This window comes from Micromonospora sp. NPDC049240 (assembly GCF_040647835.1).
Classification (GTDB): domain Bacteria; phylum Actinomycetota; class Actinomycetes; order Mycobacteriales; family Micromonosporaceae; genus Micromonospora.
On sequence record NZ_JBEZCX010000005.1, the window covers coordinates 1 to 56607 of the forward strand.

Sequence of the window (56607 nt, forward strand, 5' to 3'; positions counted from 1 at the left end):
AAGAGGTACATGTTCTGGTCGTCACCGATGATCGTCTGGTCGATCGGGCCGGTGCCGGAGCCGGAGATGCTGCCGGTGAACAGTGGCTGCGCCGAGGACCACCCGTTGGGGTTGGTCGGGTTGGTGGAGGTCTTGTAGGAGAAGGCCGTGCCGCCCCACTGGTAGGTCAGTACCCAGATGTTGCGCGGGGCGAAGTAGAACAGCGTCGGCGCGACGGTGCCCTGCGACATGCCGTTCTGGCTGGCCGAGGCCATCTCCGACCAGTTCGTGAACGGGCTGAAGTTCATCGAGCCCCACGACGAGCCGAAGTCGTGCGTGGTCGCGTACACCAGGTGCTTGCCCTGGTAAGGGGCGACGGTGAAGTCCTTCAGCGACGCCCAGCCGGACTTCGGCTGCGCCAGCGCGCCGGTCGACGACCACCGGTACGTCGACGGGAGGTTGCAGGTGCCGCTCGGCGGCGGCGTGGTGGGGGTGCCCCCGCCGTCGACGCGGGCGAGCTGCCACTGCTGGTTGCTGCCGTTCCAGTCGTCGTACTGGACGATGCTGCCGCCGTCGGCGGTCGACGCTCCCTGCACCTCCACCGCCTTGTTGCTGTTCCGGTTGATCAGCCGGACGTAGCCGCTGTCGGAGTCGGCGAGCCGGAACTGCTGGTTGGTCCCGTTGGCGTCGGACCACTGCACGATGTTGGCGGAGTTGGCGGTGGAGAAGTTGTAGACGTCCAGCACCTTGCCGGACAGCCGGGACCGCAGCCGGTAGTAGCCACCGCCCGAGTCCACGAACTGCCACTGCTGCTGGTTACCGTTGTTGCGCGCCCACTGCACGATCCGCGCGCCGTCGGTCGTGGCCAGGTTGTAGACGTCCAGGGCCTTGCCGCTGTTGCGGTTCACCAGCACGTACCAGGCGCTGGTGTCGACCGTTGCCGCGGCGGCGGGGGACGACACCACGGCCGCCGCGCCGACGCCGGCCAGCACGGCCGTCACACCGGCCGCGACGACGCGCGGCAACCATCGCCGCCGTCGACTCGGCGGGGCGACGGATGGGGACCTACCAAAGCCGAACATGATCCTCCTCGATGGCCGAAACCCGGACGTACGCCGCCAGGGTGTTAGCGCTAACAAGACGTGGCCCACGCGTCGCGCACGCCAGTCCCGACAAGGCGGACCCGCCCCGGTCAACCCCAGCCTCGTCCTTGACCATCGAATGTGGGCGATAACAGAACGTTCGTCAAGTCGTAACTTCCTCGAAGCATCCATCGGCGGTGGCCGGAGCGCCTTCCCACGCAGGTGCGCGCCGCCTCTCGACACTCCGGCCGACCCCGGCCGCGGTAATGATGGCGCTAACATCGACGTTTACGCATCATTCGGTCGCGACAGCGACTCCGTGACGAGACGCGAACAGCTTCCTGACAGTCCGCGGTGATCCTGAGCCTCGCTGGTGGGCACCGCGCCGCGGGCCCCGACAGGAAGGCGTCACGATGAGGAAGCATTCGATGGCCGCGCTGGTGCTGGCCGTCACGATCAGCGGCAGCGGGTGCTCGGCCACCGGAGACGACCGGGCCGACGCCGGCAAGCCGGACGTGGCCACGCTCCGCACCGCCACGCCCGCCGCCACGACCCCGGCGCCGCCGACCGACAAGCGGCCCCGCGCCCGTCTCGACGACACCGACGAGGACACGCAGGCCCGCTACGCGCCGTACGAGAAGTGCATGACCGAGCACGGCGTCGACATCAGGAGGACCCGGGCCGAGGGTGTCACCTCGGGCCCGATCGGCGCCGCGAACAAGGCCTGCGGGAACCTGCTGCCACTGCCGCCCTGGGACCTCGACCCGGCCAACCCGGAGGCGAAGGACTTCGCCCGCGACGTCGTCGCCTGCCTCAAGGAGAAGGGCGTCCGGTACGTCGAGGTCAGCACCGACGGCCCGGGCTGGTCGCTCGGCGGCGAGCACAACGACGCGGAATCGATCTCGAAGGGCATGAGGTTCTCGCCCGAGTGTGAGCGTGAGGTCGCCGCCAAGCGGAAGTAGCCGCCCGGCCCGGAGGCGCCACCCGCACCGGGCGGCGCCTCCCGCGTGCGCCGGCACGTCTCAGGTCGAGGCGAGCGCCTCGGTCGGCGTGAGACGGGACGCCCGGATCGACGGATAGACACCGGCGAGCACACCGACCACGACGGCACCACCGAGCCCGGCGAGCGTCGCCGGCACCGAGACCACCACCGGCCAGCCCTGCCAGGTCGCGTAACCGGCGGTCGCGACCGTGCCGATCAGCGTCCCGGCGACCCCGCCGAGCGCGGCCAACGCGGCGGACTCGGTGAGGAACTGGGCGCGGATCTGGCCACGGTGCGCGCCGAGCGCGCGGCGCAGGCCGATCTCGGTACGCCGTTCCAGCACCGAGACCACCATCGTGTTGGCCACACCGATCCCACCGACAAGCAACGCGATCGCGGCCAGGCCGAGGAACAGCGTGGCGAAGTTGCTCTCGGTGGCCCGCTTCGCGGCGAGCGCGTCCGACGGGCGGGTCACCACCACCTGCCCGGGTCGGACCGGCGAGATGGTGGCCGGCAGGACCTCCCGGACGGCCTCCACAGCCGACTCCCGGCACCGCAGGTAGATGACCGTGGGATGCCCGTCGAAGCGCAGGTGGTCACGGGCCGCCTCCCAGCCGACCAGAACCGAGCGGTCGAGGTCCGGCGAGAGCGGCGTCCGGGCGAGGATGCCGACGACGGTGAACCACCGGTCGCCGATGAACACCGACGGACCGGGACCGCCGGTGGCGGGCAGGTCCGCGAAGCCCAGTCGGGTGGCGGCGACGGAGCCGAGCACCACGGTCGGGAACCGTTCCGTGACCGCGTCGAGCCACCGCCCGGAGCGCACCTTCCCGTCGACCGCCCGCAGCAGGTCCGGGCGGGCGGCGAGCACGGTCAGGCCGGAACCGTCGCCGGCGTCGGTGCGGTCGTTGCGACGTACGAGCGCGTGGGTGTTCGCGACCGCGCTCGCCACGGTGACCGGCCCGATGCGCCCGACCATCGCCACGGACTCCTCGGGGAACTCCGCCGGCGAGTCCGGGTCGGACTGCGCCCGCGCCTGGAGGTGGTCGGTGCCGAGCGCGGACAGCTCGCGCAGTAGCGCCGCCTGGCCGGAGGCCGGTACGCCGGTGACGAGCACCGTGGTGGCGATGCCGATCGCGATGCCCAACGCCGAGAACGCGGCCCGTGCCCGGCGGGTACGGATGCCGAGCAGCCCGACGTCGAGCAGGTCGAGCGGGGAGAGCCGGACCCGGCGAATCATCGGACCACCGCCGTGTCGCGCACCAGCCGGCCGTCACGCAGCTCGACGCGGCGGGGAAGGTCGGCGGCGATCTCGTTGTCGTGCGTGATGACGGCGATGGTGGTGCCCTCCTCGTTGAGCCGGCGCAGCAGGCGGAGCACGGCACGCCCGTTGTCGGTGTCCAGTGCGCCGGTGGGTTCGTCGGCCAGCACGAGGGCGGGGCCGTTGACGAGCGCCCGGGCGATGGCGACACGTTGGCGCTCGCCGCCGGAGAGCTGCGCCGGACGGTGGTCGACACGGTGGGTCAGGCCGACCCGGTCGAGTGCCTCGAGCGCGAGCGGCCGACGGCGGCGGCGCGGGACCCCGGCGTAGAGCAGGCCGGTGGCCACGTTCTCGGCGGCGGTGAGGCCGGCGGCGAGATGGAACTGCTGGAAGACGAAGCCGAGCCAGCGGCCACGCAGGGCGGAGAGCCGGCGGTCGGAGAGCCCGGCCACGTCCTGCCCGGCGATCGAGATCGTGCCGGAGGTGGGCCGGTCCAGGGTGCCCATGAGGTTGAGCAGGGTCGACTTGCCGGAGCCGGACGGCCCGACGATGGCGACCAGTTCACCCTCGGTGATGTCCAGCGAGACCCCCCGCAACGCCTCGACGCCGCCGGGGTAGCGCATGCCGACGTCGCGCGCCGAGAGCACCGGGGTCACGAGGTGGTCACCACCGGGGTCCCCGCGCGGAGACCGTCGCCCCTGACCTCGACGAGCCCCTGGGCGAAGAGCCCGGTCTCGACCGGGACCAGATCCCCGCCGGAGACCTGGACGCCGTAGCCGCCCTCGCTGAGCGCGAGCAACGCGCCGACCGGGACGACGAGGACGCCTTCGTGGATCTCGGCGGCGAAGTCGACCCGCACGTCGGCGACGCTGATCCGGGCCGTGGCGGCGGAACCCCGCACCGCGATCGTCACGGTGACGGTGGGCGGGCCGCCGGTGCCGGCATCGCCCTCCGCCGCCTTCACCGCCTGGCCGACCGCGGTGACCCGTCCGCCGATCGTGCTCTCGTCGGGCAGGTGCACGGTGACCGCGTCGCCCGGCGCGATCGAGGCCGCGTCGCCGACGTTCGCCTCCACGGTGACGACCTTCGAGGTCCGGGTGACCGACAGCAGCGGGGCGTCCGCGCTGTCGCCCGGCTGGGCGGCGACGGAGTCGACCCGGACCGCGCCGACGAGCACCACCACGTCCCCGGCCTCGACCGTGCCGGTCGCCGGCACCCCCAGATCGTGCTGCCAGCGCTTGACCGCGTCCCGCAACGCGGCGGTCAGCACGCTCTCGTCCCTGGCCACCGGCGCCGCCGGAGCGGGCGTGGACGACGACCGGGCCGGCCGGGCGCCGGACGTCGGCCGGTCACCGACGTCGTAGCCGAGGGCGTGCAGGTTGTCCGCGACGATCCGCACGTCCCGGCCGACCGTGCCGAGGTCGCGCAGCGGGCGGAACAGCGGCATCCCGCCGTAGAAGAGCGGCACGGGCCGGTCGTCGACCCGGTAGAGCTGCTGGCCGCGCCGCACCGACGCGCCCGCGGCGGGCAGCCACGTCACGGTGCCGCTCCGGCCGCCCTTGAGCAGTCGGGCGGCGCCGAAGCCGAGCGTGCCGGGCAGCGACTGCGACGTCGACATGTCCTGCTTCACCACCGCGACGCTCCGTACGCCTGCCGGTTCGTCCGCTGTCGACGCCGGGCCGGTGTCCCGGCCGGACCAGACGACGACGGCCGCGGCGAGCAGTCCGGCGACGACGACCGCGGGGACCACCGCCCTCGTCAGGTAGCGGCGGCGCGGTGCCGGTTCCCTGCCGACGAGCGGGATGACCTGGGTTTCGGCGTCCGCCGGCGGCACCGTTCGGGTCAGTGGCATGGCGCCGATCGTGACCCGGGATCATCAGGATCCTGTCAGGTCCGGGCATGACCTTTTCCACGGATTCGCGACCCCGCGGCTCACCTATAGTCCCCACCATGTGCGCACGGGTGATGCTCGCGGAGGACGATCGGCGGCAGGCCGAGGCGCTGCGCCGCTACCTCACCGCGGAGGGTCACGAGGCGACGGTCGTGCACGACGGCGAGGCGGCACTGCGGGCGGCCCGGCAGCAGACGTTCGACCTGCTCCTGCTCGACGTGATGCTGCCGGGGCTGGACGGGATGCAGATCTGCCGGATCCTCCGGCAGGAGTCGGACGTGCTGATGCTGATGCTGACCGCCCGGTCGAGTGAGGACGACCTGCTGCGCGGCCTCGACCTCGGCGCCGACGACTACATGACCAAGCCGTTCAGCCCCCGGGAACTGGTGGCCCGGGTCCGGACGCTGCTGCGCCGCGTCCCCGCGACGGCCCGGCACTCACCGGTGCTCCGGGTCGGCCGCCTCACGGTCGACGAGCCCCGGCACACGGTGACCGCCGGCGGTGTCCCGGTCGACTGCACCGCCGGTGAGTTCGCCATCCTGGCGGCGATGATCCGCCAGCCCGGCCGGGTGTTCACCCGCGGCCAACTGCTGGAGCACACCCGGGGCATCGACCGGGAGTCGACCGGGCGCACCATCGACGTGCACGTGATGAACCTGCGCCGGAAGATTGAGGCGAACCCGCGCCGGCCACGGCAGCTCCTGACCGTGTACGGCGTCGGCTACAAGCTGACCGCCGGGACGCCGTGAGACGCGTGCCGCCGCACCGCAGCCTGGTGGTGCGGTTGCTGGCCACCTCCCTGCTGGTGGCGGTCTGCGCGATCCTGGCCACGACCTGGCTGGCCGTCCAGTCGACCACCCAGGCGATCCAGCAGGCCCAGGGCCGTTCGCTCGCCGACGACAAGAACATCTACGACACGCTGGTGAGCTACGCCGCCACCCACCGGGACTGGTCCGGCGTGGCCGCCGTGCTCGCCGAGCGGGCCGGCACGCTCGAACGCCGGATCACGCTGATGACGCCGGACCGGCAGGTGATCGCCGACTCCGCACCGGACGGCCCGTCGCTGCGGGCGGCCCGCCCCTCGGCGACCGTCGACCCGTTGCAGGTGGACCTGGGCCTGACCGGCGGGACCGCCCGGATCGACCGGCGCGTCCTCGGGCCGTACGTGCTGACCAGCCGGGAGAGCGGCGTCACCCGGCAGTTGGCCGGGCGGTGGCTCACGTGCATCCACCGCAACTCCGCCCTGGACGGAAAGGTCGTGGTCGGCCCGACCGGACGGGCGTCGGTCCAGGTGACCGGGACGGACGGGCGCGACGTCGTCGGCTACTGCCTGCCGGCCGACCTGGCCGCCCCGCTGCCGACCGAGGCCGGGCCGATCGCGCGGCTGCGGGACGCGACGAAGTCCTGCCTGCGCCGGGCGGGAGTGCCGGACCGGGTCGCGATCAGGCCGGACCGCACGGCGGTCCCGAGCGGCTCGGCCGGGCTCGACGAGCGGATCGACTCCTGCCTGCACGAGGCGTCGGTCGCCCAGCTGAGGGCGTACGCGGCACCGCCGGCGCTGCTGTTCGTGACCGACGAGGCCCAGGGCACCACCGAGCCGGTGTTCAACCTGTCCCGGTCGAACGTGATCCGCATCGTCGAGGTGACCGGCACGGTGCTGGCGGCCACCGTGCTGGTCACCGTGCTGGTCGGGCGTCGGCTGGTACGACCGCTGCGGGCGCTGACCGACGCCGCCCGGCAGCCGATGGACTCGCCGGCCCGGGTGCCGGTGACCACCCGTGACGAGATCGGGTTGCTGGCCACCGCGCTCAACGACCTCGCCGCCCGGCGGGAGCAGATCGAGGCGCTGCGCAAGACCATGGTCAGCGACGTGGCGCACGAGCTGCGGACGCCGCTGAGCACCATGCGGAGCTGGCTGGAGGCCGCCCAGGACGGTCTCGCCCAGCCCGACGCGCACCTGCTCAGCCTGCTGCTCGACGAGGCGATGCTGCTCCAGCACATCATCGACGACCTCCGGGACCTGGCCGCCGCCGACGCCGGTGAGCTGCGCGTGCACCGCGAGCCGCACGACGTGGCCGACCTGCTGGACCAGGTCGTCGAGGCGCACCGGGGCGCGGCCGACGCCGCCGGGGTGCGGCTGGGCCTCGACGTGGCCGACGTCGGTGAGACGGCGGTCGACGGCGCCCGGCTGCGGCAGCTCGTCGGCAACGTGGTCGCCAACGCGATCCGGCACACCGCCACCGGTGGCTCGGTGACCGTGCGGTGCGCGGTGCGGGCGGAGCAGTTGAGCATCGTCGTGTCCGACACCGGGAGCGGCATCGCGCCCGCCGACCTGTCCCGGGTCTTCGAGCGTTTCTGGCGGGCCGACGACTCGCGGGCCCGCCGCACCGGGGGGAGCGGGCTCGGCCTGTCGATCGCCCGCAAGCTCGCCGAGGCGCACGGCGGCACCATCTCCGTCGAGAGTGTGCTCGGCGTGGGCAGCACGTTCACCGTCCGACTGCCGATCGTCGCCGCCGTCCCGCACTGACCGGCCGGGCCGGGACATCGCGATGCCCCGGCCCGGCCGCCGCTCGGAAAGTGACGCGGACCGTCAGCCGCAGCGTTGACCGTTGAGCGTGAAGGCGGTCGGCGCCGGGTTGGTGCCGCTCCAGGTGCCGTTGAAGCCGATGCTGGTGGACGCGCCGGGGGCGAGTCTGCCGTTCCAGCCCAGGTTCTCGGCGGTGACGCCCGTTCCGCTCTGCTTCCAGGTGGCCGACCAGCCCTGGCCGACCTTCTGGCCGGTGGTGGGGAAGTCGAAGGCGAGCTTCCAGCCGTCGATCGCGGTGGCGCCGGTGTTCTTGACGGTGATGGTGGCGGTGAAGCCGCCCGGCCAACTGCTCGCCGCGTAGCCGACCGTGCAGCCGCCGGTCGGGGTGGTGGGCGCGGTCCGCACGGTCAGGCCGGGCGAGGCCGCCGAGACGTTGCCCGCCGCGTCCCGGGCGGTCACCACGAAGGTGTACGGGGTGTCCGCCGTCAACCCGGTCACGGTGTACGCGGTGCTCGTGGTGCTGCCCACCTTCACGGTGCCGGCGGTGTCGACCCGGTGTACGTCGTAGCCGGTGACGCCGACGTTGTCGGTGGACGGCGCCCAGCTCAGCGCCACGCTGTCGCCGGTGACCGTGCCGGCGACCGGCTTGCCCGGGGCGGTCGGCGGCTGGGTGTCGCCGGGCGTGGTGCCGCGCGGCAGCACCAGGTGGGTGATCGAGTTGGCCGGAAAGGTGGCGGTGAAGCCGCCGGCGGTCACCGGCTGGTCGGCCTCCCGGACCACGCCGGCGAGGTTCGCCGCGCTGTAGCGGTAGACCTCGGCGCTGCCGGACGAGGCACCGGTCAGGGCCACCGGGCTGGTCAGGTCGTCACCGGTCTTGTTGACCACGACCAGGGTCAGCGCCTTGTCGGCGGTGCGCTCGGCCGCGTACACGGCCAGTTTGCCCTGGTCGGCGCTGGTCGCCCGGACGGACGTCTCGCCGAACGCGCCGCCCTTGCCGTCATAGTTGCGGTAGATCCGGAACGCGTCGGCCACCGGCTGGTCGGCGGTCGGCGCGGTCCAGAGACTGGCCAGGTCGAGCCCCTCCCGGCCGAAGATGCCGAGCACGTCCGCCTGGGCCAGCGCGCCGTTGAGCGAGCCGTACCCGCCCCAGCTGTACTCGGTCATCGCGATCTTCGTGCCCGGGTAGTGCTTGTCGACCAGCTCGCGCATCCGCGGGATGAACCGGACCGGCTGGTTGATCCAGCTCTCGTCCACGTACGTCGGGTCCCAGAGCTGGCGGGTCGAGCGCAGTCGCAGCGCCTGGGTGGCGGCGTCCCCGGCACCGGACCCGCTGACGCCGGACTGCTGCGGGTAGAGGTGCACGTCGAAGTAGTCGAGGACGCGGGTGCCGTGCTGCTGCTCGTACTCCCGCATCCGGTCCAGGTACCACGGGCCGAGGTCCTGGCCGCCGTGCGCGGCCTTGTCCGGCGGGTTCGACCAGCAGCCGGTCCGGGAGCAGGTGTCCTGGTCCAGCCCCGAGTAGAAGATCGAGTTCAGGCCCCAGCCGACCGGGCCCAGCGTCTTCGCCCCCGGGTCGGCCGCCTTGATCGCCGCGCCGTACGCGTAGGTGCGGTCGCGCAGCTCGTCGTAGCCGAGCCCGACCGGGCGGACGTCGCGGTGGGTCGAGTGCCACAGGTCCGGCTCGTTGTCCAGGTTGTAGAACCGCACCCCGCCGCTGCCGGCGGCGCCGAACCGCTCCTTGAGGTGGGTGACGAAGTCGGTGGCGTACTCCGGACCGACGGCGACGCTGGTGTCCTCCGGGTCGTTGCCGGTGACCAGGCTGCCGTCCGGCTTCTTGCCGTTGCCGCAGTCGGGCGCCCACTGGTCGGTGGACTCCTGCGGGCCGTACTTCGCCACGCTGAAGCCGCACGCCCGGGACCGGTCCTTGGCGATCCAGCCGATCATCGGCATCGTCATGATCGTGTCGGTGCCGGTGGCCTTGTTCCGTGCCACGAACCGGTCGCTCTCCGAGCCGTCGGGCAGGCTGTCCGGATCGGCGTTGTCGTTCGGGATGTTCTCGAAGTACCAGTCCGCGGCCCGGTTGGTGGTGTCGGCGCGGAAGTTGTAGCGGGTGGTGGCGTTACCGCCGTACCGGTGCACCGGTAGCCGCAGCTCCCGGGCGAGCGCCTCGTCGGCGAAGTTCATCCCGTAGACGTACGGGCTGATCGCGTGCCGGTCGGCGGTGGTGTCGACGGCCAGCGCCGGGCCGGCGGCGGCCTGGGCGGGCCCTGGTAGGGCCAGGCCGCCGAGCGTGGCGGCCAGCACGACCGGGAGCAGTGCTGTGGTGGGACGCACGAGCTCTTCCTTCCTGAGGAAATCGAAGCTCGCCGTTGGGAGCGCCCCCACAGCCTGGCCCGGTCCGCCGCCCGCGTCAACACGTCGGCGTCCGGTGGATCAACGCCGCAGCGTCTGGCCGGGCGTCTCGCCGTACTCGTCGCGGTAACGCTCGACGAAGCGGGAGAGGTCGGCGAAGCCCCAGCGACTCGCGACCGACGCGACGGTCCGGTCGTCGCCGGCGGTGGCCCTGCTCAGGTCCTCCCGCGCCTTGTCGAGACGAACCCGGCGCAGGTAGGCCAGCGGGGTGGTGTCGAGATGGCGGCGGAAGGCGAGCCGGAGCGCGCGGACGGTGACGGCGGCGGCGCGGGCGATGTCGGCCACGCCGAGATCGACGTCCGGGTTGGCCTCGATGAACGCGATCGCGCGGCGCAGCGTCGCCGGGTGGGCGTCGTGCTGGTCCGCGACGCTCGGCCCTGGCGGCACGTCGCCGGGAAAGGTGGCGAGCGCGGTCGCGGCCAGCATGCGCATCGCGGCGCCGAGGATGAGCGGCTCGGCGCCGACGTGCGGCTGTTCGAACAGTTCCCTGACGTAGCGCGCGGCATGGCGCCACTGCTCGGCACATCCGGGAAGCGGTTCCCACGAGCGTGGCCGCCACGGTACGCCCGACCGGTCCGGCGTGGTGCCGGCGACCTCGTGCAGGAGGGATTCGGGCAGGCCGACGACGTCGAGGTCCGGCCCGTACAGCCGAGCGTCCCACCGCACCTCCCGGAGGCTGCCGAGGTAGGTGTCGCCCAGGCCGTAGCGGGCACTGTCCCTGCCCCGCGCGTAGTCGACCCGGCCGGCCCTGACGGTGCCGATGAGGATGTGCTCGCCGCCCTCCATGCGGAAGTCGAGGTCCGCCGAGACCCGGACCGCGCTCAGGTTGACGTCGCCGCACTCCAGGCGGTCGAAGCCGACCCGCATGCGCCCGCTCACCGCGCCCCCGACCCGCAGGTGCGAGCCGTAGAGGCGGCTGATGAACTCGCGCGCCTCCTCGGGTTCCGACGACACGAACCGGGTACGCCGAGGAGGGTCGGCCGCGGATCCCGCCATGAGTCCCCTTTCGCCGGTGCCGGATCCCGGGACGCGTCGCTGCACCCCATCGGCGATCATGTCACCACGAGGCACCGGTCGGACACACGCCGTGCCGATCCCTGTGGAAGTCGTCCCCGAGGGCCGCTATCCGGCCCGCGAGACCGTTCGCGGGCGTATCGGGAAACGCATACGCCCGCGCAACAGCCCGGCGTCCTCACTTCGGGGACGGACCGGGAGGCCGTCCGCCCGGTCCGCCACCGGAGAGGAGCATGGGGATGGATGCGACACGGGAGCGGGCAGCCCGCCGCGCCGACGGGACATCGCCTGCTCAGTGGAGGTCTGCGTCTGCCGCATAATGATGGTTGTCCACGGGTGGGTACGGCGCGCCGTCGTCTTTGGGCGCCGCGTGCTGGTGCGTCCGAGGAGCATTCATGGAACAGGTCTTCGAGGCGATCGGTGTCGACCTCGTCGAGCAGGTCCTCCGTGACAGCTATGGCGGGGACATCCGCGTCGACGTCCGCGACTCTTCTCCACGGTTGCGGCTGGAGGCCACCGCGATCACTCCGTCGGCGCGACTCGACCAGATCACCTTCGGCCTCCACTTCGACGTGCAGGCCGAGGCGCTCGGTCGGCTGGTCATCTGCCGTATCGACTCCGGCCGGCTCGCCTACCACCCGGCCGGCGTCGGGGAGACCGCATACGGCCGCGGTGACACGTTCATTCCCGTGTCGCCGGAGCGTGGCTTCACCGCCGACTGCGCGAAGGCCGACTTCCACACGACGGTCCTTGACCCGGTCCTGCTGGAGAGCGTCGCGGAGACCGCGCCCGGCCGTCGCCCCGAGCCGGTCCGGTTCACCAGCCACCAGCCCGTCTCCGCAGCCGCCGCCGAGACGTGGGAGACCGTGTACGGGTACGCCCGCGAGACGGTCGGCCTCGGGGTGGCCGAGCAGCCGCTGCTTGCCGGGAGCATCGCCCGGCTGCTGGCTGCCACCGCCCTGACGGTCTTCCCGAACAACACGCTCAGCGATCCCACGTTCTCGGACCGCCGCGACGCCCACCCCCGGATGCTGCGTCGCGCGATCACGTTCATCGAGGAGAACGCGGACCGGGACATCACGCTCGCCGGCATCGCCGCCGCGGCCCACACGACCATCCGCGCCGTGCAGTTGGCGTTCCGCAGGCATCTCGACACCACCCCGATCACCTACCTGCGATGGGTCCGGCTCGAACACGCCGATCAGGAGTTGCGCCGGACGGATGCAGCCGACGACGGCACCGTCGCCGAGACGGCCCGGCGCTGGGGGTGGGCCGACGCCCACCGGTTCGCCGCCGCCTACCGGCTACGCTTCGGCTCGCCACCGACCGCGTCACCGCACGACCGCGCGCCGTGAGCGCCGACGCGTATCCGATCTGCGGCCGGCGGACGCCGGTGTCACCGTCGCGGGTGACACCGGCGTCCGGTCGTTACGGGGTGACCACCTTGCCGCCGAACGTCACCACGAGGCGGCCGTCGGAGGCGAAGGACCAGCCGAGGGCACCGGAGTACTGGGCGCAGCGGGACCCGTTGCTGCCGGAGAAGAACTGGTTCGAGCTGTCGGAGTTGCCGACGATCCGGTCGTTCGCGCCACCGTCGCACGAGGTGTTGTTCCGGAACACCGAGGAGCCGCCGTCGAAGTTGAAGTTGCGCTCGGTGTTGCCGATGCCGGCGTTGTTCGACACCGTCATCGAGCCGACGTTGCGGTTGTAGGTGAACCCGTGCTGGCCGTTGTCGTACGCGATGTTGCCGCGCACGACGTGGTTAACGCCGATGTCCTCGCCGCCGAGCTTGAAGCCGTTGCGGTCGCCGTTGCCGGCCTGGCCGCCGTTGCTCAGCGTGCCGTTGCCGTACGCCAGGGAGGACTCGATGGTCACCGGGCCGATGGGCCCGGTGTCGCTCTTGGTGTAGAGGTCGTAACCGTCGTCGATGTTGTTGTGGGACACGGTGTAGCGGAAGACGTTGCCGGTGCCGACCGTCAGCTTCGGGGCGAAGCCGTCGGCGTCCTCACCGTCGGAGTCGGCGTTGTCGTGCGACTCGGTGCTCACCACCAGGTTGTTCGCGGGCCACTGGTCGCGGGGCGCGTTGGCGACCAGCCGCGAGAGCTGGAGCCCGGAGTCCCGGTTGAAGCGGGTCACCACGCGCTCGATGATGTTGTTGTTGCCGGCGAGCAGGATGCCGTTGTCCCCGGCCCGCTCGACGACGATGCCGCGGATGTGCCAGTACGACCCGCCCACCTGGAGCCCGCGGTTCGCCGGGTCCTCGCTCTGCGCCGAGAAGTTGAGGACCGGCGTCTCGCCCGGGTAGGCGAAGATGCTCTTACGCGCGCTCGACGTGCCGTTGTTGCCCTGACCGATGGTGACGGTCTGGGTGTAACGGTAGGTGCCGCCGCGCAGGTAGATGGTGCCGCCGGCGGCGACCCGGGTGATCGCCGAGGCGAGCGTGGTCGGGTTCGCCTGCGTGCCGGCCGCGCCGTCGGTGCCGGTCGGCGCCACGTACAGCGTGCCGCTCGACGGCGGCGGGGTGGTCGGTGGCGGCGTGGTCGGCCCGGTGGTGGGCGGCGGGGTGGTGGGCCCGGTGGTCGGCGGCGGCGTGGTCGCGCCCGAGGCGTACGTCTCGAACTCGGCGATCCTCGGGGTGACGGTCGAGCTGGTGATCTCGAAATTGATCTTGCGGAGCGAGGTGGCCGCGAATGTGATGACGCCCGCCCCGGTGCCGCTGGCCAGCGTGGCGCCGGTGTCGTTGTTGACCACCCGCCAGGAGCCGACCGCCCCCACCGCGCCGGCCGCCTCCCGGATGTTGATCGAGGCGACCGTGGTGGCGGAACCCCACTTCACCGAGATGCGGCCGGTCGAGCCGGCCGGCGACCAGTAGGTGCTCGTGTCGCCGTCGATGGCGTTGCCGTAGCTGGTGCCGTCGGCCTTGCTGGAACCGTCCGCGCCGGCCCCGAGACTGAGGTTTGTGGCATTGGCGTTGATCGATGTCAAGTCGAGGTCGCCGAATGCGCCCGACGCCTGGCTCACCGGTATCGCCGCGACGACCGCCACGGCGGCGACCACGGCGATCCCGCCGGTAAGAAGCTTGTGTCGCACTGCGGTTCTCACAGTTGGACTCCTCGGGAGTAGACACGGTGCGGGCACGACTCTCACCGCCCCGACACCGCATGTGGCTTCGTGTGCGCACCCTCAGCCCGGATCGAAACATCGATGAAACACAGGCTAAGAAAGCGCTTACCGGCGAGGCAATAGCAAAGACGTGCAGGTTTGTTGCATACGGGAAGGGCGCCCCCGTCGGCCGCTCAGGTCGGTGGGCGTGCGCGCGACCGGGACGCCCCGCCCACCGGCCGCCGGTCGTCGAGCGGCTCCGCGACGGGCCACGGCCCGGGGTGGTGACCGGAGGGTCCCGCCGCGCCGAGGAACCGTCGGGCGCGCCGACGCGCCGACTCGACGCCGCAGTCGGCGGCCAGAGCGAGCGCCCGGACGGCCAACCCGGTGGCCTGTTCGAGATCGCCGACGCGCAGGTGGGCGGTGGCCAGGTCGAACGCCTCGGCGGCGCACGCGCGGACGAGGCGGAAGGCCCGCAGGTTCGGGGGCGAGCGTGGCGAGCAGGCCCGACAGGTGGACGGCGACGCGTCCGCCGGGCTCCCCGCGCCCCCGAGCTGCGCTCGGTGGCGTTCGTCGGGGGGAACGGCTCCGGCAAGTCCACGCTCGCCACCATGATCGCCACTCTGCGTACGCCCACCGCCGGCACCATCCGCTACGACGACCGGTCGCGCGACGACTGGGACACCGACGCGCTGCGGTCCTGGATCGGGCAGGACCTCTCCGGCGGGCAGTGGCAGCGCATCACCGCCGCCCGCGGGTTCCTGCGCGATGCCGACGTGCTCATCATGGACGAGCCGTCCTCCGCGCTCGACCCCCGCGCACCCTCCAGGCCGCCGGCCACGACACCGCCACGCCGGCCACGACGCTTCCCCGTCAGCCCTCCTCCGCCTGACGGGGTCCCGCCGACGCCACGTGGCACGGAATGGGCATGGTCGGCTGCGGTGCCGGCGGAAAATGCAGCTCCGCCCCGCCTCGACCACAAACGCCGACCCGGGTAGCGGCCACTTACGCACTGACCTGCGCCGATGCCTGGCGCACCCAACGGTGGGCCGGCCGCAACCGAGCAACATCAACTCGGTAAATCACGAGATCAACTCGAAGCACGTCCACGGATGTGGTTAAGATCGTCGCCTGTCCCGTTGACGGCATTCCCGTTGATGGCAGTCCCGACCATCGGACGCAGGCGCAGGAAATTTGGTCTCATCGGTCATTTCCCATCGACCATCGGGCATGAGTGGCCTTGTCACGAGCCTGCATTTACCGAAGTCGGTAAAGATCCTTGGCACCGTCTAGAGAACTGGAGCATGCGTGTCTTCCATGAACAGAAGGAAGCTGATCGCGCTCGGGGCCGGCGCGGTCGCCGCGGCGGCGACCGGCACCGCGGCGCAGGCCGCACCGTCCACCGACGGTGCGCGGATCGCCGCTCCGTCCGCCGCCGACCTCGCAGCCTCCCTTCCCGGAGGGTTCACGAGCAGGTACGCGGACGTCAACGGAATCCGGCTGCACTACGTCGCCGGCGGGCGCGGGGAACCCCTGATCCTGCTGCACGGCTGGCCGCAGACGTGGTGGGAGTACCACAAGGTGATGCCCGCGCTGGCCACCCGGTACCGGGTGATCGCCGTCGACCTGCGCGGCGCCGGCAACTCCAGCAAGCCCGCGTCCGGGTACGACAAGAAGACCATGGCGGCTGACATCGCGGCGCTGGCCGGGGCGTTGGGCTACGCCAAGGTGAACGTCGTGGGTCACGACATGGGGTCGATGGTCGCCTACAGCATGGCGGCGAACCACCCCTCGGTCATCAACAAGATCGCCATGCTGGACGTGGACCACCCGAACAGCAGCTACTACGAGTTCCGCATGCTGCCGGCGCCGGGTGCCCCGTTCCACCCCTGGTGGTTCGCCTTCAACCAGGTGTCGCAACTGCCGGAGCAGCTCATCACCGGCCGGTCCCGGTTCCTCGTCGACTGGATGTTCGACAATCTCCTGGTCAACAAGGCCGCGATCAACGATTTCGACCGGGCCGTCTACGCCCTGGCCTATTCGACCCCGGACGCCATTCGGGGCGGCAACGGCTGGTACAAGGCACTGGGCCAGGACATTCTCGACAACGAGACGTACGCGCCGATCACCGCCCCGGTCCTGGGCATCGCCCACCCCATCTTCTACCCGAGCTTCGCCGCGACGCTGACCCAGCAGGCCACCAACGTGCAGCTGGTCCAGATCGACAACACCGGGCACTACTTCGTGGACGAGCAGCCGCAGGTGCTCGTCCAGCACCTGCGGGCGTTCTTCGGCTGAGCGCGTCGAGCTGAGCCGGGCTGAGGCGCCGGACGGGTGGGCGACGGACATCGCGCCGTCGCCCACCCCCCGGCCCGTCAGCTCGCCGCGCAGGTCAACGACGGTACGCCGTTGGTGCCGCTCGACGAGCCCAGGAAGCCGAAGGTCGTGCTACCGCCGGCACTGAGCGAGCCGTTGTAGCTGACGTTGCGGGCGGTGACGGTCGAGCCGCTGCTGGTCACCGTCGCGCTCCACGCCTGCGTCACCTGCTGCCCGTTCGCGAACGTCCAGGTCACCGTCCAACCGCTGATCGCCGAGCCACCGGCGGTCACCCGCACCTCGGCCTGGAAGCCGCCCTGCCACGAACCGGTCACCGTGTACGACGCCGAACAGGACCGTCCGTTCGACGGCGGCGGGGTCGTCGGCGGCGGGGTGGTCGGCGGCGCGGTCGTCGGCGGGGTGGTGGTCGGCGGCGTCGTCGGGGTGCCACCGACGGCGCTCATGATGGCGTCGATGATGCCCTGCTGGGTGACCGCACCGCTGCTGCGGTTGAACAGCCCGAACCCGTACGCGCCGTTGTAGCCGTTGTCCCAGTAGGCGGTGGCCGCCCCGTACTTCTTGGCGGTGGACACCAGCGTGCGCGCGTAGTCCGCGCGGTACCTGTTGTTCGTCGAGTCGGCCGACGTCTTATCGACCGAACCGTATTCACCGACGAACACCGGGTACCCACGCGAGACGAACGTGTCGCGCATCTTCTTCAGCTGGGTGTCCATGAAGTCCTGCTGGCCCCAGGTCGACTTCCGGGCCGGATTGGTGGCGGCCGGCCCCCACTGCGTGATGGTGCCGTTCTCCTCGCCGGCGAAGTCCCAGGGGTCGTAGTAGTGCACGGAGATCATGAGCCGCTGCTCGTTGGCGGGCACGGACGACGACCGGTACTGGTCCGTCGGCAGCACGAAGCCGTAGTTGCCCGCGGTGTAGTCGATGTTGGTGTTCCAGCCGGGGACGAGCAGCCAGCGCGAGGTGTTGTTCCCACCGGTCCGACGGACCGTGTCCACGAAGATCTGGTTGTAGGCGTTGATGTTCGAGTAGCACGGCTGGGTGGGATTGCCGTACTGCCCGTCGAACTCCTCGTTCATGGACTCGAGGACGAGTCGCTCGCCGTAGCTCTGGAACCTGGTCGCGACCTGCTGCCAGACCTTCTGGTACTTCTCCCTGATCGTCGTCTGGTTCGACGAGTCGCAGATCAACCACGAGCCGGTGATGGTCTTGTAGCCGTCGCCGTGCATGTTGATCAGCACGTACAGGCCACGACCGTAGGCGTAGTCGACGATCTCCTGGATCCGGTTCAGCCAGGCGGAGCTGATCGTGTAGCTCGGGGCGGCCCCGATGTTCCCCAGGTAGGAAACCGGGATGCGGATCGTCTTGAATCCCGCCGCCTTCACCCGGTCGATGAAGGCCTGCGTCACGACCGGGTTGCCCCACGCCGTCTCGCTGGGGATTCCGTTGGCGTTGGCCTCCAGGGCGTTCCCCAGATTCCAGCCCGCACCCATGTCGGCGACGAGTTGGGTGGCGTTCAGCTGGGCGATGTTGTCCGCCGACGCGGAACTCGTCATCACGGCTGCGGATCCGGCCAGCGCCAGTACGCCGGCGACCAAGGCGAACTGAACCTTTCTGAATGTGGATTTCACGACAATCTCCTGTCTTCGAATCAACCGTCACGCTGGGTTGTCGAAGCGATTCGACGCTATTCGATTGCCTACGCTGGCAGTCGATGGGCCGCCAAAGGATAGATGCATGTGCATGGATGGAGCAAGGACTCGACCAGCCATGAGCCGGCCACCTGCTGCGCCCTCTCCTGACGGAAACATCGACTCAGCCGGTGGAACCGCGCCCGGGACGAGGGGCGCGGTTCCACCGGCTGGTCGACCACGTCTGTCTCAGCCGTTTCCGGTGGCCTGGGGGGCCCTCGGGATCAGCCCGTGGTGCAGGAGCGGATCTGGGCTCTGGCGCTGCTGTTGCCGTTCATCATCGTGGTGAAGCCGAAGGTGTTGCCGCTGCCGTTGGACCGCATCGTCATCACGTAACCGGTGCTGTCCCAACTGGGGGAGCCGTTCCAGGTAGTGGAGATCCGCTGCGGCGCGGTCACCGCCACGACCACGGTCCAGTTGTTGGCCCCCTGAACCGTCACCGAGGTGTTGTACCGGTCACCCCAGACATTGGGGGTCGTCGCCGTTGCTGTGCACCCGCCGGTGGGCGGTGGAGTGGTCGGCGTGCCGGTCGGCGGCGGAGTGGTCGGCGGCGGAGTGCCGTCCGGGGCCACCGCTCGGCCGGTGCTCGGTGAGATCATGCCCGGACAGAGGTTGCGGCTGCTCAGGTTGGCCACGATCTGCGGAATCGCGTCGCGGGTGTTCTGAATGCCGTCGTGCATCAGGATCACCTGGCCGGCCTGGAGGCGGCTGGCGTTGGAGACGATCTGGCTGACGCTGGCGCCGTTCCAGTCCTGGGAGTCGACGTCCCAGATCACCTGGCGCAGGCCAAGCGACGTGGCGACCGACTGGAGGGTCGAATTGGTCTCCCCGTAGGGCGGGCGGAACAACTGCGGCCGGACGCCGGTCGCCGACTGGATCGCCGAGTTGGTCTGGGAGAGGTCCGACTGCATCTGGCTCTGGCTCATCGAGGTCATGTGCGCGTGGTTCCAACTGTGGTTGGCCACCCACATGCCGGCGTCGACCTGGGCCCGCGCGGCGGACTGATTGTTCTGCACGTTCTGCCCGACGTTGAACATGGTCGCCCGTACGCCGTTCGCGCGCAGCACGGACAGCAGTGCGCCGGTGTTGCCGGTCGGCCCGTCATCGAAGGTGAGGCCGACGTACCCGTTGCAGGTGGCGGCGCTGGACGGAGTGGCGGCGACCGCGAGACCGGCGGCGCTCAGCGCCACGGTGGAGGCGAGCACGGCCAACCGGACGGTGAGACGCGATGTTCGGGGGGCGGACGGACGGCGGGAGCCGCCGATGCTGGCGTTCATGCGCAGGTCCTCCTTGGGACGGGTGACACCTGACGACGCATGGCATCAATCGACAGAAACGGATGTCACAGCGATCGGAGTATTGCAGCGGCGTTTCGGAAACGTCAATAATTTTTCCGGAAGTTTTCCGGAAGGGACCGGCCGGTCGACCGCGACCACCCGGACCGGCACACGTCCGGTGGTGTGGCGCGGACCCACAGCGCCGTCGGGTCTGAGCAGTTGGCGACCAGCACTTCGTCGATGGCGAGATGGCCATGAGCCGGCCGGGTGCGGTGTCATGCCCGGTGTTCCTCGTCGGCTTCGAACAGGACGGACCGGATGAACGGCACGGAACCGGCATGACCGCTGCTGTACTTAGCTGCTGTACCGCACGGAAAAGGGGCCGCCTCGGCTTCCCGAAACGACCCCTGACCTGCTGTGCGCCCGAAGGGACTCGAACCCCTAACCTTCTGATCCGTAGTCAGATGCTCTATCCATTGAGCTACGGGCGCCTGGTGCTCGGCCAGTCTACACAACCGGCTTTCGCGCGGAGACTCCGGGATTCGAACCCGGGAGGGGCTTTAAAACCCCAACCGCATTAGCAGTGCGGCGCCATAGACCAGACTAGGCGAAGTCTCCTCGGTGGCCCGGAGGTCACCGCGCCCGAGAATACAGGTCCACACCCGTCGGGGGCAAAGCGGATACCGACACCCCGCCGAACCCGCCGCGTCGTCGCCGTGTGCCAGGTCACGTCCCCGACTACGCTCCATCGATATGCAGGAGCAGCCGCCGAGCGATCCGCCCCGTCGCGAGCCCCCCGCCAAGGCCCGGCGGAGCCGCTCCCCCCGACCGACCTTCAGCCCGCCGCCGACCCCGGAACCGCCGTCGACGGACGCGGGGGACGAGACGAACCACGCGCCGCCCCGAAGGCGGGCGCGCGGGGCCGCGCCGAGCGTCCTCTTCCAGCCACCGACGCCGGCCGCCGACGTCCCGCCGGCCCCGCGTCCGCGACCGGCCACCGAGCCGGCCACGACCGGTCCCGGGACGTCGGTTGGCGAACCGGCCGCACCGAAGACCCCCGATTCGGGTACGCCGGCCGCTGGCCCGGCCACGGCCGACCTCCCCGCGGCAGCCGGGACGGCCGACCCGATGCCGGCATCCGACGTGCCGGTGCGTGCGCCGGAACCGGCCGAAGGGGCGCCGGACGGCACGCCGCCCGCCACCGCCACTCCCGTGGGCGGGGCGGCCCCGAAGCGGGCGCGTCGTGCCCCCGCCGAGAAGGCCGAGAAGAAGACCGCGCCGACCGCTCGGAAGGCGCCCGCCACCAGCCGAAGGACGGCCGTCGCACCGGAGTTCACCGCGCCGGACCGGGCGGACCAGTCCCCGTCGGGCACGCCCGACACGGCGGTGGACGCGGCCGGGGCCGCCCCACGGCCGGTCCGGGCCCGACGGAGCACGAAGACCGCCCCGGCGGCGAAGACCAGCCCCACGAAGCGCGCCACCACGCCGGCGCCGACCGAGCCCGGGCCGGACGCCGCAGCCGGCGACCAGCCGAAGACACGTCCCGCCGTGCGCAAGCGCACCGGCGCCACGGCCGAACGGCCGGCCGAGCTGATCGTGGGCCCGAACGTTCCCGGCCCCGACGCGGGCCGACCCGAGCGGACCGAGCACGAGCCGGCCGAACACCAGCCGGACACGCGTACCCCGGTGGCGGGCTGGCAGGCGGTGGGGCCGCGCCTGCGCGACCACCCCGGGTTCGCGCCGGAGCTGCTGGCCCTGGCCGCGGTGGACGCGCTCGGGCCGCGGGCCCGGAGTTGGGTGGAGCAGGTCCGGTCGGCCTACCCGGCGGCGGACGCGGACGGGGTGGCCCGGCTGGCGACCCGGCGGTTCGTCCGGATGGCCGGTACGGGTGGTGCGCTGGCGGCGGGGGCGGGCGTGTTCGCGCCGGTCGCGGAGCTGGCGGCGGTGCTGTGGACGCAGGCGAACCTGGTGCTGCACGTGGCGGCTGCCTACGGGCGGGACCCGGCGCATCCGGACCGCGCGGCCGAGCTGCTGGTGCTGACGTCGGTGCACCCGGACGACGGGGCCGCGCGGGCGGCGCTGGCGGCGGCCCGGGCGGCGGACGTCCCGGCGGACGGGCCGTGGGGCCGGACCGCCGAGGCGGCCTGGCGGCTGGCCACGCCGGTGGCGGCGCAGGCGGGCGGCTGGCTCGGGTTGCGACTGGCGGCGCGGTTGTTGCCGGGCGCGGCGGTGCTGGCGGCGACGATCGGCGGTACGGCCGCGGCGGAGCGGGTCGCCGCCCGGGCGGTCGCCCGGTACCGGCGCGCCGGTCAGAGCCAGTCGAACCAGGATCTCGGCAGCAGCGCGTAGCCGACGAAGGCGACCACGTCGAGCAGCGTGTGCGCGACGATCAGCGGGGCCACCCGGCGGGTGCGCAGGTAGAACAGCCCGAAGATCACGCCCATCACCGCGTTGCCGAGGAACGCGCCGAAGCCCTGGTAGAGGTGGTAGGAGCCGCGTAGCACGGCGCTGGTGGCGACGACCGCGCCGAGCCGCCAGGTGAGCTGCCGCAGCCGGGTGATCAGGTAGCCGACCACGATCACCTCCTCCAGCACGGCGTTCTGCACGGCGGCGAGGATCAGCACCGGCACCGCCCACCACAGGTCCGGCAGCGCGGCCGGGACCAGCGTGGCGTTCACCCCGAGCTGGGCCGCCGCCCAGAACAGCGCCAGCCCGGGCAGGCCGATGAGCGCGGCCAGGCCCGCGCCCCGGGCCAGGTCCGCGCCGGGGCGGGTCAGGTCGACGCCGAGCGTCCGCGCCGGGTCGCCGGGGTCACGCGCCAGCAGGTGTACGGCGAGCAGCACCGGCAGCAGCGCGAAGACGATCCCGAGCAGTTGGTACGTGAGGTCGAGGTACGGCCGGGCCGAGGTGGACGTGTTCAGCGCGGCGGTCTGCTTCGACAACCCGCCCGACGCGGTCAGCTTCGCGATCAGCGAGACCAGCGCGTACACGGCCGACTGGCCGAGGGAGAGGCCGAGCACGAGCAGCGTCTCGGTGCCCAGCACCCGGCGGGAGACCGGCCGGGCCGGCTCGTCAACCGTCACCGGACCATGAAACCACTTCGCCGGGCAAATGAGCCGGTCGCACATTGTGTGCGACCGACATGCACGCTCCGTGGACATTCTATCCGGGCCGATCCGCCCGTCCGGAGAAGGAGCGTGCCCCTGTGGAGAACGTCGCGCGGCTGTTGAAGGAGAGCTGGGCCCTGGTCGAGGAGCACGGGGAGCGGCTCTGCGGCCACTTCTACGCCCGGATGTTCCTGCTCGACCCGGAGCTGCGCAAGCTCTTCCCGGTGCAGATGAGCGGGCAGCGCGACCGACTGCTGGAGGCGATCGTGACGGCCGCCCAGACGGCGGACGACCCGGAGGCGTTCGACGAGTACCTGCGCGGGCTGGGCCGGGACCACCGGAAGTACCACGTCACGGCCGACCACTACGCGACGCTTGGCGTCGCGCTGCTGGACGGCCTGCGCACCGTCGCCGGGGACGGTTGGAGCCTGGAGTACGACCAGGCGTGGCGGGACGCGTACGCGAGCATCAGTGAGCGGATGCTCGCCGGCGCGGAGGCCGACGGGAACCCGCCGTTCTGGCACGCGGAGGTGCTGACGCACGAACGGCACGGCCCGGACACCGCGGTGCTGACCGTGCGGGCGTTGCAGGATCCGCTGAGCTGGCAGGCCGGCCAGTACGTCAGCGTGGAGGTGCCTCGCTACCTGCCGCGCACGTGGCGGACGTACTCGGTGGCGAACGCCCCGAACGAGGAGAACGTGCTGGAGTTCCACGTCCGTACGCCGGCCGGGGCCGCCGGTTGGGTGTCCGGCGCGCTGGTGCGCCGGACCAGGCCGGGTGACCTGCTGCGGCTGGCCGCGCCGATGGGCTCGATGACGCTGGACCCGGACTCCACCCGGGACATCCTCTGCGTGGCCGGCGGAGTGGGGCTGGCCCCGATCAAGGCGCTGGTGGAGGAGCTGACCCGGGTCAACCGCACCCGCTGGGTGCACGTCTTCTACGGCGCCGGCCACCCGGACGAGTTGTACGGGCTGGCCGGTCTCCAGGAGCTGGTGACGGCGCATCCCTGGCTGTCGGTGACGCCGGCGTGCAGCGCCGACCCGGACTTCGCCGGGGAACTCGGCGACGTCTCCGAGGTGGTCACCCGGTACGGCCCCTGGACCACGCACGACTGTTACGTCTCCGGCTCGGCCGCCATGGTCCGGGCGACCCTGCGGGCGCTCGCCGCCGACGACGTCCCGCCGGACCACATCCGTTACGACACGTTCGGCACCCTGTAGAGCCATCCTCCCCCCACGCCGGGTCGCGTGCCCCCGCCCCCTGGGGCACGCGACCCGGCCCCCCGTTTCCCGGTACGCGGGCCAGGCGGCAACCAGCCCGCGTGCCGGAGCCCTTCTCAGTAGCGCCAGGGGGTGCCGGTCTCGCGGTACTCCTCCACCGGCACCAGGGGCACCCCCGGTGCCATCCGGTCGACGTAGAGCCGCCCCTCCAGGTGGTCGATCTCGTGCGCGACCAGGCGCGCCATCGCGTACTCGAACGACGTGATGACGCGGCTGCCGTCCCACTGGGCGTGTTCCACGTCGATCCGCAGCGGCCGGGGCACCAGGCCGCGGTGGTCGAAGAAGGAGAGGCAGCCCTCGTACTGCTCGTCGGTCTCGGTGGTGGCGTCCACCACCCGGGGGTTGAGCAGCACGACCGGCTCGGCCGCCCGGTCGGCGGGGCGGACCAGCGCGGCGGCCCAGCCGATCCCGAGTTGCGGTGCGGCCAGGCCGACGCCCTTGCTGAACGGGTGCAGCTCGTCGAGGCGGGCCAGCATGCCGGCGAGCCGGTCGACCACCTGCCGGGCGTGCCGTTCCTCGGCCGGCAGGTCGAACTGGCGGGCGGGCTGCCGGAGCAGGTCGTCGCCGCGTTGCACGATGCCGACCGCGCGCATCCGGTCGCTGGCGCGCACCCGGGTCTCCCCGGCGGGCGTGCTGTCCGGTTCGGTGTCCGGCGCGGGGCTGCGGAACCGCCACTGCATCCGGTAGCGGGCGTTCAGCGGCGGGTCGTCGGTCCCCCACTCGTAGATCACCCGGTCGGCGTCCCGGGTCTGCTGGATCGGGGTCCGCAGCGGGCCCTCCTCCGCCGACAGCGAGGTCTCCGCGCCCCACACCTTGGGGTCGAGGTCCGCCGGCAGGTCGAGGCGCACCGCGAGGTGCCGGGTGGGCAGGCGTACGGCGCGCTGGAACCAGGGGCCCCACTTGTCCCGTCCGACGCGGTAGGCGTACTCGATGGTGACCCGGTCGCCCGGGTAGAGCGGGAAGCGTCCCTCGTCGTTCTCGAAGAGCAGCCAGATCTCCTTGAACGCGTCCCGGTCGTGCTTGGCCCGCCAGTGCATCGGCTCGCGTCCGCTGCCGTCGTCCCGGTACGCGGTGAGTTGCAGCTCGGCGAACGTGAGCGGGTGCTCGCGGTGGTGCCGGTTGGAGCGGCCCGGGTCGTTCGGGTAGCGGTCGACGGCGACCCGGACGAGGTAGCGGGTGACCGGTTCGGTGCCGGCGTTGTACAGCTCCCGCCGGATCGTGCAGTGGTAGCTGTCGCCGGTGTGGGTGAGCGTGGCGACCTCGCGTTCCACCACCAGGCCGGTGCCGGGGGGCAGCCACTGGCCGGGGACGGGCGGATCGCGGTGCGTCCCGGTGACCCGGCTGTGCCGCAGCTCGTCGTACTCCCGGAAGCGCTGCCAGATCGCGCCGCTGGCCTCCAGGACGGCCTCGGCCCGGCGGGCGAAGTCCTCGGTGGGCCGGTGCCGGCGGCCTTCGACGTGGCTGACGTAGGACGGGTCGAAGCCCATCAGCGTCGCCAGCTGCTTCTTGGACAGCCCTCGGCCGGTGCGGTGCCGGGCGAGCTCGACCGCGAAGGACTCGGCGGCACGCTCGATCGGTGAGGTCATCAGCTTCCTCGTACGCGGGAAGACCATCTTCACGTTTCGTGGCCGAACGTGTACGGAAACTGCCTCGTATTCGACAGTCACCTTGACAATTCAGCGGCAAGCGTCGATGCTTGCGCGGCCCGACCAGCCCTCCTGCCGGCGTTTTCCGCCCACCCCGCCGGGTAGTACACGACGGCGACGGAGTGACCGGGACCTCCCCACCAAGCCCGTGGTGCCACTTCCCTCCGTCGGGGAGTGTGGTTAGGCTAGCCTTAGCTTCGGTCGACGGCACGCGCCGGCCGACGGGCTACCGGACGGGGGACGGCCAGGTGACTGCGGTGATGCCGGGGCGCGACGTCGCCACCCCGTTCGCCCCGGTGACCGCGACCCTGCGCGCCATGTTCGGCACCGACGACCTGCCCGGTCTCGCGCCCGGCCTGCTGGTCCGCGACGAGCTGGACCGCTGGGCCCCGGCCACCCGCCTGATCGACGGCACCCTGCTCCCCGGCTTCCTGGCCGCCGCCGGCCGGCGCTGGGGTGGCACCCCGCACGCCTGCGCCGCGCTCGCCTGGAAGTCCTACAGCTACTGGACCGCGCTGCCGGCCGTGCTCGGCTGGGCCTCGGCGCGGCGGGTGCCGCTGCTCGATCCCGCCGACGTGCTGGTGCACTTCGAGGACCACCACCAGTTGCTCACGCTGGGGCTGCGCGGCTCCACCGCGGTGGCCGTGCTGCCTGGCGACCCGCTGGCGCTGGCCGGCGCGCCGGGCGTCCGGGTCGTCGCCGACGAGGCGGCACTGCTCGGCGCGCTGCGCGCGACGCTGCTCGACGCGCACTTCGCCCCGCTGATCACCGCCATCCAGCGCGAGGTCCGGATCGGCACCCGTACGCTGCTCGGCTCGGTGGCCTCCGGCATCGCGCACGGCCTGCTGCGGGCGGCGGACGCGCTGCCCGGCCCGACCACGGCGGCCGTCGGCACGCTGCTCGACGCGCTCGACCTGGCCGACCTGGTCGAGCTGGTGCCCGGCCCGACCGGCGAGCCGACCGTGCAGCGGCGCACCTGCTGCCTGGCCTTCACGCTGCCCCGGCCGAAGGTCTGCCAGGGCTGCTGCGTCCGCTGACCGTCGGTCAGTCGACGAGCGGGCGCACGTCCCACAGCCAGACCCCGCCGGTACGCGTCGGAGCGATCCCGGTCAGCTCGGTCATCGCCCGGCGCAGCGACTCGGCCGGCCGCAGCCGGGGGTCGAGGATCACCGCCCCGGCCCGCCAGTGACGCAGGTCGTCCACGGCGGCCACCCGGTCCTGCGGAGTGATCGGCGGCACCGCGTCGGTACGCCGTACCGTCTCGAAGAACGTGCTGGTGGGGCGCGGCGGCGCGGTGAAGAGCGCGACCCGGTCGGCGCCCGGTCGGGTGTCCGGATAGAGGAAGTAGCCCCGGGCCAGCGGCATGTCCAGCCGGGTCTCGGCGGACCAGCGCAGCGGGACCGCGTAGGTGGTGTCGGGCAGCGGGAGCGTGACGATGCTCCGCCCACCCGCCACGTAGGGCCGCCACGCCCCGGAGGTGACGAACGCCGGGGTCGGGTCCAGCCGCGTCGCGGGCAGCGGGGTGGGCAGGATCGGCAGCAGCGCCATGGCGAGCACGGTGCCGGTGGCGAACCGGAGCTGTCCTCGGGCGGCCGGGTGCCGGTTGGCCAGCCGCCGGACCCGTTCGACGCCGAGCGCGAGCAGCACGCCGATGATCGGGGTGAGCGCGAGCGACCAGCGGGTGGGCACCACCGCGTGCAGGACCGGCAGGTTCTCCAGCGCGGCCCACGGCCCGGGGATGCCGGTCTCCCGCCCGTCGAACCGGATCTCCCGGCCGAGCGAGAAGAGACCGAACACCACGGCGACCGCGGCCAGCCCGAGCACCAGCGCGTCCCGGCGCAGCCACCAGACCAGCGCGACCACCAGCACCACGAGCGGCCAGCCGAAGAACGCGTTCTCCTCGGTGGCGTTCTTGACCAGCGGCGCGCTGCCCCGGGCGTCGCCGGCCACCGACTCCCGGGACCAGGCCAGGTAGGCGGCGAGGTCGGTGGAGTAGCCCCGGATCAGCGTGGAGAGCCCGGAGTACGCGCCGGGGCCGGCGAACTGCACGCGCAGCGGGTACGCGAGCAGCGCCCCGGCCACGACGGCGGCCACCCCGAGCCCGGCGGCGAACGGCCGGGCCGCCGACCGCAGCGCGGGCCGGCCGAGCACGAGCGCCAGCACCACGCCACCCAGGCCGAGCGCGGTCATCAGCAGGATCTCCAGGTTGAGGAACGCCTGCCAGACGATCACCAGGCCGAGCAGTGACCCGTTGCGCAGCCAGCGGCCGGGCTGCGCCAGCCGGAGCGTCCGCCAGACGATCAGCGGCACCACGAACTGGCTGACGATGTTGGGGTGGGCGTTCGCGTGCGACACCATGGCCGGCGCGAACGCGCAGAAGCCGGCGCCCAGCCAGGCCGGCCCCCGGGTGCCGACGACCACGCGGGAGAGCAGGAAATACCAGGCGGCGCCGGTGGCGGCCAGACCGAGCGTGAGAAAAACGAGGAACGACCATCGCGGCCCGAACCACACCGTTATCGGCGACAGGGGCAAGGAAACGGATAATACGGACGTGTTCCCCATGAGATTGACGACGTCCGGCACATTCATCCGGTCCGAGGTGAACGGATAGGCGAAATGAGTGACCACGCGCGCACCGTGTGCCATCATCCATTCGAACTGCGCCTGGTCGGTGCGATTGTCTCGTACGCCGTTGGCCGGATCGATCCAGAGCCGGGCGGTCACCCAGAGCGCGAGCAGCACGAAGCTGAGCACGGCGAGGGCGTCGGTCCACCGTCCTCGCCGTGGGTCCACGCCCGGCTGGGGAGTAGTCATGACATTTCAGAGCGTAGTCATTGTATGACGGCCAGGTGACATATTCCTGGGACTCGCGTACTATGTGCCGGGTTCGCCGACCGCCGATCACGTGCCCCACCCGACCGCAATTCGGCCAGCGCGGTGCCCCGATTTTCCCGCCGGCCATTCAGATGGTTGACTCTGAACGGTCCAGGCGCGGGTCAGTCATATCGTGAGGAATCGACGCATGGCAGAAATCACTGGGGATCAGCGCGTCCAGGCGGAGGTGCTCGAAGGCCTGGCCACGGCGGTCAACCACCGGCGGTGGTTCGTCGAACTGGCCGTGCCCTACCTCGGTGACAACCCCATCGAGATCGGCAGCGGCCTCGGCGACTACGCACTCGCGTGGTCCGAGCACATCCCCCGGATCACGGCCACCGAGGCCGACCCGGACCGGCTGGTCAAGCTCAAGGAGCGGCTGTCCGAGCACCCCGGCGTCGAGGTCCGGCAGATGCTGTTGCCGCACACCGAGCGGGGCGACTACAGCGCCGCCGTGTCGTACAACGTGCTGGAGCACATCGACGACCACGTGGGCGCGCTGCGCAGCATGCGCGACCTGGTCCGGCCCGGCGGCGCGGTGATCATCATCGTGCCGGCGTTCCAGTTCGCCATGGGCCCCGCCGACATCGCGACCGGCCACGTGCGGCGCTACACCAAGAAGACGCTCGCCACCGCGATGACCGACGCCGGCCTCACCGTGGAGAAGATCCACTACGCGAACGCGCTCGGCCTGATCGGCTACTTCATGGCCACCAAGGTCTTCCGGCTGATGCCGAAGGAGGGCCCGATGGTGAAGGTCTACGACACGCTGGTGCTGCCCGCCACCAAGGCCGCCGAGCAGCGTATCCGCCCCCCGTTCGGCCAGTCCGTCTTCGCCGTGGCCCGGGTGTGAGGCGGGGCCCCCTCTTAACGCCTCAGGTATAGATGGGGCCCCTTCTCACACCTACGTGTTAAGAAGGGGCCCCTCCTTACACCTCGGTCAGTCCTTGACCTGGTAGGTGGGGCGGATCACCGCGCGGGCCAGGGTGTGGAACGCGAGGTTGAAGCCGACGAAGGCCGGGCTCGCCTCCCTGCCCACGTCCAGGCGCTCCACGTCGACCGCGTGCACCGCGAAGACGTACCGGTGCGGACGGTCCCCCGGCGGCGGCGCGGCACCGCCGTAGCCGGTGTCGCCGTAGTCGTTGCGGATGCTGAACGCGCCACCGAGGTCGGCCTCCCGCACCGCGGCCGGCAGCTCGGTGACCGAGGCGGGCACGTTCACCAGCACCCAGTGCCAGAACCCGCTGCCGGTCGGCGCGTCCGGGTCGAAGCAGGTGACCACGAAGCTCTTCGTCTCCGCCGGGAAGCCCGACCAGGACAGGTGCGGCGAGACGTTCCCACCACCGGCGCTGCCGTGCGCGTACCGCGCGTCCATCGGCTCGCCGTTGTGCACGTCGTCGCTGGTCAGGTCGAACGACGGCACGGTCGGCAGCAGCTCGTACGGGTCCGGGGCGATCGGTCGTTCCAGGGTCATCGAAACGGGTCCTTCCGGGTGCGCGAAATGTTCTGCGCCCCTTCTTACCCCGCTACGGGCGATTACGGCGGCGGAGGGTGTGGGATTCGAACCCACGAAGACATCGCTGCCTTACCGGTTTTCAAGACCAGCGCCATCGGCCACTAGGCGAACCCTCCCGGCGCGCTCCCCGAGAGGTACGCGACCGCGCCTAGTCTGCCACGAACGGCGCATCGGGTAAGACTGAGCCATGCGCGCTGTCACGATCACGGAACCCGGCGGACCCGAGGCACTCGTCTGGGCGGAGGTCCCCGACCCCGAACCCGGCCCCGGTGAGGTGGTCGTCGAGGTGCGGGCCAGCGCCGTCAACCGGGCCGACCTGCTGCAACGGCAGGGGCACTATCCGCCGCCGCCGGGCGCGTCCGCGTACCCGGGGTTGGAGTGCTCGGGGACGGTCCGCGCGCTCGGTCCCGACGTGACCGGCTGGTCGGTGGGCCAGGAGGTCTGCGCGTTGCTGACCGGCGGCGGGTACGCCGAGCAGGTCGCCGTGCCGGCCGGGCAGTTGCTGCCGGTGCCGGACGGCGTGGACCTGGTCGACGCCGCCGCGCTGCCGGAGGTGGCCTGCACGGTGTGGTCGAACGTGGTGGACCTGGCCGGGCTGGCCGAGGGGGACACGCTGCTGGTGCACGGTGGCGGCAGCGGCATCGGCACGTTCGCGATCCAGCTCGGGGTGGCGCTGGGCGCGACGGTGGTGGCGACCGCGCGGGCGGCCAAGCACGAGCGGCTGCGCGAGCTGGGCGCCGCGCACACCGTCGACTACCGGGAGCAGGACTTCGTCGAGGAGGTCCGCCGGGTCACCGACGAACGCGGCGCGGACGTGATCCTGGACATCATGGGCGCCTCCTACCTGCCCCGGAACGTGGCGGCGCTGGCGACCGGCGGCCGGCTCGTGGTGATCGGCATGCAGGGCGGGCGCAAGGGCGAACTCGACCTCGGGATGCTGCTGGCGAAGCGGGCCTCGGTGCACGCCACCGCGCTGCGCTCCCGTCCGCTCGCCGAGAAGGCGGCGATCGTCCGGGGCGTACGCGAGCAGGTGTGGCCGCTGGTGGCGGCCGGCCGGGTCCGGCCGGTGGTGCACGCCCGGGTGGGCATGGCGGACGCCGCCGACGCGCACCGGCTGGTGGAGACGAGTGACCACCTGGGCAAGGTGCTGCTGGTGCGGTGACGCTCAGCCAGGGTCGGCGCGCGGGAGCACCAGGCGCGCGCCGGGGCCCTCGGCGGCCAGCGAGTCGCCGGGGTTGTAGAGCGTGCAGCGCTGCAACGACAGGCAGCCGCAGCCGATGCAGCCGTCCAGGTCGTCACGGAGCTTGCCGAGCAGTCGGATCCGCTCGTCCAGCCGCTCCCGCCAGCCCCGGGAGAGCGCCGCCCAGTCCTCCGGGGTGGGTGTGCGGCCGGCGGGCAGCGAGTCCAACGCCTCCCGGATCTCGTCCAGCGAGACGCCGACCTGCTGGGAGATCCGGACGAAGGCCACCCGACGCAGCTCGGTGCGGGCGTAGCGGCGCTGGTTGCCGCCGGTGCGGGCGGCGTGGATCAGGCCGAGTCGCTCGTAGTAGCGCAGCGCGGAGGGTGCCACGCCGCTGCGCTCGGCGAGCTGGCCGATGGTGAGCGTTGCCTCGTGCATCACAGGACCTTGAGGTGAAGTTCGGTTGAGGTTCGAGGCTATCGGCATGACGACGACCACCGCCACCGAGCTGGCCGCGCTGCTGGAGCGGGTCCGCGCCGGCCGCGATTTCGGCGCGAACGTGTACTCGACGCTGGACGTGCTCCAGGTGCTCTACGACCGGGTGCTCCGGATCACCCCGGCGACCGTGGCCGACCCCGACCGGGACCGGTTCCTGCTCTCCAAGGGGCACGCGGTCGCCGGCTACTACGCGCTGCTCGCCGCGCGGGGCTTCGTGCCGGTCGAGTGGCTGGACGACCAGGGCGGGCCGGCCAGCCGGCTCGGCGACCACCCGGATCGGACGCTGGTGCCGGGTGTGGAGATCGGTTCCGGGTCGCTCGGCCACGGGCTCGGGTTGGGCGTGGGCACCGCGCTCGGCCTGCGGGCCCAGGGCCGCACCCTCCCCCGGGTGTACGTGCTGCTCGGCGACGCCGAACTGGACGAGGGCGCCAACCACGAGGCGATCGCGTACGCCGGCGCGACCGGCCTGGGCAACCTGACCGCGATCGTGGTGGACAACCGCTCCGCCACGCACGGCTGGCCGGGTGGCGCCGCCAGCCGGTTCACCGTCAACGGGTGGACCGCCGCCACCGTGGACGGCCACGACCACGACGCCCTGCACGCCGCCCTGACCGGGCACGACCACCACCGGCCGCACGTCGTCGTCGCGGCCGTCACCGACGGGGAGTGACCATGACCATGCGGGACGCGTTCGTGACCGGCGCCGAGGAGGTGCTGGCGGACCCGAGGAGCGTGCTCGTGCTGGCGGACATCTCCGCCGCCGCGTTCGCCCCGGCCGCCGTCCGCTACCCGGACCGGGTGGTAAACGTCGGGATCCGGGAGCAGCTCATGATCGGGGTGGCCGGCGGGCTGGCGTTGACCGGGCAGCGGCCGATCGTGCACAGCTACGCCCCGTTCCTCGTCGAGCGGGCGTACGAGCAGATCAAGCTGGACCTCGACCACCAGGGGGTCGGGGCGGTGCTGGTCAGCATCGGCGCCTCGTACGACCGGGCGGCGGCCGGTCGGACCCACCTCGCGCCGGCCGACGTGAGCCTGATGGACACGCTCGACGGGTGGACCGTGCACGTGCCGGGCCACCCGGACGAGGTGCGACCGCTGCTGCGGGACGTGGTGTGCGGGACCGGCCCGGCGTACCTGCGGCTCTCCACCCGGGGCAACGCGTCCGCGTACCCGGAGGCGGGTGACCTACGGGTGGTCCGGGACGCCGGGCCGGGCGCGCCGCTGCTGGTGGCGGTCGGGCCGGTGCTGGACGCGGCGCTGCACGCGGTGGCGGACCGGCCGGTCACGGTGGCGTTCACCCACCGGCCCCGGCCGTTCGACACGGCCGGGCTGCGGGCGCTGGCCGGCGGCGAGGTGATCCTGGTCGAGCCGTACCTGGCCGGCACGTCCACCCGGGTGGTGTCCGACGCGCTGGCCGACCGGCCGCACCGGCTGCTCGCCCTCGGCGTCAGCCGGGCGGAGCTGCGCCGCTACGGCGGGCCGGCGGACCACGACCGATGGCACGGGCTGGACGCGGCCGGGCTGCGCCGTTCCGTCGACGCGTTCCTCGACGCGTGACGCGAAGGAACCCCGCACCGCCGGGGTGCGGGGTTCCGGTTCGTCGGGTCAACGCGTGGCGGGACCGACCGGGCGGCGGCGGGCGCGCTCGCGGGCCAGGATCCAGATCGCCTCGACGCCGTCCTTCCAGGTGATCTTCTTGCCCTCTTCGCGGCCCCGGGCGCGGTAGCTGATCGGCACCTCGTAGGGGCGGATGCGCTGGCGGAGCAGCTTGCCGGTGACCTCGGCCTCCATGCCGAAGCCCCGGGAGCGCACCTGGAGCGAGCGGTAGAGCGCCAGCGGCATCAGCTTGAAGCAGGTCTCCAGGTCGCCGATGTACGAGTTGTAGAGCACGTTGGCCGCCAGCGTGACGCCCTTGTTGCCCATCACGTACCAGAAGCTGTAGGAGCTGTGGCTGCCGAACGTGCGATTGCCGTAGACCACCGTGGCGTGCCCGTCGAGCACCGGCTGAAGCAGGCGCGGGATGTCCTGCGGGTCGTACTCCAGGTCGGCGTCGAGGATGACCATGTATTCACCCTCGGCGTTGTCGACGGCGGTCTTGATGGCCGCGCCCTTGCCGGCGTTGCGCGGGTGGGTGATCACCCGCAGCCGGGCGTCGTCCACCCGGCCGAGCACCTCACCGGTGCCGTCCCGGCTGCCGTCGTCCACGACGACCAGCTCGATCTCGCACGGGTAGTTCACCGCCAACGCCTGCTTGAGGGCGTCCGCGATGCGTTCTTCCTCGTTGTAGACCGGCATGAGGATCGAAAGCTTCACGGGTTCTCCATGGAGGTGACGGCAGGTCGGGGCATAGCGTAGCCTGGCAGATTCCTGAGGTCACGACAGCCCGCCCACCTTACTCCTGGCGGAGCGGCACCACGACCAGCCGGGCGACCCCCTTGTCCCCCTCCTTGGCGCCGGCCACGCCGACCGTCGTACCGACCTTGATCTCGTTCGCCTGGATCGTCGCGCGGCGCTCGACCACCCGCAGCTTCTCGCCGAACGTCCAGGTCATGGTGAAGCCGTCGGCGGACTTCACGGTCATCGACTTCGCGTCGACCGCGGTGACCTCACCGCGCTGGACGGCTACCGTCTTCGTCCCGTTCTCCTTGGTCTGCACCACGACCTCGCCGTGCAGCCGGTTCTTGCGCAGCAGCACCCGGGCCCGGTGCCGCTTGCGCCAGTCCTGCGCCCGGTCCCCCTTGCGGTCCGGCTCGGCCTGCTCGTCCGGCGAGCCGGAGCCGCCCTGCGCCGCCGGCGTGCCGGAGGCCAACGGGGCGGGCGCCGCGACCGGATCGACGTCCAGGTCGGCCGGGTCGACGCCGAGCGCGGCCAGGGCCTGCCCGTCGGTGCCCATGGCGGCGGCCACCTCGACCGCGGTCTCCCGGGCCGCGTCGGCGCCGGTCCGCGCCGCGCCGCACCCGGCCAGGCCGAGCGCCGCGGCGGTGAGCAGCGCGGTGGCTCCGGTGACGATTCGCTGACGTGCCATCGGTGTTCCTCTCGTCGGTGGTGACGTCAGCGTTCCGCACCGGCGCGAGCGGACCGTCAGGCCGATGTTCGAGCCAGGTAAGGATCTCCGGGCAGCCGGACCGTGAACGCCGCGCCGCCCTCCGGCGCGTGCCCGGCGGCGATGTCGCCGCCCAGCCGGCGCACCAGCCCGGCGGCGAGCGCCAGCCCCAGCCCGCTGCCCACCTTGCGCACCCCCCGGTAGCGCTGGTGCAACGCGCCCCGCTCGAACGCCACCGCCAGGTCGTCGTCGGTGAAGCCGGGCCCGCCGTCGCGGACCTCCAGGACCCCGCCGGCCGCCGGGTCCGCGCCGGCGGGCCGGACCGCGAGCACCACCGGCGCCCCCGGGGGTACGACCCGCAGCGCGTTCTCCAACAGCCCGTCCACCACCTGCCGGATCCGGCCCGGATCGGTGTACGCCGGCACCGGCCCGCCCGGCGTCTCCACCCGGAACGGCACCCCGACCGCCGTGCACCGGTCCGACCAGGTGCGCTCCACGTCGGCGGCGAGCCGGGTCAGGTCCACCCGCACCGGTTCCAGCGGGAAGTCGGCCGCCTCCAGCCGGGCCAGCGCCAACAGGTCGCTGACCAGCCGGTCCAGATGCTCGGCCTCGGCCAGCACGGTACGCCCGGTCGCCGGCACCGCGTCCGCGTCGAGCACGCCGTCGGCCAGCGCCTCGGCGTAGCCCCGGATGGCGGTGAGCGGCGTCCGCAACTCGTGCGAGACGGAGAGCAGGAACTCACGCTGCCGGCCCTCGCTGGTGGCCAGCGCGGCGGCCAGCCCGTTGAGCGCGTACGCCAGGTCGGCCACCTCGTCGGGCGGCTCGACCGGCACCCGGACCGCCCGGTCCCCGGCGCGGAGCCGGGCGGCGGCGGTGGCCGCGACGCGGATCGGTCGGGCCAGCCGGCGGGCCAGCAGCAGCCCGGCGACCGCCCCGGCGGCGAGCCCGGCGAGCAGCGGCAGCCAGAGCCCGCGCAGCACCTGCCGCCAGGGGCCGGCGGTGGCGGCGCGGGTGAGCACCACCCCGTCGCCGCCGGGCAGCGCCCGTGCCTCGACGAGCCGGCGTTCCCCGTCGACGAGTCGCCGGCCGGAGACGTTGCCGCCGGCGGCCACCCGGGCGACCAGCGGCGCGGGCAGGCCACTCCGGTCGGCCCGGCCGTCGCGGACCAGGTACACGTCGATCTGCTGCTGGCGGAGCTGCCGGATGAGCCGGTCCCCGGCGCTGTCGCGCTGGCGTACCGCGCGGACGCGCAGCACGTCGGCGGCGAGCCGGGCCTGGGCGGCCAGCGCGTCCTGGTCCCGGCGTTCCGCGCCGCGTACCGCCAACGGCACCGCCACCAGCGCGGTGACCAGCACCGACACCAGCGCCACCGCACAGGTGACGAGCACCGCGCGGGCGGTGAGCGTGTGGCCCGGCCAACGGCGGGCGGGCGGTTCTGCGGGCCGGGTCCGGATCACCGGCAGCGCCACGGTGGGCTGGTCAGGCATCGGCCGCGTACCCGACGCCGCGGTGGGTGCGGATCACGCTGGCCGGGCCGAGCTTCGCCCGGACCTGCGCCACGTGCACGTCCACGGTCCGGGTGCCGGCGTGCGCCGCGTACCCCCAGACGCCGGCCAGCAGCTCCTCCCGGGTGAACACCCGGCCGGGACGGGCCATCAGGTGGGCGAGCAGGTCGAACTCGGTGGAGGTGAGCTGCACCGGCGCCCCGCCGACGGTCACCGCCCGGCGGGCCGGGTCGAGCGTGACCGGGCCGAGCACGCGCGGCTGTTCGGCGGTGGCCGGCGTGCCGGCGCTGCGGCGCAGCACCGCGCGGACCCGGGCGACCAGCTCCCGGGGGCTGAACGGCTTGGTGACGTAGTCGTCCGCGCCCAACTCCAGGCCGACCACGCGGTCCACCTCGTCGTCGCGGGCGGTGAGGAAGATGACCGGCGTCCAGTCACCGGCCGCGCGCAGCCGCCGGCAGATCTCGGTGCCGGCCAGGCCGGGCAGCGCGATGTCGAGCACGCAGGCCACCGGGCGCAGCCGCCGCGCGGCGGCCAACCCGGCCGTGCCGTCCCGTTCCAGGTGTACGCCGAAGCCGTCCCGGGTCAGGTAGAGCCGGACCAGGTCGGCGATGGACGGCTCGTCCTCCACCACGAGGACGAGCCCGCGCTGCGCGGTGTCGGCGGTCACCGGCCCATGATGACCGACCGGTGGCCGCCGGGAAGGTCCGGGAGATGTTCGGGTTCGGTAAGGAGAACGTCAGCGCGCCGACGCCGGGCGGAACACGGCGGGCCGGGGGCCGGACGGCGCGTCACCGATGGTCGCGACCAGCCGTTCCGCCGGGGTCCGCAGCCGGGTGCGGAAGGCGTGGTGGAGCAGCGCGTCGAGCTGCCACACCTGCTTCGGGTGGTGGGTGCGGATGAGGAAGCGTTCGCGGACGCCGTCGATGGCGGTGGCCGCCAGCTCCAGGCTGTGCGCCCGCGGGTCCGGGCTCCAGGTGACGTTGCTCAGCTCCCGCAGCTCGGTGTTGAGGTGCAGGCGCAGCCGGTGCAGCAACCGGGTCTGCCGGGTCACCACCAGCCGGCGATGGGTGAGGAGCATCAGGTATTCGCCGCCGACCGGGTGGTTCGGACGGCTGCACCGGGTGACCAGGATGGTGGCGTCACCAGAGCCGACGCAGCGCCGGAACACCGGCATGTGGCGGGTGGCGGTCTGGGTGGCCAGGCCGGTCTCGGCCGCCGCCGGGAGGAACGTTCGGGAGAACACGTCCATGTCGGGTGCAACGAGCGGTTGACCCGTAGTGACATGGGTCACCCTGGATTTCTGGAACTTCCACCCGCTCTCAGAGCAGTTCGACGATGGTGGCGTTGGCCATGCCGCCGCCCTCGCACATGGTCTGCAGGCCGTAGCGGATGCCGTTGTCCCGCATGTGCTGGAGCATCGTCGTCATGATCCGCGCGCCGGACCCGCCGAGCGGGTGACCCAGCGCGATCGCGCCGCCCCGGGGGTTGAGCCGCTCCGGGTCCGCCTCGGTCTCGGCCAGCCAGGCCAGCGGCACCGGGGCGAACGCCTCGTTCACCTCGTACACCCCGATCTCCTCGATGCCCAGCCCCGCGCGGCGCAGCGCCTTCGCGGTGGCCGGGATGGGGGCGGTGAGCATGGCGACCGGATCGTCGGCGGCCACCACCGCGGTGTGCACCCGGGCCAGCGGGCGCAGGCCGTGCCGGCTGGCCCACTCGGCGGTGGTCACCGCCAGCGCGGCGGCGCCGTCGGAGATCTGCGACGCGGAGCCGGCGGTGACCACCCCGTCGGCGCGAAACGGGGTCTTCAGTTCGCCGAGCTTGGCCAGCGTGGTGTCCCGGCGGATGCCCTCGTCGGCGGTGAACTTGCCGCCGTCGGCGAGCACCACCGGGGCCAGCTCCGGCTCGAACGCGCCGGCGTCCTGCGCGGCCGCCGCCTTCTCGTGGCTGGCCAGCGCGAACTCGTCGAGCTGGGTGCGCGAGAAGCGCCACCGCTCGGCGATCAGCTCGGCGCCGACGCCCTGGTTGAACGGCAGCGGCGAATCCTCGGCGACGCCCTCGGCGCCGCGGTAGCGGGCCAGGATCGCCGGGCTGAACGGCATCCCGCCGGCCACGCTGGAGCCCATCGGCACCCGGGTCATCGACTCGACGCCACCGGCGACGACCAGGTCGGCCTGGCCGGAGAGCACGGTGGCGGCGGCGAAGTGCAGCGCCTGCTGGCTCGACCCGCACTGCCGGTCGAGCGTGGTGCCGGGCACGGACTCGGGCCAGCCGGCCGCCAGCACGGCGTTGCGGGCCACGTTCCAGGACTGCTCGCCCACCTGCGACACGCAGCCCCACACCACGTCGTCGACCTGACCCGGGTCGATGCCGGTGCGCTCGGCCAGGGCGCGCAGCACGTGTGCCGAGAGGTCGACCGGGTGCACACCGGCGAGGCTGCCCTTGCGCCGCCCGACCGGGGTCCGCACCGCGCCGACGATGACCGCGTCACTCATGTCTACTCCCCGGTAACCTCGCTTGACCCAATACTACGTGCTGACCTGACCGTCGTCCCTCCTCGACTTTCCGGGCGTGCCGGACGGCCCCGGCCGCTGGCATGCTGGGCGGATGGATCCACAGCCGCCACCGGTCCGGCAGTGGCGCGTGCCCCGGGCGCTGCCGGTGGTCAAGGCGCTCGGCGCGCTCGCCCTGATCGCCCTGGGCCTGGCGCTCGCCGACGGCGACCCGGTCCGCCCGGCGCTCGCCGGCTCGCTCGCCGCCGCGCTGCTCGCGTGGGCGCTGCGCGACCTCGTCGCGCCGGTCCGGCTCGCCGTCGACCCCGAGGGCCTCACCGTGATCCGCGGGTACGCCGGCCGACGCCGGCTGCCGTGGGCCGCGGTGGAGGCGATCCGGCTGGACCGACGCAGCCGACGCGGGGTCACCGCCGAGACGCTGGAGATCGACGCCGGGGAGTCGCTGCACCTGTTCGGCCGCCGCGACCTGGACGCGCCGCTGGAAGAGGTGGCCGCCACGCTCACCGCCGCCCGCGCCGCCGCCCGCTGACGAGGCCCCGCGCCGGTTCGCGCGGGAGCGGGCCGGATCAGCCGGTCAGCGCGGCGGTGCGGACGAGGGCCAGGCCGATCAGGGCCACCAGCACGATCGCGCAACCCGCCGTCTGGAACACGGTCCGGCGCATCCGCGGCGCGTACGCCAGGACCAGCGCCGTCACGGCACCGACCACCAGGCCGCCGAGGTGCCCGGCCACCGAGATGCTCGGCACGGTGAACGTGAAGATCAGGTTGATCACCAGGATCGGCACGATCGCCGAGGTGTCCCGACCCAGCCGGCGCATGATCACGAAGATCGCGGCGAACAGGCCGAAGATGGCGGTCGACGCGCCAGCCGTGAACCGGTTCGGCTCGGTGAAGACGTAGGCGGCCACGTTGCCGCCGAGCCCGGCGAGCAGATAGAGCGCCAGGAAGCGCAGCGGCCCGAGCACCGCCTCCAGCGTCCGGCCGAGCACCCAGAGCGCCCACATGTTGAGCAGCAGGTGCAGCACGCCGTAGTGCAGGAACATGGCGGTGACCAGCCGGTACCACTCGCCGTCGGCCACCCCGCCGATGGTCCCGTCCGGGAAGGCGGCCAGCCCCAGCACCGCGCCCCACTCGGTCAGCGGCGTCCCGCCGCCCATCAGGCCGCCGAGACCGCCGCCGGCGATCGCGTTCCCGCTCCGGGCCGACACGACGGAGATCACCATGGCCAGCACGTTCAGCGCGATGAGGGCCTTCGTCACGTAGCCCTGGCGGCCGGCGGCACCGCCTCCGAAGGCGGTACGCGCCGGCCGCACGCTGCGGCGTCCCTCGGCGACGCACTCCGGGCACTGGTGGCCGACGGAGGCGTCGCGCATGCACTCGGGACAGATCGGCCGGTCGCAGCGGGTGCACCGGAGGTACGTCTCCCGATCGGGATGCCGGTAGCAGACCGGAGTGGTCGGCACCGGCCCCTCGGTGGCGTCGCCTGCCTGCCCGGAGCGCTCAGTCATGCGAGCAAAGGTACCCGCGCGACGGTCAGGACTGCTGCCGCTCGATCTCGACCCGCTCGATCACCACGTCCTGGATCGGCCGGTCGCTCGGCCCGGTCGGGGTGTTCGCGATCGAGTCGACGACCTTCACCGACTGCTCGTCGGCGACCTGGCCGAAGATGGTGTGCCGGTTGTTCAGGTGCGGCGTCGGCCCCACCGTGATGAAGAACTGCGAGCCGTTCGTGCCCGGCCCCGCGTTCGCCATCGCCAGCAGGTACGGCCGGTCGAAGCGCAGCTCCGGGTGGAACTCGTCGTCGAACTTGTAACCCGGGCCACCGCGCCCGGTGCCGGTCGGGTCGCCCATCTGGATCATGAAACCGCTGATCACCCGGTGCGAGATGGTGCCGTCGTAGTACGGCCCGCTGCCCGGCTGACCGGTACGCGGGTCGATGTACTCCCGGTTGCCCTCGGCCAGCTCCACGAAGTTGCGGACGGTCTTCGGCGCGTGGTTCGGGAAGAGCTCCAGCCGGATCGGGCCGGCGTTGGTGTGCAAGGTGGCGTAGACAGCCTCGGCCACGGGTACTCCTCACTCGTTGGTCAGTTCCTTGCGGATCCTCCCATGTGCCCGATCTGGCCATGCGGAGGCATCCGAAGGTGGAGGATGACGAAGGAACAACTCCCAGGAGGTGGGACCGTGTTTGGAATCGGGCGGCGAAAGACCCAGGGCCAGCTCGCCAAGGCCGAGCTGAACCAGGGCATCGGTCACCTGAGGCAGGCCGCCTCGCACGCGGCGAAGGGTGCCGGGGCCACGGTCGGCCCGCGGGTCCAGGCAGCCCGGGTCGCCGTCGCGCCGACCGCGGTCATGGTCCGGGACCGGGCGTCCAGCGGCGTCGCGTCGAGCGCCGCCGCGCTCGCCCCGGTGCTCCTGGCCGTGCGCAGCGCCCGGACCGAGGCGGCGGGCAAGGCGCGCACCGGTCGTCGGGCCGTGGCGGCGAAGCAGTCCGCGATGACGAAGAAGGCGAAGAGCATGAAGCCTGGAAAGAAGAAGCAGCGCAGGTCGCGGGGCATGACCGCCGGCCTGCTGGTGGCCGGCACCGTCGCCGGCCTGGCCGGGGCGATGGCCATGCGCCGTCGCCGCGAGCAGCAGGAGTGGGCCGAGTACGACCCGACCGGCACGCTCGGCCCGACCGGTCAGGACACGTTGGAGCCGATGCGGGAGGACGTGGACACGATCGTGGTGGAGACCCCGGACGCCAGCGCGAAGGTGACCCAGGCCGGCCCGGCCGGCGCCGGCAGCTCGGCGGTGGCCGACGGCAGCAGCGCCTCGACCACCACGCCCGGCCCCGACCCGGTGATCCACCCGACCAGCCAGGTTCCCTCCGTCGCCGAGGGCGCCCGGGACGTCTCCGGCCGGCCGGCCGACGACATCACCAAGGCCGTCCAGAACGGCCGGAGCGCGGCCAGGGCCAGCGGTCGCCGCTGAGCGCGGTTCGAGCTGTCGGAACAGCGCCGGCGCGCGGGCACGTCCCGCGTGGCCGGCGCTTTCGCATGCCCGGCCTACCGTGCCGGGTGGGTGTCGCCGGTCACAACCAGCCGTTGCGGCGGAACCAGCGGTAGAGGACGAACGACAGCGTCAGGTTGACCGCCCACACGCCCGGATAGCCGTACGTCCAGGTCAGCTCGGGCATGTTCTGGAAGTTCATGCCGTAGATGCCGGCGATCGCGGTCCACACCGCACCGATGGCGGCCCAGGCGGCGATCTTGCGCATGTCGTTGTTCTGGTCGACGGTGACCTGGGCCAGCCGGGCCTGGAGGATCGAGTTGAGCAGGTCGTCGTACGAGTTCACCTGCTCGACGGTTCGGCTGAGGTGGTCCTGCACGTCGCGGAAGTAGCGCCGCACCTCCTGCGGCACCGCGCGGTTGACCTGGGAGGTGAGCGTCATCAGCGGGCGCTGCAACGGCACCACCGCCCGCTTGAACTCGACCAGTTCCCGCTTCATCTGGTAGATCCGCTGGATCCGGCCGCTGCTCTGCCGGTCGAAGACGTCCGCCTCCAGCACGTCGAGGTCGTCCTCCAGCCGGTCGGCGACCTCCAGGTAGAGGTCGACCACCCGGTCGGTGATCGCGTAGGCGACCGCCCACGGCCCCTGCCGCAGCAGGTCGCGCTTCGCCTCCAGGTCGGCGCGGACCGGCGACAGCCGGCAGGCGTCCCCGTGCCGCACGCTGATCACGAAGTTCGGCCCGATGAAGAGCATCACCTGGCCGGTCTCCACCACCTCGGAGTTCTCGGTCAGCTCGGTGTGCTCGCAGTAGCGGGCGGTCCGCAGCACCAGAAAGACGATCTCGCCGAAGTGCTCCAGCTTCGGGCGCTGCTCGGCCTTGACCGCGTCCTCCACGGCCAGCTCGTGCAGGCCGAACGTGGCGGCGATCTCGGTCATCTCGGCCAGGTCGGGCTCGTGCAGGCCGAGCCAGACGAAGCCGTCCCGCTCGCGGCGGGCGGCGGCCAGGGCCTCCGCGTACTGCGGGCGGCCGGGTCGGCGCTCGCCGTCGACGTAGAGCCCGCAGTCGACGATGCCGCTGCGCCCGGGACGGGTCGGCTGGGGCGCTCGCGGGGAGCCGTCGGCGTTGAGGATGCGGGACATGGCGCGTACCGGCGCCGCCCAGGCACGTGGCCGGGGCGGCCGGTCGCCGTACTGGCCGTCGGTGCGGTCGCGTGCCACCCGGTCCGTCATCTCTCGCCCCCTCTCCACGAAGCTGCGGCTTGCAGGTTACGCCGCTCGTAGGCGGGGGCGGGCGGCCCGCGGTGCGGTGCCGGGCGGGCCGGCCGCGTCAGGGGGGTGAGGGGCGACACGGCCCACCCGGCACCCTTGGGGGCGGGAGTGATGCTGGCGGCGTCGCGATCCGGGGCCGATCGCCGAACGTGAGCGACGCTCGCAGCATTGTGGGCCGAAGGCCGGCCCGGCGGGAGAGCCGAACCGGCCAGTGGGGCCGCTCTGTCAGAAACCCGACAGAAATTCAGGCGCGAACGGCGGCCATCGCCTCGGCGAGCCGCCGCACGCCCTCGTCGATCCGGTCCGCCGTCACCGCCGAGTACGCCAACCGCAGCGCGTGCCGGCCGCCGTCGACCATGAAGTCGCTGCCCTTGACCACCGCGACGCCGCGCTCGGCCGCGGCCGGCGCCAGCCGGTCGACCTCGACGTCCTCCGGCAACTCGATCCAGAGGAAGTAGCCGCCGTCGGGCTCGACGAACCGGGCCTCCGGGATGTGCCGGCGCAGCGACTCGGCCAGCGCCCCGGCCCGCTCGCCCAGCGCCGTCCGGACCGTGTGGATCGACCGCTCGATCGAGCCGGAGACGCAGAACTGGTGCACGATCGCCTGGGCCACCATGCCCGGCGAGATGTAGAGGTTCGTGGCCCGCTTGGCGATCGCCGCGATCAGCTCCGCGGGGCCGACCAGGTAACCGACCCGCACGCCGGGGCAGACCGTCTTGGTGAAGCTGGAGGCGTGCACCACCACGCCCCGGGTGTCCATCGACAGCATCGAGGGCAGCGGCTCGCCCCGGAACCGGATGTCCGCGTACGGGTCGTCCTCGAAGATGGTGAACTCGTACTCGGCGGCCAGGTCGAGCAGCTCACGACGCTTGTCCAGGGAGAGCGTGACACCGGCCGGGTTCTGGTAGTTCGGGATCACGTGGGCCAGTCGCGGCCGGACCCCGGACTCCAGCAGCTTGCGCAGCTCGGCGGTGTCCAGGCCGTCCGGCTGGATGGTCACACCGTGCACCTCGCCGCCCATCTGCTGGAGGTTGAGCAGCGTGCGGTCGTACGTCGGGCGCTCGACGACCACCGCGTCGCCCCGGCGGACCAGGTGGTCGAAGAGGAACGCGTCGGCCTGCAACGAGCCGTTCGTGACCAGCACCTGGTCGGCCTCGACGCCGTGCTTCTCGGCGATCCACTTCCGCAGGGGCGGGTAGCCGACGGAGGTCCCGTACGCGGTGACTCCGGCAGGGTCGGCGTCGAAGGCGCGGACGGCGGCGGCCTTGAGCCCCTCGACATCGACGATGTCCAACGAGGGAGCCCCACGGGCGAACGAGATCAGCTGCTCGGCGGTCATGCGCAGAGCCTAGGGCCTGCCCGGCCGGGTCCGAACGGCATACACGCGAAGTTCAACATGCGGGCGGTCACCGGTGGCGACCAGCGTCGACAGGAAACCGAGGCCGGCTCGGGACTGTCTACGATCCGACCGGACGCTGGCGCCGGTGACACCGGTCGCCGAAGGATGACGGGTCGCGGCAGACCCGCGAGACAGGGGATGGGCTCGTGACCGAGGACGAGACGGGACGACTCGACGACCAGCAGTTCGCGCAGTGGCTGGCCACCGAGGCCGGGGCGGCGCTCACCGCGCTGCGGGACCGGCAGGGCTTCGCCGACCCGAAGGCGCTCAAGGACGCCGGCGACCGGGCGTCGCACGAGCTGATGACGGCGGCGCTGGCGCGTTGGCGTCCGGCGGACGCGGTGCTCTCCGAGGAGGAGGCCGACGCGCGCCGCGCCTGGGCGGACGGGGAGCGGGCGCCCCGGCACGAGGCGGACCGGGTCTGGATCATCGACCCGCTGGACGGGACCCGCGAGTTCTCCGAGGCCGGCCGGGACGACTGGGCGGTGCACGTGGCGCTCTGGCAGCGTTCCGCCGCGCCGGACGGCGCGCTGATCGCCGGCGCGGTCGGCATGCCGGCGCGGACCACGGTGGACGGTGCGCCGGTCGTGCTCGGCACCACCTGCCCGACGCCGAAGGCGACCGACGGGCCGATCCGGATCGCGGTGAGCCGCAGCCGCCCGCCCGCGTTCGTGGGCGAGCTGGTGGAGCTGCTGGACGCCCGGGCCGTCCCGATGGGCTCGGCCGGGGTCAAGGTGTGCGCGGTGGTGACCGGCGAGGTCGACGCGTACGTCCACGCGGGCGGCCAGTACGAGTGGGACAGCGCCGCGCCGGTGGCGGTGGCACTGGGCGCGGGCATGCACGCGTCCCGGATCGACGGCTCGCCGCTGCGCTACAACCGGGCCGACCCGCGCCTGCCCGATCTGCTGGTCTGCCGCCCCGAGTTGGCCGACCGGCTGCTCGCCGCGATCGCCCGGACCGGGGTCGAGATGCCCGCTTCGGCCGTCACCGGTGACCAGGGTGAGGCGTTCGGCTGAGAGTGACGGTACGTACGGCCAGGGTGAATCGGGGTTATCGTCGGGTGCGAATGCGCGTCCGACCTGAGTCCGAGACCACGGGCCGCCGACAGCCAGGGAGGGCCATGCCGGCCGACCGAGACCCGCACGATGCCTTCGAGGAGCCGACCGGCCTGTGGCCGGGGCAGGACATTTCTCGCCAATCGGGCAGCCCCGCGCTGCCCTGGCCGGAGACTCCGACCTCGCCACCGGAGCCGGTCCACGCACATGCCCACGGCGATCTGCCCTGGCCTGAGCGGGAGCTGCCCGGCCCCGGTCACGCGGACCGGTCCTGGGTGGACGCCGCACCGGCCTGGTCGGGGCACGAGCCGGCCGGCCGGGTCGGCGTCGAGCACGCCGCGCCCGGCCCCGACCGGGCGCCCACCGCCTGGGCCGACGGCACGACCACCGCGTCCGCCCACTGGGGCGACGCAACGACGGCCACCGCCCGCTGGGGCGACGCGCCCACCGCGCCGGCGGACTGGGCCGAGGAAACGACCGCGTCCGCGAGCTGGGGCGGGACCCCGCCCGTCGGCTGGGGCGGGGAGGCATCCGCCGGGTGGGGCGCGGCGACGACCGCGACCGCCACGCTGACCGGGCCGCCGCCCGGAGGCGTACCCACCGGGCCGGACGCCCGGCCGGGCGCGGGCGGTCCCGGCCAGCCGCCGCACCCACCGGTCGCCTCGGACCCGCCGCCCGGCGGGCCCCGGCGGCGCTGGCGCGCGGTGCTGGCGACGGCCGTCGCGCTGGCCCTGACCGGCGGTGGCGTCGCGGTGGCCGCGCTGCGACCGGACGCGACCAACCCGCAGGCCAGCGAGGTGCCGAAGAGCGCCGGCCCGGCCCCGTCGGCCGGTCTGGGCGCGCCGGCCACGCCCGGCGCCGCCCCGAGCGCGGACCAGGGCCTCGGCGGCAAGCCCGGCGCGAAACCGTCGGCCTCCGCCGCCCCGGGCGCCAAGGGCTTCGCCGGTACGCAGCAGACGCTGCCCGGCGCGTCGATCGGCGTGCAGAACGGGGAGAGCTTCGGCCAGGCGCTGAGCCGTTCCGATCGGACGTTCGGCAAGCTCCAGATGGCCCGGATCTTCTTCCCCGGCCTGCCGCCGGCCTGGTCGGGCAGTCGTGCCGACGTGGTCGACCGCACCGTGGTGGTGTCCTTCAAGGCGTCACCCCAGGAGATCAACTCCGGCCGGCACGACTCCCGCCTGCGCTCCTGGTTCGCCTCGATCCCGCGCGACCACAACGTGTACTGGTCCTACTTCCACGAGCCGGAGGACGACGTCGAGCGCGGCGCGTTCAGCACCGACGCGTACCGGACGGCGTGGAAGCGGGTCGCCGGCCTGGCCGACCAGGCGGGCAACCCCCGGCTGATCAACACGCTGATCCTGATGTGCTGGACGCTCGACCCGAAGTCCGGGCGCAGCTTCGACGCGTTCTACCCGGGCGGCAACGTGATCGAGGCGCTCGGCTGGGACTGCTACAACTGGGGCAAGAAGTGGAAGCGGTACGCCTCGCCGCAGGAGATCTACGGCCCGATGATCAGCAAGTCGAAGGCGCTGGGCAAGCCGTGGGGCGTCGCGGAGACCGGCAGCGACCTGGTGCCCGGTGACGCCGGCGCCGGCCGCGCCGAATGGATCCGGTCCATGAGCGGCTTCCTCAACGGCCAGCGGCCGGAGTTCGTGGCCTACTACAACCAGACCGTCAGCCAGGGTGACTTCCGGCTGCTCGACCAGCCGAGCATCCAGGCGTGGAAGGCGTTCTGCGTGGCCTGACGCGGCCGACGGACCACGAAACGGGCGGGCGACCGAGGTCGCCCGCCCGTTTCGTCGCGTTCGGCTCAGATGCCCCGGCCGCGCTTGTGCAGCGTGCGCAGCACCCGGTCGGCCTGCACCGCCCGGCTCGCCACCGCCAGCGCCAGGTAGGCGCGCGGCTCCTTCGGGTTACGGGCCAGCGTGCGCCGGGCCCACCGGACCGCGTCCCGCCGGTTGCCCATCGCCGCCTGCGCGAACGCGATCTGCCCGGCCACCCGGGCCTCGCCGTGCGGCACGGTGGCGAACTCGGGATAGCGGCGCAGCAGCCACTGCAACGCGGTCGAGATGGTCTCCCAACGCTGCGCGAAGTAGGACCGCTTGTGCCAGCGCACCAGCACGTACGGGCTCTCCACGTTGACCAGCGGCGCGTACCGGGCGGCCCGGAGCAGGAACTCGTAGTCCTCCGCGTAGCTGCCCGGGATCTGCTCGTCGACCAGCCCGATCGCGTCGAGCAGCGCGGCCCGGCGGATCAGGAACGTGGACGGGTGCAGCTCGGTGAGCCGGTCCCGGAGCAACGCCTCCAGCGAGATCCGCGCCCGGTCCAGCGAGCGGTCCACCGTCCGGTCGTCGTAGCTGACCCGGATGCCGCAGCTCACCAGCGCGCCGTCCGGGTGCGCGTCGAGCGCCCCGAACTGGGCGGCCAGCTTGCCGGGCAGCCACTCGTCGTCGTCGTCGCAGAACGCCACCCAGTCGCCGGTGGCCGCCTCGATGCCGGTGTTGCGCGCCCCGGCCAGCCCCGCGGTGCGGGTGTTCGTGATGACCCGGACCCGCCGGTCACCGCGGTCGGACTCCAGCGACCGGTCCGGCTCGGACTGGTCGTAGACCACGATCGCCTCGATCAGGCCGGGGTGCGCCTGGCTGAGGATGGCGTCGAGCGCCGCCCGCAGCAGCTCCGGACGGTCCCGCGTCGGTACGACGACCGAGATGCTCGGCCCACTCATGTTCTCTCCACGGATTCGTCGGATCCCCGCTGGCCCAGGTAGCCGTAGCGGACTCGGAGCGGCAGCGTGGCCAGGCTGACCACGGCCCGGCTGCGGCGTGGCAGGCGGTCCCGCCACGCCTCGTCCCGGCGTACCGTCAGTGGGCCGCCGCTGAACCGCAGCGGGTTGCCCGCGACGCTGTGTGCGCGGAACGGCGCGGCTGGCGCGGCTGCCGGGTCCGGCGCGTCGCCGGCCAGGATGCGCAGCGCCGCCGGGTCGTCCGGCAGGCCGCTGAAGTCCCGCACCCGGCGTACGGTGCCGGCCGGGTCGGCAGTGAAGTCCTCGTAGCGCAGCCGGAGCACCTTCGCCCGCTGCGCGAGCAGGTGGAACGCGGCGTTCTGCGCGGTCCAGAGCTTGCTCACCTCGAACGGCGAGAAGGTCGGCATGAAGTCCTCGCCGTCCACCACCTCGGGCCGGCGCACCTGCTTGCCCCAGGAGTACGCGACCGCCCGGCTGTCCCGGACCAGGTGCAGCACCCGCAGGTCGAGCCCGTCGGCCCAGCTCAGCGCAAAGGCGAGCGAGGCGTGTTTGCTGGAGTCGACCACCACCCGCGCCCCGGTCACCGCGAGCGCGGCGCGGTAGATCCGGGTGTAGAGGTCGGCGTAGCGGCGGACGTCGGCGAGTTGCTCCGGCGGGAGCGAGGTCTTCGCCAACCGGGGGATGTGCCGGGTCCGGTCCACGCGATCCTTGAGCGCCAGCACGTCGTCCCGGTCGATCGCGGACCAGCCGCCGAACGCCTGCTCGCCGACCTGCTGCCAGAACGGGCAGGCGGTGAACCGCTCCCCGCAGCCGCACCGCTCGTCCGCGCCGAGCGCCCGCTCCCAGAGGTGCACCACCTCACCGACCGCGCACACGTCGGGACTCTGCGCCAGCAACAGCTCCAGCAGCGTGGAGCCGCTGCGGCCGAGACCACCGACGAAGAGCACCCGCGGCTGCCCCGGCTCCGGGGCGCTCATCCGCGCCGCCCGCCGGCCCGCTGGCGGACCCGTCTGGCCACCAGGTCGTCGATCACGGCGCCGACCCGGGCGACCGCCTCGGCGCGCGGGTCCGGCCGGCCGGGGTCGGCGGCCAGCACGAACCGGCCCGGGTCGGTCAGCCCTTCGTCCAGCGCGGCGAGCAGCTCGGCCTCGGTCTCGCAGAGCCGGACCATGCCGGCCGCGCCGAGCCGCCGGGAGAACAGCTGCTGGTGGTTGTCGACGTGCTCGTCGTGGGCCGGGTCGCGGGGCACCACGATCGGCAGGTGGCCGGTGCGGCGGGCCTCGGTGATGGTGGCCGGCCCGCCGTGGCTGACCACGAGCGTGGCCTCGGCCATCGCGCGCTGCAGCTCCTCGTGGCCGAGGAACGGGGTGGCCTCGGGCAGGGCCGGCGGGCGGCTGTGGCCGTACTGGAGGACCAGCCGGATGCCGGGGCGGGCGGCGTGCCAGCGCTCCAGCCAGCCGACGAGGCGGTCGAAGCGGTGCACGTCGGTGCCGACCACGACCAGCACGTAGGGCCCGGACCGTCGGTCCCGCTGCTGCGGAATGAGCCCCATCAGAGGAGGTTCCCCACGACGGTCGCCTCCGGGTACATCCGGCGCTGCTCCTCCCACTGCACGAGCATCGCGGAGAGGAACGGCCGGCAGAGCCGGGCGGTCAGCGTCGCGCTGTCGATGCGGTCGTAGACCTCGATGTAGACCGTGGGGATCCGGCGCAGCCGGGCCGCCACCACGAACGGCAGGGCGACGCCGGCGCCGGTGGTGACCACCGCGTCCACCCGGCGTCGGCGGATCACCTTCAGCGCGAGGAACGCGTTGCGGACCAGGTTCTTGACGTTACGGGTGGTGGGGTGGTGCGCCCAGACCACGTCCTCGCCGTCGAGCAGCGAGCGGGCGTCCGGTGTGTCGAAGGTGACCCATGCCCGGTCGCGTTCCCGGTACCACGGTTCGAGAGCCAGGAGCTGGGCCAGATGCCCGCCACTGGAGCCGACCAGCAGGACCTGCCCCGAGCCCTCGGTTGACCCGCTCACCACAACGTTTCCTCCCGTAACCGTGCGACCGCGCCCGGATTTACGTGAATGACCCTCGGACGCGCCCTGACAACCTACTGGCGCGGCCTGGGCAACTGAAGGGGCCGTTGGACGGATCCCGGCCGGCCGGTCGGGTCACCTCGGTATTCCCGTCGCCGGGATCCGGCCGGCGGTGCGACCCGCCAGGTCAGCCGCGTTGAGCCCGGGTCGGTGGGCCGGGACCACGGGCCCCCGGGGGGATGTGTCAGGATTCCGTCACCGCTCCGTACGCGAGCCGGCGGCGACGCCGACTCCCGGGGGCAGGTCGGGCCCGATGCCGGGAAACCCGCTGAATGGCCAGCACAGATCGGCCATCTCTCCGCGGGCTGCCCACACCTGGGCAGGCTTACCGGAACGTGAGCAGACTTTCCCTCAACGTTCGGATCGGGGACACTCGAAGTCACGGTCAGTTCCAGCTGTGCCGTGGACTGCCCGGCTCGGTCGAAAGGGAGCGACAGACTCTGATGCCCTCACCCCATTTGGCCGAGAACGACTCCGACGGTCTTGCCCTGATGGCGTACCTGGGCTGGTTGCGCCGCCGCTGGTGGATCCTGCTGCTCGCCGCGGTCCTCGGCCTGGCCGGCGGCCTGGCGATCAACCAACTCCAGGACGCGCGCTACACCTCGACCACCTCGCTGCTGGTACGCCCGCTCGGCTCCGGCGCGGAGAGCAACCCGAACGCCAAGGTCAACCTCGACACCGAGGCGCAGGTGGTCCGGTCGCTCGTGGTGGCGGAGCGGGCAAAGGGCCTGATGAAGGTCACCACCGGCGGTGACGAGCTGGTCAAGTCCGTGACCGTCAGCGTCCCGCCGAACAGCCAGATCCTCCAGGTGGCCTACGAGGCGGGCACCCCCGCGCAGGCGCAGTCGGGCTCGCACGCCTTCGCGCAGGCCTACCTCGACCTGCGCAAGGCCACCGCGCAGAAGGCGCTGGAGAACGAGACCAACGCGCTCAAGCAGCAGATCGCCGACCTGAACAAGCAGCTCAGCGCCGTCGCCGGGCGGATCGCGGCGGCCCCGGCCAACTCCCCCGAGCGGGAGCGCGCCGAGGCCGACCGCAGCGTGCTGACCAACCAGCTCAACGGGTTGAACAACCGGCTCAGCCCGCTGGTCTCGGCCGACTCCGACCCCGGTGAGATCATCTCCGACGCCCGGCTGCCCGAGCGGCCCAGCTCGCCGAACCGCACGCTGAACCTGGCCAGCGGCATGGGCGCGGGGCTGCTGCTCGGCATCGTGCTGGCGCTGGTGCTGGACCGGCTCGACACCCGGATCCGGCGCGGGCGCGACATCTCCGACCGGGTCGGCCTACCGCTGCTGCTGGAGCTGAACACCCGCCCGCCGTCGCTCTCCGTCCTGCCCGCCACCCACCGGATCTCCCGCGAGCTGGGCCGGCTGCGCAATGTGCTGCTCTCCGCCGTCCCCGAGTCGGCCCAGGCCGGCCGCGGTCGTCAGCTCCTGCTCTGCGACGGCTCGGCCGGCACCGCCGCCGGGTTCGTCGCCGCCAACCTGGCCGCCGCGTACGCCCGCACCGGCGCGCAGGTCGCGCTGGTCACCACCAAGGCGGACTCGGCGCTGAGCGGCATCACCGGCGTCGCCGAGGGACGGCACAGCCTCGCCTCGGTGCTCCGCCGCGACGTGCCGGTGCTCAAGGCGCTCGCGCCGGTGCCGGGCCTCGGCCAGCTCCGGGTGCTCGTCCCCGGCGAGCTGGACGCGGAGGTGGAGCTGCCGGTCGCCGGTCTGCTGGAGATCCTGCACGAGCTGACCGCACGCTTCGACCACGTGCTGATCGAGACCGGGCAGCCGACCCAGGCCGTGGAGGCCCAGGCGCTGGGCCGCTACGTCGACGCGGTGATCGTGGTGGCCGAGTCCGGCAAGACCCGCAGCGGTGAGATCACCGCCGCCCTCCAGCAGTTCGAGCAGGTCAACGCGCCGGTCATCGGTGCGGTGCTGGCACCGCGCCTGCCCGCGCCGACCGGCGGCGCGATCCGACCCGTCGCAGCGGCCGGCTCGACCACCCCGACCACCTCGGCGACGCCTGCCAACCGGCCCAAGCCGCGACCGAGCCCCGGCCCGTCCGCCGAGTCGACAATGGTGCTGCCGCGCATGCAGTCGTCCCGTTCCGGCCCGGCCGTCGGGTCGCCGAAGCCGGCCGCCCCGGGCAAGGGCGCCGCGCCGGTGAAGCCGCCGGTCGGCCCGGGCAAGCCGCAGGCCGGTCCCGGCAAGCCGATGCCGGTCAACGGCACCGGTGGCACCTACCGTTCCCGGGGCGACGGCGGTGACGGCCGCAGCTACGCCATCGACTCCGGCGAGGACCTGGGGTGAACCGCCGGCAGATGCTCCGCGCCGCCCTCGCTCCGGCCGTCGTCCTCGGCGTCGGCACGGGGTGCAGCGAGCCCCAGCCCAAGCCGGGCAGCGTCGACGTGGCCGACCCGGGCAGCGTCGCCGCGACGCCACCGTCCGCCAGTCCGACGTCGAGCCTGCCCACCGGCCCGCTGACCGGGGCGCCGGTCGGCACCCCGGCGGCAGCCACCCGCCAGGCGGTCGCGGTGCCGATGCGGGTGAGCCCCGCCACCACCCCGGCCGGGCTGGACGCCGCCGATCTGGTCTACGCCGAGTTCGCCGAGTCGGACACGCTGCACCTGACCGCCGTGTTCCACTCCCGGGACGCCAGCAAGATCGGGCCGGTGACCGAGATCCGGCCGGTCGACATCCGCTCGGTCTCGGTGCTGCGCCCGTTCGTGGGGTATGACGGCGGTCCGACCGGTTTCCTCAGCCAGTTCGAGAGCTCCGACCTCGACGGCGTCACCCCGGACGACGACGGCAAGGTCTTCAGCGGCGACTACACCTCGACGGCCGCGCTGCTCAAGGCCGCCCCGAAGGGGGGTCAGCCGCCCACGCCGGCGCTGGACCACGCCACCGACGGCGACGCGCTGGCCGCCCGGGACCTCGTGCCCGCCACCGAACTGTCGATCACCGTCTCCGGCGGCCCGCCGATGGTCTGGCGGTACGACCAGCCCAAGGCCCGCTGGGTGGGCAAGGTCGGCTCCGCGACGGTGACCGCCGCCTCGGTGATCGTGCTGACCATGGAATACCGCACGTTGGAGGTGCGTAAGCCGTCGTTCCGCGCGCTGCCGTCGGCGAACGTCTTCGGCGAGGGCGCGGTGCTCGCGGTGTCCGGTCCGACCAGCGCGAAGGGCCGCTGGCGCAAGCCCGGCCTGGGGATGGTATGCACGCTCGCCGATGTCGGGGGTGACCTGCTGCACCCGCAACCCGGCAACGCCTGGGTGATCTACGCGCCGACCACCGCCAAGGTCACCGTGAAATGAGCACCGTCACCCCACCCCGCCCGGCGCGCGGGTCGGTCCCGGTGGGCGCGGTGGTGCCGCCGCCCGGGGGCAACCGCCTCGCCCCGGTGCGGGCCCGACCGAAGGGCTGGTCCTGGCGGCTGCCGACCGCGTGGCCGCTGATCTCGCTCTTCCTGCTCTGGCCGGTGTGGTGGGCGCTCGGGGTGTCCAGCTTCGTCTTCATCATCTTCGCGGTGCCGATGGTGGTGCAGATGGCCCGGCGCGGTCCGGTCCGGGTGCCGCCCGGCTTCGGCATCTGGCTGATCCTGCTGCTCTGGCTGTTCCTGTCCGTCTCGACGCTCGGGCTGACCGCCCCGAACACGTTGCCGCCCGGCGGTGGCAGCGGCCGCTATCTCGGCTGGGCCATCCGGCTGGCCAACTTCGTCGCGATGACCGTGGCCATGCTCTACGTCTACAACCTCAGCGAGAAGGAGCTGTCCCGGCGCCGGATGATCCGGCTCTTCGGGTTCATGGGCGTGGTGGTGGTCGTCGGCGGCTGGCTCGGCTCGCTCTTCCCCACCATGGGGTTCGTCGCGCCGCTGCGCTTCGTCCTGCCGCACTCGATCGCCACCCACCCCTTCGTCGCCTCGCTGATGGACGTGAAGTTCGCCCAGGTGCAGCAGGTGATCGAGGGGGAGGCCAGCTCACCGCGACCGTCCGCGCCGTTCACGTACACGAACTCGTGGGGTGAGAACACCGCGATCCTGCTGGTCTGGCTGATCGTCGGCTGGGTGGTGCTGGGCAGGCCGCTGCGCCGGACCGCCGGCGTGGCGATCGCGCTCGCCGCGATCTTCCCGATCATCTACTCGCTCAACCGCGGGCTCTGGATCGGTCTCGGCATCGCCGCGGTCTATGTGGCGCTCCGGCTCGCACTGCGCGGCCGGATGGTGGTGCTCGGTGGGCTCGCGCTGGCGGTCGGGCTGATCGGCGTGCTGATCGTCGCCACCCCGCTCGGCCGGACGTTCGACGAACGGTTGCAGAACGGGCACAGCGACGACATCCGCACCACGCTGTCCGAGGGCGCGGTCGCCGCCGCCAACCACTCGCCGATCCTCGGCTACGGCGGCAACCGCGCGCTGGTCGGCAGCAACCGGTCCATCGCGATCGGCAAGTCCGACGACTGCAAGCAGTGCGGCAACCGGGAGCTGGGCAGCAACGGCCAGCTCTGGGCGCTGCTCGTCGGCCAGGGCTGGGTCGGCGCGCTGGCCTACAACGGCTTCTTCCTCTACTGCCTCTGGCGGTACCGGCGCGACCACAGCGCGATCGGGATCGCCGGCACGCTCGTGATCATCCTGATGCTCTTCTTCCAGTTCACCTACGGCGCACTGGAAGCCACCCTCGCCTACGCCCTGATCTCCGTCGCCCTGCTGGCCCGCAACGACCAGCTCCGCCGCGCGCTCGCGCCGGCACCACCCAAGGGCACGATCGCCGGGCTACGGGCCCGACTGGAAGCAGCCGGTGAACGTTGATGGTGCTCCGCGTACCCCCGGACGGCGACGGCCGTTCCGCCTACCTCGGTGAGCTGGCCGACCTGATCTGGCCCGCACCTGCCGAACCCGCGCTGCGCCGGGGCGGCGCCGGCTGGGTGGTGGTGCCCTCGGCCGCCCGCCCCCGGCTGCTGGTGCCCACCGGCTCGGGCCGGGCCGCCGCCGGCGCCGTCCGGCACTCCACCGAGGCGGTCGGCCGCAAGGCCAAGCTGGTCCGGCAGGGGCTGGCCACCGCGTTCCGGCTCGGGCTGGGGCCGGTGGTGTTCCGCGACCGGCTGGTGGTCGCCGGTGGCGGGCTGGACGCCTACCTGACCGAGGTGCTGGGCGAGCCGGCGTTGGTCAGCCTGCACATCGGTCCGGCGCGGGCCAACCGCAAACCGGTGCTGCAACTGCTCGCCCCGGACGGCCGGGCCCTCGGCTACGCCAAACTCGGCGTCGACCCGCTGACCCGGGCCCTGGTCGACGCGGAGGCCGCCGCACTGCGCCGCCTCGCCGGCCTGCCGCTCGGCCCGGTGGTCCTGGCCGGGGTCCGCCATCACGGCGACTGGCACGGGCACGCGCTGCTGGTCCAGGAGGCGCTGCCGGTGCGGCTGCCCCGGGCCGCCCCGGCCGACGCGGCGGCGGCCGAGCGGGCCGCCATGGTGGCGGTGGCCGGCTGTCTCGGCGTACGCCGGGAGTCGTGGGCGGGCAGCGGGCACGCGGCCCGGCTCGGTGCGGCGGTGGACGCGCTCGGTGACCGGCCGGAGGCCGGGCGGCTGCGCGCGGCGCTGACGGCGGTCGCGGACGCCGACCCGGTGGTGGCGTTCGGCGCCTGGCACGGGGACTGGAACGGCGGCAACAGCGCGGTGCTGGCCGACGGCCGGGTGCTGGTCTGGGACTGGGAGCGGTTCGAGGCGGACGTGCCGGCCGGCTACGACGCGCTGCACCTGGCGGTGCAGGGCGCGATGAGCCACGCCGGGGTGGAGCCGATCGAGGCCGCCCGCGCGCTGATCGCCGGCGCGGACCGGACGCTCGCGCCGTTCGAGCAGGTCGGTGGGGGCGCCGACCTCGTCGCCGTGCTCTACCTGGTGGAGCTGGCGGCACGTTATCTGCGGGACCGGCAGGCCGAGGCGGGTGCGCGGCTGGGGCACGTCGACACCTGGCTGCTGCCCGCCGTCGAGGAGCACCTGGCCCGCCGGGCCCGGTGAGAGTGAGGAGTGGGGACGTGACGGTGGCCAGGGAGCAGGCGCTCCGCGCGGTGAAGTCGGTGAGTCGGACGGTCGGTCGGTTGACCGCGGGCTCCCGGATGGTGCCGGGATTCCTGATCGTGGGGGCGCAGCGCTGCGGCACCACCTCGCTGTTCAAGACGCTGTCGCAGCACCCCGGCGTGCTGCCGCCCGCGTACCACAAGGGCGTGCACTACTTCGACGTCGACTACCACCGGGGGATGAGCTGGTATCTCGGCCACTTCCCCACCAACGGCAAGGCGGACGCGGTGAAGGCGCAGCTCGGCGTGCGCGGGATCACCGGCGAGTCGAGCCCGTACTACATGTTCCACCCGCTGGCCG

Annotated in this window: 49 protein-coding genes, 3 tRNA genes and 1 pseudogene (1 of these 53 only partly in view); 22 read left to right on the forward strand and 31 right to left on the reverse strand. The window is 72.8% G+C overall.

Annotation, left to right across the window (positions count from 1 at the left end):
• On the reverse strand, window positions 1-1061 hold a 1061-nt coding region (locus tag AB0B02_RS08880), incomplete at its 3' end, for a non-reducing end alpha-L-arabinofuranosidase family hydrolase (protein WP_357298440.1).
• A 413-nt stretch (window positions 1062-1474) separates the two neighbouring features.
• Here AB0B02_RS08880 and AB0B02_RS08885 point away from each other — a divergent pair.
• Window positions 1475-2023 carry a hypothetical protein gene (locus tag AB0B02_RS08885; protein WP_357298443.1) on the forward strand — a complete coding sequence of 183 codons (549 nt, stop codon included), beginning with the start codon at window positions 1475-1477 and terminating at the stop codon, window positions 2021-2023.
• 60 nt (window positions 2024-2083) lie between these two features.
• On the opposite strand, the gene AB0B02_RS08890 is transcribed toward AB0B02_RS08885, so the two are convergent.
• Genes AB0B02_RS08890 through AB0B02_RS08900 form a run of 3 tightly spaced genes read right to left on the reverse strand, consistent with a single transcriptional unit; the run spans window position 2084 to window position 5156 of the window.
• Complete coding sequence (locus AB0B02_RS08890) at window positions 2084-3283, reverse strand: ABC transporter permease (protein ID WP_357298446.1); 1200 nt, start codon at window positions 3281-3283, stop codon at window positions 2084-2086.
• Window positions 3280-3927, reverse strand: a complete 648-nt coding sequence (locus tag AB0B02_RS08895) for an ABC transporter ATP-binding protein (protein ID WP_357299047.1) — start codon at window positions 3925-3927, stop codon at window positions 3280-3282. Before AB0B02_RS08895 ends, AB0B02_RS08890 begins: the two co-directional genes overlap by 4 nt.
• 29 nt (window positions 3928-3956) lie before the next feature.
• A complete protein-coding gene (locus AB0B02_RS08900) occupies window positions 3957-5156 on the reverse strand; it encodes an efflux RND transporter periplasmic adaptor subunit (RefSeq protein ID WP_357298449.1) in 1200 nt (399 codons plus the stop codon).
• A 98-nt stretch (window positions 5157-5254) separates the two neighbouring features.
• On the opposite strand from AB0B02_RS08900, the gene AB0B02_RS08905 reads away from it, so the two are divergent.
• Both AB0B02_RS08905 and AB0B02_RS08910 read left to right on the forward strand, forming a co-directional pair.
• Window positions 5255-5944, forward strand: coding sequence for a response regulator transcription factor (locus AB0B02_RS08905; protein ID WP_281934181.1), 690 nt, complete (start codon window positions 5255-5257; stop codon window positions 5942-5944).
• Complete coding sequence (locus AB0B02_RS08910; protein WP_357298453.1) at window positions 5941-7722, forward strand: HAMP domain-containing sensor histidine kinase; 1782 nt, start codon at window positions 5941-5943, stop codon at window positions 7720-7722. Before AB0B02_RS08905 ends, AB0B02_RS08910 begins: the two co-directional genes overlap by 4 nt.
• A gap of 63 nt (window positions 7723-7785) precedes the next feature.
• Here AB0B02_RS08910 and AB0B02_RS08915 read toward each other — a convergent pair whose 3' ends face one another.
• Together AB0B02_RS08915 and AB0B02_RS08920 are read right to left on the reverse strand one after the other, a co-directional pair.
• Window positions 7786-10056 (reverse strand): glycoside hydrolase family 44 protein, encoded by a 2271-nt coding sequence (locus tag AB0B02_RS08915; protein WP_357298456.1) that lies wholly within the window; start codon window positions 10054-10056, stop codon window positions 7786-7788.
• Window positions 10057-10155: 99 nt separating this feature from the next.
• Window positions 10156-11130: a helix-turn-helix domain-containing protein gene (locus AB0B02_RS08920; protein ID WP_357298459.1), complete on the reverse strand. Its 975-nt coding sequence runs from the start codon at window positions 11128-11130 to the stop codon at window positions 10156-10158.
• Window positions 11131-11543: 413 nt separating this feature from the next.
• On the opposite strand from AB0B02_RS08920, the gene AB0B02_RS08925 reads away from it, so the two are divergent.
• A complete protein-coding gene (locus tag AB0B02_RS08925) occupies window positions 11544-12503 on the forward strand; it encodes a helix-turn-helix transcriptional regulator (RefSeq protein ID WP_357298462.1) in 960 nt (319 codons plus the stop codon).
• Between the two features lie 73 nt (window positions 12504-12576).
• On the opposite strand, the gene AB0B02_RS08930 is transcribed toward AB0B02_RS08925, so the two are convergent.
• Window positions 12577-14250 carry a cellulose-binding protein gene (locus tag AB0B02_RS08930; protein WP_357298465.1) on the reverse strand — a complete coding sequence of 558 codons (1674 nt, stop codon included), beginning with the start codon at window positions 14248-14250 and terminating at the stop codon, window positions 12577-12579.
• Between the two features lie 563 nt (window positions 14251-14813).
• Here AB0B02_RS08930 and AB0B02_RS08935 point away from each other — a divergent pair.
• Both AB0B02_RS08935 and AB0B02_RS08940 read left to right on the forward strand, forming a co-directional pair.
• Window positions 14814-15071: pseudogene (locus AB0B02_RS08935) on the forward strand (ATP-binding cassette domain-containing protein); the annotation flags it as partial.
• A 496-nt stretch (window positions 15072-15567) separates the two neighbouring features.
• The gene (locus AB0B02_RS08940; RefSeq protein WP_281934172.1) at window positions 15568-16548 is read left to right on the forward strand and encodes an alpha/beta hydrolase; all 981 of its coding nucleotides are present in this window, start codon (window positions 15568-15570) and stop codon (window positions 16546-16548) included.
• Window positions 16549-16625: 77 nt separating this feature from the next.
• On the opposite strand, the gene AB0B02_RS08945 is transcribed toward AB0B02_RS08940, so the two are convergent.
• From AB0B02_RS08945 to AB0B02_RS08960, 4 genes are all read right to left on the reverse strand, one after another.
• A complete protein-coding gene (locus AB0B02_RS08945) occupies window positions 16626-18215 on the reverse strand; it encodes a cellulase family glycosylhydrolase (protein WP_357298470.1) in 1590 nt (529 codons plus the stop codon).
• A gap of 284 nt (window positions 18216-18499) precedes the next feature.
• On the reverse strand, window positions 18500-19552 hold the full coding sequence (locus AB0B02_RS08950; RefSeq protein ID WP_281934168.1) for a polysaccharide deacetylase family protein: 1053 nt from the start codon (window positions 19550-19552) through the stop codon (window positions 18500-18502).
• 418 nt (window positions 19553-19970) lie between these two features.
• Window positions 19971-20043, reverse strand: a tRNA-Arg gene (locus AB0B02_RS08955).
• 36 nt (window positions 20044-20079) lie between these two features.
• Window positions 20080-20170: transfer RNA gene (locus AB0B02_RS08960), tRNA-Ser, on the reverse strand.
• A gap of 510 nt (window positions 20171-20680) precedes the next feature.
• On the opposite strand from AB0B02_RS08960, the gene AB0B02_RS08965 reads away from it, so the two are divergent.
• Window positions 20681-21901: a hypothetical protein gene (locus tag AB0B02_RS08965; RefSeq protein WP_357298475.1), complete on the forward strand. Its 1221-nt coding sequence runs from the start codon at window positions 20681-20683 to the stop codon at window positions 21899-21901.
• On the opposite strand, the gene AB0B02_RS08970 is transcribed toward AB0B02_RS08965, so the two are convergent.
• Window positions 21862-22635 carry a CPBP family intramembrane glutamic endopeptidase gene (locus AB0B02_RS08970; RefSeq protein WP_281934165.1) on the reverse strand — a complete coding sequence of 258 codons (774 nt, stop codon included), beginning with the start codon at window positions 22633-22635 and terminating at the stop codon, window positions 21862-21864. The two genes, AB0B02_RS08965 and AB0B02_RS08970, sit on opposite strands and share 40 nt — an antisense overlap.
• Before the next feature lie 122 nt (window positions 22636-22757).
• On the opposite strand from AB0B02_RS08970, the gene AB0B02_RS08975 reads away from it, so the two are divergent.
• On the forward strand, window positions 22758-23879 hold the full coding sequence (locus AB0B02_RS08975; protein ID WP_281934163.1) for a globin domain-containing protein: 1122 nt from the start codon (window positions 22758-22760) through the stop codon (window positions 23877-23879).
• 116 nt (window positions 23880-23995) lie between these two features.
• Here the strand turns inward: AB0B02_RS08975 and AB0B02_RS08980 are convergent, their stop codons facing one another.
• On the reverse strand, window positions 23996-25528 hold the full coding sequence (locus tag AB0B02_RS08980; protein WP_281934646.1) for a peptide deformylase: 1533 nt from the start codon (window positions 25526-25528) through the stop codon (window positions 23996-23998).
• 317 nt (window positions 25529-25845) lie between these two features.
• On the opposite strand from AB0B02_RS08980, the gene AB0B02_RS08985 reads away from it, so the two are divergent.
• Window positions 25846-26622 carry an IucA/IucC family C-terminal-domain containing protein gene (locus AB0B02_RS08985; protein ID WP_281934645.1) on the forward strand — a complete coding sequence of 259 codons (777 nt, stop codon included), beginning with the start codon at window positions 25846-25848 and terminating at the stop codon, window positions 26620-26622.
• 7 nt (window positions 26623-26629) lie between these two features.
• Here AB0B02_RS08985 and AB0B02_RS08990 read toward each other — a convergent pair whose 3' ends face one another.
• Window positions 26630-28399 (reverse strand): hypothetical protein, encoded by a 1770-nt coding sequence (locus AB0B02_RS08990; protein WP_357298480.1) that lies wholly within the window; start codon window positions 28397-28399, stop codon window positions 26630-26632.
• A gap of 208 nt (window positions 28400-28607) precedes the next feature.
• Here AB0B02_RS08990 and AB0B02_RS08995 point away from each other — a divergent pair, with 208 nt between their 5' ends.
• Complete coding sequence (locus AB0B02_RS08995; RefSeq protein WP_107156514.1) at window positions 28608-29312, forward strand: class I SAM-dependent methyltransferase; 705 nt, start codon at window positions 28608-28610, stop codon at window positions 29310-29312.
• An 87-nt stretch (window positions 29313-29399) separates the two neighbouring features.
• On the opposite strand, the gene AB0B02_RS09000 is transcribed toward AB0B02_RS08995, so the two are convergent.
• A complete protein-coding gene (locus AB0B02_RS09000) occupies window positions 29400-29933 on the reverse strand; it encodes a YbhB/YbcL family Raf kinase inhibitor-like protein (RefSeq protein ID WP_357298484.1) in 534 nt (177 codons plus the stop codon).
• 71 nt (window positions 29934-30004) lie between these two features.
• Window positions 30005-30091 (reverse strand) — tRNA-Ser (locus AB0B02_RS09005).
• A 71-nt stretch (window positions 30092-30162) separates the two neighbouring features.
• On the opposite strand from AB0B02_RS09005, the gene AB0B02_RS09010 reads away from it, so the two are divergent.
• Window positions 30163-31137: an NAD(P)H-quinone oxidoreductase gene (locus AB0B02_RS09010; RefSeq protein ID WP_357298487.1), complete on the forward strand. Its 975-nt coding sequence runs from the start codon at window positions 30163-30165 to the stop codon at window positions 31135-31137.
• Between the two features lie 3 nt (window positions 31138-31140).
• Here the strand turns inward: AB0B02_RS09010 and soxR are convergent, their stop codons facing one another.
• Complete coding sequence (soxR, locus tag AB0B02_RS09015; protein WP_107156511.1) at window positions 31141-31593, reverse strand: redox-sensitive transcriptional activator SoxR; 453 nt, start codon at window positions 31591-31593, stop codon at window positions 31141-31143.
• Window positions 31594-31639: 46 nt separating this feature from the next.
• Here soxR and AB0B02_RS09020 point away from each other — a divergent pair, with 46 nt between their 5' ends.
• Window positions 31640-32323: a transketolase gene (locus AB0B02_RS09020; protein WP_357298491.1), complete on the forward strand. Its 684-nt coding sequence runs from the start codon at window positions 31640-31642 to the stop codon at window positions 32321-32323.
• A gap of 8 nt (window positions 32324-32331) precedes the next feature.
• On the forward strand, window positions 32332-33210 hold the full coding sequence (locus tag AB0B02_RS09025; protein ID WP_357299051.1) for a transketolase: 879 nt from the start codon (window positions 32332-32334) through the stop codon (window positions 33208-33210).
• Between the two features lie 48 nt (window positions 33211-33258).
• Here AB0B02_RS09025 and AB0B02_RS09030 read toward each other — a convergent pair whose 3' ends face one another.
• The 6 genes from AB0B02_RS09030 to AB0B02_RS09055 form a co-directional block, all read right to left on the reverse strand.
• A complete protein-coding gene (locus AB0B02_RS09030) occupies window positions 33259-33966 on the reverse strand; it encodes a glycosyltransferase family 2 protein (protein ID WP_357298494.1) in 708 nt (235 codons plus the stop codon).
• Window positions 33967-34045: 79 nt separating this feature from the next.
• Window positions 34046-34678, reverse strand: a complete 633-nt coding sequence (locus AB0B02_RS09035; protein ID WP_357298497.1) for a hypothetical protein — start codon at window positions 34676-34678, stop codon at window positions 34046-34048.
• A 56-nt stretch (window positions 34679-34734) separates the two neighbouring features.
• Entirely contained in the window at window positions 34735-36183 is a 1449-nt protein-coding gene (locus tag AB0B02_RS09040) for a HAMP domain-containing sensor histidine kinase (RefSeq protein ID WP_357298500.1), read from the reverse strand.
• Window positions 36176-36868: a response regulator transcription factor gene (locus tag AB0B02_RS09045; RefSeq protein ID WP_107156506.1), complete on the reverse strand. Its 693-nt coding sequence runs from the start codon at window positions 36866-36868 to the stop codon at window positions 36176-36178. The genes AB0B02_RS09040 and AB0B02_RS09045 overlap by 8 nt, the downstream gene beginning before the upstream one ends.
• Before the next feature lie 69 nt (window positions 36869-36937).
• Window positions 36938-37450 carry a hypothetical protein gene (locus tag AB0B02_RS09050; RefSeq protein ID WP_281934147.1) on the reverse strand — a complete coding sequence of 171 codons (513 nt, stop codon included), beginning with the start codon at window positions 37448-37450 and terminating at the stop codon, window positions 36938-36940.
• Window positions 37451-37520: 70 nt separating this feature from the next.
• On the reverse strand, window positions 37521-38693 hold the full coding sequence (locus tag AB0B02_RS09055) for an acetyl-CoA C-acyltransferase (RefSeq protein ID WP_281934145.1): 1173 nt from the start codon (window positions 38691-38693) through the stop codon (window positions 37521-37523).
• A gap of 112 nt (window positions 38694-38805) precedes the next feature.
• On the opposite strand from AB0B02_RS09055, the gene AB0B02_RS09060 reads away from it, so the two are divergent.
• Window positions 38806-39240 (forward strand): PH domain-containing protein, encoded by a 435-nt coding sequence (locus tag AB0B02_RS09060; protein WP_281934143.1) that lies wholly within the window; start codon window positions 38806-38808, stop codon window positions 39238-39240.
• A 37-nt stretch (window positions 39241-39277) separates the two neighbouring features.
• Here AB0B02_RS09060 and AB0B02_RS09065 read toward each other — a convergent pair whose 3' ends face one another.
• The gene (locus AB0B02_RS09065; RefSeq protein ID WP_281934142.1) at window positions 39278-40219 is read right to left on the reverse strand and encodes a rhomboid family intramembrane serine protease; all 942 of its coding nucleotides are present in this window, start codon (window positions 40217-40219) and stop codon (window positions 39278-39280) included.
• A 25-nt stretch (window positions 40220-40244) separates the two neighbouring features.
• The gene (locus AB0B02_RS09070; protein WP_107156502.1) at window positions 40245-40775 is read right to left on the reverse strand and encodes a peptidylprolyl isomerase; all 531 of its coding nucleotides are present in this window, start codon (window positions 40773-40775) and stop codon (window positions 40245-40247) included.
• An 84-nt stretch (window positions 40776-40859) separates the two neighbouring features.
• Here AB0B02_RS09070 and AB0B02_RS09075 point away from each other — a divergent pair, with 84 nt between their 5' ends.
• Window positions 40860-41681, forward strand: a complete 822-nt coding sequence (locus AB0B02_RS09075; protein WP_281934140.1) for a hypothetical protein — start codon at window positions 40860-40862, stop codon at window positions 41679-41681.
• A 100-nt stretch (window positions 41682-41781) separates the two neighbouring features.
• Here the strand turns inward: AB0B02_RS09075 and corA are convergent, their stop codons facing one another.
• Together corA and AB0B02_RS09085 are read right to left on the reverse strand one after the other, a co-directional pair.
• Window positions 41782-42930 carry a magnesium/cobalt transporter CorA gene (corA, locus tag AB0B02_RS09080; protein WP_281934138.1) on the reverse strand — a complete coding sequence of 383 codons (1149 nt, stop codon included), beginning with the start codon at window positions 42928-42930 and terminating at the stop codon, window positions 41782-41784.
• A 283-nt stretch (window positions 42931-43213) separates the two neighbouring features.
• Entirely contained in the window at window positions 43214-44308 is a 1095-nt protein-coding gene (locus AB0B02_RS09085; protein ID WP_107156499.1) for a PLP-dependent aminotransferase family protein, read from the reverse strand.
• A gap of 206 nt (window positions 44309-44514) precedes the next feature.
• On the opposite strand from AB0B02_RS09085, the gene AB0B02_RS09090 reads away from it, so the two are divergent.
• Window positions 44515-45384, forward strand: coding sequence for a 3'(2'),5'-bisphosphate nucleotidase CysQ (locus tag AB0B02_RS09090; protein WP_281934136.1), 870 nt, complete (start codon window positions 44515-44517; stop codon window positions 45382-45384).
• A 104-nt stretch (window positions 45385-45488) separates the two neighbouring features.
• Window positions 45489-47168 (forward strand): hypothetical protein, encoded by a 1680-nt coding sequence (locus AB0B02_RS09095; protein WP_281934134.1) that lies wholly within the window; start codon window positions 45489-45491, stop codon window positions 47166-47168.
• A 65-nt stretch (window positions 47169-47233) separates the two neighbouring features.
• Here the strand turns inward: AB0B02_RS09095 and AB0B02_RS09100 are convergent, their stop codons facing one another.
• Genes AB0B02_RS09100 through AB0B02_RS09115 form a run of 4 tightly spaced genes read right to left on the reverse strand, consistent with a single transcriptional unit; the run spans window position 47234 to window position 50194 of the window.
• Window positions 47234-48148 carry a glycosyltransferase family 2 protein gene (locus AB0B02_RS09100; RefSeq protein ID WP_107156496.1) on the reverse strand — a complete coding sequence of 305 codons (915 nt, stop codon included), beginning with the start codon at window positions 48146-48148 and terminating at the stop codon, window positions 47234-47236.
• Entirely contained in the window at window positions 48145-49143 is a 999-nt protein-coding gene (locus AB0B02_RS09105) for a sulfotransferase (RefSeq protein ID WP_281934131.1), read from the reverse strand. Before AB0B02_RS09105 ends, AB0B02_RS09100 begins: the two co-directional genes overlap by 4 nt.
• On the reverse strand, window positions 49140-49718 hold the full coding sequence (locus tag AB0B02_RS09110) for a glycosyltransferase (RefSeq protein ID WP_281934129.1): 579 nt from the start codon (window positions 49716-49718) through the stop codon (window positions 49140-49142). The genes AB0B02_RS09105 and AB0B02_RS09110 overlap by 4 nt, the downstream gene beginning before the upstream one ends.
• Window positions 49718-50194 (reverse strand): UDP-N-acetylglucosamine--LPS N-acetylglucosamine transferase, encoded by a 477-nt coding sequence (locus tag AB0B02_RS09115; RefSeq protein WP_281934126.1) that lies wholly within the window; start codon window positions 50192-50194, stop codon window positions 49718-49720. Before AB0B02_RS09115 ends, AB0B02_RS09110 begins: the two co-directional genes overlap by 1 nt.
• A 500-nt stretch (window positions 50195-50694) precedes the next feature.
• Between AB0B02_RS09115 and AB0B02_RS09120 the strand changes: the two genes are divergently transcribed.
• The 5 genes in view from AB0B02_RS09120 to AB0B02_RS09140 are tightly spaced (at most 17 nt apart) and all read left to right on the forward strand, a layout consistent with a single transcriptional unit that may run on beyond the window.
• Window positions 50695-52551, forward strand: a complete 1857-nt coding sequence (locus AB0B02_RS09120; protein ID WP_281934124.1) for a Wzz/FepE/Etk N-terminal domain-containing protein — start codon at window positions 50695-50697, stop codon at window positions 52549-52551.
• On the forward strand, window positions 52548-53555 hold the full coding sequence (locus tag AB0B02_RS09125; protein ID WP_281934122.1) for a DUF3048 domain-containing protein: 1008 nt from the start codon (window positions 52548-52550) through the stop codon (window positions 53553-53555). Before AB0B02_RS09120 ends, AB0B02_RS09125 begins: the two co-directional genes overlap by 4 nt.
• Window positions 53552-55042: an O-antigen ligase family protein gene (locus AB0B02_RS09130; protein WP_281934120.1), complete on the forward strand. Its 1491-nt coding sequence runs from the start codon at window positions 53552-53554 to the stop codon at window positions 55040-55042. Before AB0B02_RS09125 ends, AB0B02_RS09130 begins: the two co-directional genes overlap by 4 nt.
• Window positions 55042-56247, forward strand: a complete 1206-nt coding sequence (locus AB0B02_RS09135) for a hypothetical protein (RefSeq protein WP_281934118.1) — start codon at window positions 55042-55044, stop codon at window positions 56245-56247. Before AB0B02_RS09130 ends, AB0B02_RS09135 begins: the two co-directional genes overlap by 1 nt.
• A gap of 17 nt (window positions 56248-56264) precedes the next feature.
• On the forward strand, window positions 56265-56607 hold the 5' portion of the coding sequence (locus AB0B02_RS09140) for a sulfotransferase domain-containing protein (RefSeq protein WP_281934116.1). Its footprint extends 521 nt past the window's final position; 343 of the gene's 864 nt are visible here — the first part of the coding sequence; its start codon is at window positions 56265-56267; its stop codon lies beyond the right edge, outside the window.

Coding starts and splice junctions, on each gene's coding strand:
- AB0B02_RS08885 (WP_357298443.1), top strand. CDS start 1,475: ATGAGGAAGCATTCGATGGCCGCGCTGGTGCTGGCCGTCACGATCAGC.
- AB0B02_RS08890 (WP_357298446.1), bottom strand. CDS start 3,283: ATGATTCGCCGGGTCCGGCTCTCCCCGCTCGACCTGCTCGACGTCGGG.
- AB0B02_RS08895 (WP_357299047.1), bottom strand. CDS start 3,927: ATGCGCTACCCCGGCGGCGTCGAGGCGTTGCGGGGGGTCTCGCTGGAC.
- AB0B02_RS08900 (WP_357298449.1), bottom strand. CDS start 5,156: ATGCCACTGACCCGAACGGTGCCGCCGGCGGACGCCGAAACCCAGGTC.
- AB0B02_RS08905 (WP_281934181.1), top strand. CDS start 5,255: ATGTGCGCACGGGTGATGCTCGCGGAGGACGATCGGCGGCAGGCCGAG.
- AB0B02_RS08920 (WP_357298459.1), bottom strand. CDS start 11,130: ATGGCGGGATCCGCGGCCGACCCTCCTCGGCGTACCCGGTTCGTGTCG.
- AB0B02_RS08925 (WP_357298462.1), top strand. CDS start 11,544: ATGGAACAGGTCTTCGAGGCGATCGGTGTCGACCTCGTCGAGCAGGTC.
- AB0B02_RS08940 (WP_281934172.1), top strand. CDS start 15,568: ATGAACAGAAGGAAGCTGATCGCGCTCGGGGCCGGCGCGGTCGCCGCG.
- AB0B02_RS08950 (WP_281934168.1), bottom strand. CDS start 19,552: ATGAACGCCAGCATCGGCGGCTCCCGCCGTCCGTCCGCCCCCCGAACA.
- AB0B02_RS08965 (WP_357298475.1), top strand. CDS start 20,681: ATGCCGGCATCCGACGTGCCGGTGCGTGCGCCGGAACCGGCCGAAGGG.
- AB0B02_RS08985 (WP_281934645.1), top strand. CDS start 25,846: ATGCCGGGGCGCGACGTCGCCACCCCGTTCGCCCCGGTGACCGCGACC.
- AB0B02_RS08990 (WP_357298480.1), bottom strand. CDS start 28,399: ATGACTACTCCCCAGCCGGGCGTGGACCCACGGCGAGGACGGTGGACC.
- AB0B02_RS08995 (WP_107156514.1), top strand. CDS start 28,608: ATGGCAGAAATCACTGGGGATCAGCGCGTCCAGGCGGAGGTGCTCGAA.
- AB0B02_RS09000 (WP_357298484.1), bottom strand. CDS start 29,933: ATGACCCTGGAACGACCGATCGCCCCGGACCCGTACGAGCTGCTGCCG.
- AB0B02_RS09010 (WP_357298487.1), top strand. CDS start 30,163: ATGCGCGCTGTCACGATCACGGAACCCGGCGGACCCGAGGCACTCGTC.
- soxR (WP_107156511.1), bottom strand. CDS start 31,593: ATGCACGAGGCAACGCTCACCATCGGCCAGCTCGCCGAGCGCAGCGGC.
- AB0B02_RS09020 (WP_357298491.1), top strand. CDS start 31,640: ATGACGACGACCACCGCCACCGAGCTGGCCGCGCTGCTGGAGCGGGTC.
- AB0B02_RS09025 (WP_357299051.1), top strand. CDS start 32,332: ATGCGGGACGCGTTCGTGACCGGCGCCGAGGAGGTGCTGGCGGACCCG.
- AB0B02_RS09035 (WP_357298497.1), bottom strand. CDS start 34,678: ATGGCACGTCAGCGAATCGTCACCGGAGCCACCGCGCTGCTCACCGCC.
- AB0B02_RS09040 (WP_357298500.1), bottom strand. CDS start 36,183: ATGCCTGACCAGCCCACCGTGGCGCTGCCGGTGATCCGGACCCGGCCC.
- AB0B02_RS09050 (WP_281934147.1), bottom strand. CDS start 37,450: ATGGACGTGTTCTCCCGAACGTTCCTCCCGGCGGCGGCCGAGACCGGC.
- AB0B02_RS09055 (WP_281934145.1), bottom strand. CDS start 38,693: ATGAGTGACGCGGTCATCGTCGGCGCGGTGCGGACCCCGGTCGGGCGG.
- AB0B02_RS09060 (WP_281934143.1), top strand. CDS start 38,806: ATGGATCCACAGCCGCCACCGGTCCGGCAGTGGCGCGTGCCCCGGGCG.
- AB0B02_RS09065 (WP_281934142.1), bottom strand. CDS start 40,219: ATGACTGAGCGCTCCGGGCAGGCAGGCGACGCCACCGAGGGGCCGGTG.
- AB0B02_RS09075 (WP_281934140.1), top strand. CDS start 40,860: ATGACGAAGGAACAACTCCCAGGAGGTGGGACCGTGTTTGGAATCGGG.
- corA (WP_281934138.1), bottom strand. CDS start 42,930: ATGACGGACCGGGTGGCACGCGACCGCACCGACGGCCAGTACGGCGAC.
- AB0B02_RS09085 (WP_107156499.1), bottom strand. CDS start 44,308: ATGACCGCCGAGCAGCTGATCTCGTTCGCCCGTGGGGCTCCCTCGTTG.
- AB0B02_RS09095 (WP_281934134.1), top strand. CDS start 45,489: ATGCCGGCCGACCGAGACCCGCACGATGCCTTCGAGGAGCCGACCGGC.
- AB0B02_RS09100 (WP_107156496.1), bottom strand. CDS start 48,148: ATGAGTGGGCCGAGCATCTCGGTCGTCGTACCGACGCGGGACCGTCCG.
- AB0B02_RS09105 (WP_281934131.1), bottom strand. CDS start 49,143: ATGAGCGCCCCGGAGCCGGGGCAGCCGCGGGTGCTCTTCGTCGGTGGT.
- AB0B02_RS09110 (WP_281934129.1), bottom strand. CDS start 49,718: ATGGGGCTCATTCCGCAGCAGCGGGACCGACGGTCCGGGCCCTACGTG.
- AB0B02_RS09120 (WP_281934124.1), top strand. CDS start 50,695: ATGCCCTCACCCCATTTGGCCGAGAACGACTCCGACGGTCTTGCCCTG.
- AB0B02_RS09130 (WP_281934120.1), top strand. CDS start 53,552: ATGAGCACCGTCACCCCACCCCGCCCGGCGCGCGGGTCGGTCCCGGTG.
- AB0B02_RS09135 (WP_281934118.1), top strand. CDS start 55,042: ATGGTGCTCCGCGTACCCCCGGACGGCGACGGCCGTTCCGCCTACCTC.